General features: G+C 68.4%; 50 protein-coding genes and 1 tRNA gene (2 of these 51 running past the window's edge). 24 read left to right on the forward strand and 27 right to left on the reverse strand.

From position 1 onward, the window contains the following. Positions 1 to 2,065, forward strand: the 3' portion of a protein-coding gene (locus tag VM780_RS10760) for a ribonuclease E/G (RefSeq protein ID WP_325447271.1). The gene continues 587 nt to the left of window position 1, outside the view; 2,065 of the gene's 2,652 nt are visible here — the last part of the coding sequence; the start codon falls outside the window, past its left edge; the stop codon is at positions 2,063 to 2,065. Positions 2,066 to 2,171: 106 nt separating this feature from the next. Here the strand turns inward: VM780_RS10760 and secG are convergent, their stop codons facing one another. Next, positions 2,172 to 2,690 (reverse strand): preprotein translocase subunit SecG, encoded by a 519-nt coding sequence (secG, locus tag VM780_RS10765; protein WP_325447272.1) that lies wholly within the window; start codon positions 2,688 to 2,690, stop codon positions 2,172 to 2,174. A 126-nt stretch (positions 2,691 to 2,816) separates the two neighbouring features. Then, the gene (tpiA, locus tag VM780_RS10770) at positions 2,817 to 3,581 is read right to left on the reverse strand and encodes a triose-phosphate isomerase (RefSeq protein ID WP_325447273.1); all 765 of its coding nucleotides are present in this window, start codon (positions 3,579 to 3,581) and stop codon (positions 2,817 to 2,819) included. Positions 3,582 to 3,768: 187 nt separating this feature from the next. Between tpiA and VM780_RS10775 the strand changes: the two genes are divergently transcribed. Next, entirely contained in the window at positions 3,769 to 5,652 is a 1,884-nt protein-coding gene (locus VM780_RS10775) for a SurA N-terminal domain-containing protein (protein ID WP_325447274.1), read from the forward strand. A gap of 16 nt (positions 5,653 to 5,668) precedes the next feature. Further along, positions 5,669 to 7,186, forward strand: a complete 1,518-nt coding sequence (gene trpE / locus VM780_RS10780; protein ID WP_325447275.1) for an anthranilate synthase component I — start codon at positions 5,669 to 5,671, stop codon at positions 7,184 to 7,186. Positions 7,187 to 7,241: 55 nt separating this feature from the next. Here the strand turns inward: trpE and VM780_RS10785 are convergent, their stop codons facing one another. The 3 genes from VM780_RS10785 to VM780_RS10795 all read right to left on the reverse strand — a co-directional run bounded on the left by VM780_RS10785 (position 7,242) and on the right by VM780_RS10795 (position 11,653). After that, complete coding sequence (locus tag VM780_RS10785; RefSeq protein ID WP_325447276.1) at positions 7,242 to 7,526, reverse strand: YMGG-like glycine zipper-containing protein; 285 nt, start codon at positions 7,524 to 7,526, stop codon at positions 7,242 to 7,244. A gap of 109 nt (positions 7,527 to 7,635) precedes the next feature. Further along, on the reverse strand, positions 7,636 to 9,252 hold the full coding sequence (locus tag VM780_RS10790) for an EAL domain-containing protein (protein ID WP_325447277.1): 1,617 nt from the start codon (positions 9,250 to 9,252) through the stop codon (positions 7,636 to 7,638). A gap of 85 nt (positions 9,253 to 9,337) precedes the next feature. Continuing rightward, positions 9,338 to 11,653: an NADP-dependent malic enzyme gene (locus VM780_RS10795; protein ID WP_325447278.1), complete on the reverse strand. Its 2,316-nt coding sequence runs from the start codon at positions 11,651 to 11,653 to the stop codon at positions 9,338 to 9,340. A 196-nt stretch (positions 11,654 to 11,849) separates the two neighbouring features. On the opposite strand from VM780_RS10795, the gene VM780_RS10800 reads away from it, so the two are divergent. Beyond that, complete coding sequence (locus tag VM780_RS10800) at positions 11,850 to 13,826, forward strand: hypothetical protein (RefSeq protein ID WP_325447279.1); 1,977 nt, start codon at positions 11,850 to 11,852, stop codon at positions 13,824 to 13,826. A 9-nt stretch (positions 13,827 to 13,835) separates the two neighbouring features. Here VM780_RS10800 and aspS read toward each other — a convergent pair whose 3' ends face one another. Next, a complete protein-coding gene (gene aspS / locus VM780_RS10805; RefSeq protein WP_325447280.1) occupies positions 13,836 to 15,635 on the reverse strand; it encodes an aspartate--tRNA ligase in 1,800 nt (599 codons plus the stop codon). Between the two features lie 138 nt (positions 15,636 to 15,773). On the opposite strand from aspS, the gene rnd reads away from it, so the two are divergent. Continuing rightward, on the forward strand, positions 15,774 to 17,021 hold the full coding sequence (gene rnd, locus VM780_RS10810) for a ribonuclease D (protein WP_325447281.1): 1,248 nt from the start codon (positions 15,774 to 15,776) through the stop codon (positions 17,019 to 17,021). 2 nt (positions 17,022 to 17,023) lie between these two features. Here rnd and VM780_RS10815 read toward each other — a convergent pair whose 3' ends face one another. From VM780_RS10815 to VM780_RS10840, 6 genes are all read right to left on the reverse strand, one after another. Further along, positions 17,024 to 17,398, reverse strand: coding sequence for a hypothetical protein (locus VM780_RS10815; protein ID WP_325447282.1), 375 nt, complete (start codon positions 17,396 to 17,398; stop codon positions 17,024 to 17,026). Beyond that, complete coding sequence (ppx, locus tag VM780_RS10820) at positions 17,395 to 18,906, reverse strand: exopolyphosphatase (protein WP_325447587.1); 1,512 nt, start codon at positions 18,904 to 18,906, stop codon at positions 17,395 to 17,397. The genes VM780_RS10815 and ppx overlap by 4 nt, the downstream gene beginning before the upstream one ends. Before the next feature lie 85 nt (positions 18,907 to 18,991). After that, complete coding sequence (locus VM780_RS10825) at positions 18,992 to 21,196, reverse strand: RNA degradosome polyphosphate kinase (protein WP_325447283.1); 2,205 nt, start codon at positions 21,194 to 21,196, stop codon at positions 18,992 to 18,994. A gap of 96 nt (positions 21,197 to 21,292) precedes the next feature. Further along, the gene (locus tag VM780_RS10830; RefSeq protein ID WP_325447284.1) at positions 21,293 to 21,979 is read right to left on the reverse strand and encodes a DnaA ATPase domain-containing protein; all 687 of its coding nucleotides are present in this window, start codon (positions 21,977 to 21,979) and stop codon (positions 21,293 to 21,295) included. 7 nt (positions 21,980 to 21,986) lie between these two features. Continuing rightward, entirely contained in the window at positions 21,987 to 23,150 is a 1,164-nt protein-coding gene (locus VM780_RS10835; RefSeq protein WP_325447285.1) for an AI-2E family transporter, read from the reverse strand. A gap of 30 nt (positions 23,151 to 23,180) precedes the next feature. Next, positions 23,181 to 23,735: a CDP-alcohol phosphatidyltransferase family protein gene (locus VM780_RS10840; RefSeq protein ID WP_325447286.1), complete on the reverse strand. Its 555-nt coding sequence runs from the start codon at positions 23,733 to 23,735 to the stop codon at positions 23,181 to 23,183. A gap of 135 nt (positions 23,736 to 23,870) precedes the next feature. On the opposite strand from VM780_RS10840, the gene purM reads away from it, so the two are divergent. Next, positions 23,871 to 24,953, forward strand: a complete 1,083-nt coding sequence (gene purM, locus VM780_RS10845; protein ID WP_325447287.1) for a phosphoribosylformylglycinamidine cyclo-ligase — start codon at positions 23,871 to 23,873, stop codon at positions 24,951 to 24,953. Then, complete coding sequence (gene purN, locus VM780_RS10850) at positions 24,950 to 25,597, forward strand: phosphoribosylglycinamide formyltransferase (protein ID WP_325447288.1); 648 nt, start codon at positions 24,950 to 24,952, stop codon at positions 25,595 to 25,597. The genes purM and purN overlap by 4 nt, the downstream gene beginning before the upstream one ends. Before the next feature lie 13 nt (positions 25,598 to 25,610). Here purN and VM780_RS10855 read toward each other — a convergent pair whose 3' ends face one another. From VM780_RS10855 to VM780_RS10865, 3 genes are all read right to left on the reverse strand, one after another. Continuing rightward, a complete protein-coding gene (locus tag VM780_RS10855; RefSeq protein ID WP_325447289.1) occupies positions 25,611 to 26,375 on the reverse strand; it encodes a TerC family protein in 765 nt (254 codons plus the stop codon). A 127-nt stretch (positions 26,376 to 26,502) separates the two neighbouring features. Continuing rightward, on the reverse strand, positions 26,503 to 26,925 hold the full coding sequence (gene ndk / locus VM780_RS10860; protein ID WP_325447290.1) for a nucleoside-diphosphate kinase: 423 nt from the start codon (positions 26,923 to 26,925) through the stop codon (positions 26,503 to 26,505). A gap of 80 nt (positions 26,926 to 27,005) precedes the next feature. Continuing rightward, positions 27,006 to 27,944, reverse strand: coding sequence for a hydrogen peroxide-inducible genes activator (locus VM780_RS10865; protein ID WP_325447291.1), 939 nt, complete (start codon positions 27,942 to 27,944; stop codon positions 27,006 to 27,008). Between the two features lie 147 nt (positions 27,945 to 28,091). Here VM780_RS10865 and katA point away from each other — a divergent pair, with 147 nt between their 5' ends. The 4 genes from katA to VM780_RS10885 all read left to right on the forward strand — a co-directional run bounded on the left by katA (position 28,092) and on the right by VM780_RS10885 (position 32,026). Further along, entirely contained in the window at positions 28,092 to 29,588 is a 1,497-nt protein-coding gene (gene katA, locus VM780_RS10870) for a catalase KatA (RefSeq protein WP_325447292.1), read from the forward strand. 130 nt (positions 29,589 to 29,718) lie between these two features. Then, the gene (locus VM780_RS10875) at positions 29,719 to 30,261 is read left to right on the forward strand and encodes a DinB family protein (protein ID WP_325447293.1); all 543 of its coding nucleotides are present in this window, start codon (positions 29,719 to 29,721) and stop codon (positions 30,259 to 30,261) included. An 87-nt stretch (positions 30,262 to 30,348) separates the two neighbouring features. Beyond that, positions 30,349 to 30,423, forward strand: a tRNA-Asn gene (locus tag VM780_RS10880). 115 nt (positions 30,424 to 30,538) lie between these two features. Continuing rightward, on the forward strand, positions 30,539 to 32,026 hold the full coding sequence (locus VM780_RS10885; protein ID WP_325447294.1) for a deoxyribodipyrimidine photo-lyase: 1,488 nt from the start codon (positions 30,539 to 30,541) through the stop codon (positions 32,024 to 32,026). Positions 32,027 to 32,048: 22 nt separating this feature from the next. Here VM780_RS10885 and VM780_RS10890 read toward each other — a convergent pair whose 3' ends face one another. After that, a complete protein-coding gene (locus tag VM780_RS10890; RefSeq protein WP_325447295.1) occupies positions 32,049 to 32,714 on the reverse strand; it encodes a ChrR family anti-sigma-E factor in 666 nt (221 codons plus the stop codon). A gap of 212 nt (positions 32,715 to 32,926) precedes the next feature. Between VM780_RS10890 and VM780_RS10895 the strand changes: the two genes are divergently transcribed. From VM780_RS10895 to VM780_RS10905, 3 genes are all read left to right on the forward strand, one after another. Next, positions 32,927 to 33,964, forward strand: coding sequence for a cysteine synthase A (locus tag VM780_RS10895; RefSeq protein WP_325447296.1), 1,038 nt, complete (start codon positions 32,927 to 32,929; stop codon positions 33,962 to 33,964). Continuing rightward, positions 33,961 to 34,812, forward strand: a complete 852-nt coding sequence (sseA, locus tag VM780_RS10900; RefSeq protein WP_325447297.1) for a 3-mercaptopyruvate sulfurtransferase — start codon at positions 33,961 to 33,963, stop codon at positions 34,810 to 34,812. Before VM780_RS10895 ends, sseA begins: the two co-directional genes overlap by 4 nt. Positions 34,813 to 34,945: 133 nt before the next feature. Next, on the forward strand, positions 34,946 to 35,713 hold the full coding sequence (locus tag VM780_RS10905; RefSeq protein ID WP_325447298.1) for an aspartyl/asparaginyl beta-hydroxylase domain-containing protein: 768 nt from the start codon (positions 34,946 to 34,948) through the stop codon (positions 35,711 to 35,713). Positions 35,714 to 35,734: 21 nt separating this feature from the next. On the opposite strand, the gene VM780_RS10910 is transcribed toward VM780_RS10905, so the two are convergent. The 7 genes from VM780_RS10910 to VM780_RS10940 all read right to left on the reverse strand — a co-directional run bounded on the left by VM780_RS10910 (position 35,735) and on the right by VM780_RS10940 (position 41,892). After that, positions 35,735 to 36,226 (reverse strand): MgtC/SapB family protein, encoded by a 492-nt coding sequence (locus VM780_RS10910; protein ID WP_325447299.1) that lies wholly within the window; start codon positions 36,224 to 36,226, stop codon positions 35,735 to 35,737. 16 nt (positions 36,227 to 36,242) lie between these two features. Beyond that, complete coding sequence (gene gatB, locus VM780_RS10915) at positions 36,243 to 37,721, reverse strand: Asp-tRNA(Asn)/Glu-tRNA(Gln) amidotransferase subunit GatB (RefSeq protein ID WP_325447300.1); 1,479 nt, start codon at positions 37,719 to 37,721, stop codon at positions 36,243 to 36,245. A 79-nt stretch (positions 37,722 to 37,800) separates the two neighbouring features. Then, positions 37,801 to 38,913 carry a sensor histidine kinase gene (locus tag VM780_RS10920; protein WP_325447301.1) on the reverse strand — a complete coding sequence of 371 codons (1,113 nt, stop codon included), beginning with the start codon at positions 38,911 to 38,913 and terminating at the stop codon, positions 37,801 to 37,803. A 69-nt stretch (positions 38,914 to 38,982) separates the two neighbouring features. Beyond that, positions 38,983 to 39,291, reverse strand: coding sequence for a chorismate mutase (locus VM780_RS10925; protein ID WP_325447302.1), 309 nt, complete (start codon positions 39,289 to 39,291; stop codon positions 38,983 to 38,985). Further along, positions 39,288 to 40,763 (reverse strand): Asp-tRNA(Asn)/Glu-tRNA(Gln) amidotransferase subunit GatA, encoded by a 1,476-nt coding sequence (gene gatA / locus VM780_RS10930; RefSeq protein WP_325447303.1) that lies wholly within the window; start codon positions 40,761 to 40,763, stop codon positions 39,288 to 39,290. The genes VM780_RS10925 and gatA overlap by 4 nt, the downstream gene beginning before the upstream one ends. A gap of 49 nt (positions 40,764 to 40,812) precedes the next feature. Then, entirely contained in the window at positions 40,813 to 41,100 is a 288-nt protein-coding gene (gatC, locus tag VM780_RS10935) for an Asp-tRNA(Asn)/Glu-tRNA(Gln) amidotransferase subunit GatC (RefSeq protein WP_325447304.1), read from the reverse strand. Positions 41,101 to 41,181: 81 nt separating this feature from the next. Beyond that, complete coding sequence (locus VM780_RS10940) at positions 41,182 to 41,892, reverse strand: metal-dependent hydrolase (RefSeq protein ID WP_325447305.1); 711 nt, start codon at positions 41,890 to 41,892, stop codon at positions 41,182 to 41,184. Between the two features lie 107 nt (positions 41,893 to 41,999). On the opposite strand from VM780_RS10940, the gene ruvX reads away from it, so the two are divergent. Then, on the forward strand, positions 42,000 to 42,515 hold the full coding sequence (gene ruvX, locus VM780_RS10945; protein ID WP_325447588.1) for a Holliday junction resolvase RuvX: 516 nt from the start codon (positions 42,000 to 42,002) through the stop codon (positions 42,513 to 42,515). A gap of 21 nt (positions 42,516 to 42,536) precedes the next feature. Here the strand turns inward: ruvX and VM780_RS10950 are convergent, their stop codons facing one another. Then, positions 42,537 to 43,094: a hypothetical protein gene (locus tag VM780_RS10950; RefSeq protein ID WP_325447306.1), complete on the reverse strand. Its 558-nt coding sequence runs from the start codon at positions 43,092 to 43,094 to the stop codon at positions 42,537 to 42,539. Between the two features lie 184 nt (positions 43,095 to 43,278). On the opposite strand from VM780_RS10950, the gene VM780_RS10955 reads away from it, so the two are divergent. The 4 genes from VM780_RS10955 (at position 43,279) to dprA (ending at position 47,342) form a co-directional block, all read left to right on the forward strand. Further along, complete coding sequence (locus VM780_RS10955; protein WP_325447307.1) at positions 43,279 to 44,232, forward strand: aspartate carbamoyltransferase catalytic subunit; 954 nt, start codon at positions 43,279 to 43,281, stop codon at positions 44,230 to 44,232. Further along, on the forward strand, positions 44,225 to 45,529 hold the full coding sequence (locus tag VM780_RS10960; protein WP_325447308.1) for a dihydroorotase: 1,305 nt from the start codon (positions 44,225 to 44,227) through the stop codon (positions 45,527 to 45,529). Before VM780_RS10955 ends, VM780_RS10960 begins: the two co-directional genes overlap by 8 nt. Before the next feature lie 69 nt (positions 45,530 to 45,598). Then, positions 45,599 to 46,207: a glycerol-3-phosphate 1-O-acyltransferase PlsY gene (gene plsY / locus VM780_RS10965; protein ID WP_325447309.1), complete on the forward strand. Its 609-nt coding sequence runs from the start codon at positions 45,599 to 45,601 to the stop codon at positions 46,205 to 46,207. Positions 46,208 to 46,214: 7 nt separating this feature from the next. Beyond that, entirely contained in the window at positions 46,215 to 47,342 is a 1,128-nt protein-coding gene (gene dprA, locus VM780_RS10970) for a DNA-processing protein DprA (RefSeq protein WP_325447310.1), read from the forward strand. Here the strand turns inward: dprA and VM780_RS10975 are convergent. Beyond that, on the reverse strand, positions 47,316 to 47,474 hold the full coding sequence (locus VM780_RS10975) for a hypothetical protein (RefSeq protein WP_325447311.1): 159 nt from the start codon (positions 47,472 to 47,474) through the stop codon (positions 47,316 to 47,318). The two genes, dprA and VM780_RS10975, sit on opposite strands and share 27 nt — an antisense overlap. Positions 47,475 to 47,741: 267 nt before the next feature. Between VM780_RS10975 and topA the strand changes: the two genes are divergently transcribed. The 5 genes from topA to xth all read left to right on the forward strand — a co-directional run bounded on the left by topA (position 47,742) and on the right by xth (position 55,173). Beyond that, positions 47,742 to 50,366 carry a type I DNA topoisomerase gene (gene topA / locus VM780_RS10980; protein ID WP_325447312.1) on the forward strand — a complete coding sequence of 875 codons (2,625 nt, stop codon included), beginning with the start codon at positions 47,742 to 47,744 and terminating at the stop codon, positions 50,364 to 50,366. Positions 50,367 to 50,482: 116 nt separating this feature from the next. After that, positions 50,483 to 52,840: a ribonuclease R gene (gene rnr / locus VM780_RS10985; protein WP_325447313.1), complete on the forward strand. Its 2,358-nt coding sequence runs from the start codon at positions 50,483 to 50,485 to the stop codon at positions 52,838 to 52,840. Continuing rightward, entirely contained in the window at positions 52,837 to 53,289 is a 453-nt protein-coding gene (locus tag VM780_RS10990) for a DUF983 domain-containing protein (protein ID WP_325447314.1), read from the forward strand. The genes rnr and VM780_RS10990 overlap by 4 nt, the downstream gene beginning before the upstream one ends. Continuing rightward, positions 53,286 to 54,020, forward strand: a complete 735-nt coding sequence (locus VM780_RS10995; RefSeq protein WP_325447315.1) for an NUDIX hydrolase — start codon at positions 53,286 to 53,288, stop codon at positions 54,018 to 54,020. Before VM780_RS10990 ends, VM780_RS10995 begins: the two co-directional genes overlap by 4 nt. Positions 54,021 to 54,390: 370 nt before the next feature. Continuing rightward, positions 54,391 to 55,173 (forward strand): exodeoxyribonuclease III, encoded by a 783-nt coding sequence (gene xth / locus VM780_RS11000; RefSeq protein WP_325447316.1) that lies wholly within the window; start codon positions 54,391 to 54,393, stop codon positions 55,171 to 55,173. A 148-nt stretch (positions 55,174 to 55,321) separates the two neighbouring features. Here xth and VM780_RS11005 read toward each other — a convergent pair whose 3' ends face one another. After that, positions 55,322 to 56,131 (reverse strand): tetratricopeptide repeat protein, encoded by an 810-nt coding sequence (locus VM780_RS11005; protein ID WP_325447589.1) that lies wholly within the window; start codon positions 56,129 to 56,131, stop codon positions 55,322 to 55,324. After that, positions 56,118 to 57,046 carry the 3' portion of a dihydroxy-acid dehydratase gene (gene ilvD / locus VM780_RS11010; RefSeq protein ID WP_325447317.1) on the reverse strand. It continues 796 nt past the right edge of the window, so 929 of the gene's 1,725 nt are visible here — the last part of the coding sequence; its start codon lies off the right edge, out of view; its stop codon occupies positions 56,118 to 56,120. The genes VM780_RS11005 and ilvD overlap by 14 nt, the downstream gene beginning before the upstream one ends.

Below are 57,046 nucleotides of genomic sequence, written 5' to 3' on the forward strand. Positions count from 1 at the left end.
GGAGATGCCCGAGCGCGCGCCGCGCCGGCTGCGCTCCTACAAGATCCAGGAAGTCATCAAGCGCCGGCAGATCCTGCTGGTGCAGGTCGTCAAGGAAGAGCGCGGCACGAAGGGCGCCGCCCTCACCACCTATCTGTCGCTCGCCGGGCGTTACTCGGTGCTGATGCCGAACACCGCGCGCGGCGGCGGCATCTCGCGCAAGATCACCTCAGCACAGGATCGCAAGCGGCTGAAGGAGGTCGCCTCCGACCTCGAGGTGCCGGAGGGCATGGGCGTCATTCTGCGGACCGCGGGCGCGAGCCGCACTCGGCCCGAGATCAAACGCGACTTCGAATATCTGATGCGCCTGTGGGAGACGGTGCGCGAGCTTACGCTCAAGTCGACGGCGCCGGCTCTGGTCTATGAGGAAGGCTCGCTCATCAAGCGTTCCATCCGCGACCTCTACAACAAGGACATCGACGAAGTTCTGGTCGCCGGCGAGGAAGGCTACCGCGAGGCCAAGGACTTCATGCGCATGCTCATGCCGAGCTATGCGAAGATCGTGCAGCCCTACCGCGACAGCCAGCCGCTGTTCTCGAAGATGGGCGTCGAAACCCAGCTCGACGCGATGTTCTCCAACATCGTGACGATGAAGTCCGGCGGCTACATCGTGATCAACCAGACCGAGGCGCTGGTTGCGATCGACGTGAACTCGGGACGCTCCACGCGCGAGCACAACATCGAAGACACGGCGCTCCGCACCAATCTCGAGGCCGCCGAGGAGGTCGCCCGCCAGCTTCGTCTGCGCGACCTCGCCGGCCTGATCGTGATCGACTTCATCGACATGGAAGAGGCGCGCAACAATCGCGCCGTCGAGAAGAAGCTCAAGGACTGCCTGAAGGACGACCGCGCCCGCATCCAGCTCGGCCGGATCTCGCATTTCGGCCTGATGGAGATGTCGCGTCAGCGCATCCGCACCGGCGTCCTGGAAAGCTCGAGCGAAGTCTGCCCGCTCTGCAACGGCGCCGGCATCGTGCGCGCGGTTCCCTCGGTGGCGCTCCATGTGCTGCGCACCGTCGAGGACAATCTCCGCAAGGACGCGTCCCGCAACCTGCTGGTGAAGACTCGCGGCGAGGTCGCGCTCTACATCCTGAACCAGAAGCGGGGCCATCTGCGGGAGATCGAGGACCGGTTCGGCGTGTTCGTCACCTTCGCGGCGGAAGAGCATCTGCCGGCCGGCCAGCATGCGCTGGTCGAGCGCACCGATCCGGCGACCGGGGAGCCCCGGCTCAACGTCACCCAGGTGCGGGTCGACAGCGTGGAGCCGGAGGAGCTCGAGCCTGTCGTGGAGACGGCTGAGCTTGTCGTTCCGGAAGCGCGCGAGGAGCCCGAACAGCAGGCGGGCGGCGACGAGGACACGCTCGAGGGCGGCGCCGGCCGCCGTCGTCGGCGGCGTCGGCGGCGCCGTGGCGGGGGTCGTGGCGAGGGCGATCAGGGCCTCGAATCCGCCTCCGAGGGGCAGGACCAGGATGACGCGGAGGACAGCGATGAACCTCGCGAGGCCGTGGTCAGCGACGTGGCGGAGCAGACGCCGCTGGTCGCCACGCCGATTGAGCCTACCGAAGCGGCCGATTCCGATGACGATTCCGAGGAAAACGGCAAGCGCCGCCGCCGCGGTCGTCGCGGCGGACGCCGCAATCGTCGCGACGAGCCGCTCGAGCAAGAAGCGGAGGCTGGCGCGGAGAACGAGCCCGTCCAGAATGGCGAGGACGGCGAAGCGGCTGTTCTGACGGGCGTGGCGCCCGTCGTGGCCGAGGCCGCCGCGTCGGTCGACGAACAGCCTGCGGCGGCAGAGCCCGCTCAGGCGGCGGAGATCGCGGTTCAGCCGTCTGAAGACGTGCCGGCCGAAGAAGTCTCGGCTGCCGTCGAGCCTGTCGTCGTGGAAGATGCCGGATCTCAGGCGGCCGAGCCGTCGCCGGAGCCCGCGCCCGAGCCGCGTCGGCCCGCGGAGCTTGAGCCGGTTGCGGAAGATCCGAACCGGCCGCGCCGCACCGGCTGGTGGAGCCGCCGCGCCTCCGGCGCGTAAGGCGCGGCGCACCGCGCGCCCGCCAGCCTCGACGCAAAAAGAAAGGCCCGGAGCAATCCGGGCCTTTTTGATTCTGGCGTTGACCTTTACGCCGCGCTCGCCGCGATCACTGCTGGGGCTTGGGCGCCTGCGGCTGCTCGGCGGCGGCCGGAGGCGTCGGCTGCTGCGGGGCGCTCTGCTGCTCGCCAGACGGGACAGGAGCGGCGTTCTGAGGCGTCGGAGCCGCGCCCGCCGGCTGCGGCGGCGCGCCTGCGCCTTCTTCCGCCTTCTGCTCGCCGCCCGCAGGCTGCAGGCTGGGCAGGATGCCGCCCTTGCCGCTTCCGAGCGGCGCGCTCGGCGAACCTGGCAAAGTCGCCGGAGTGGGCTGCGCGCCGGTCGGCTGCAACCGGTCGAACACCGATCCGCCGCCATAGCCGGCCACGATGGTGAGCGAGATGCTCGTGGCGAAGAAGCCCGCCGCCAGATAGGCGGTCAGCCGCGACATCGGATTGCCCTGGCCGCGTCCCGCCATAAAGCCGCCGCCGCCGCCAATGCCGAGCCCTCCGCCCTCGGAGCGCTGGAGCAGCACGACCACGACCAGCGCGAGCACGATCATGAGATGGATGACGATGAGGACGGTCTGCATGGGGCTCGATCGTAAAAAGGGGTCCGCGTCGGAGATCGCGAGCCGCGCTCTGTACACCACTGCGGCGACGCCCGCCACCTAGCGCACGAAGCGGTCAGCCTCGCCCCTCGTCCGGATCGGCGCCGCTCAGCGCTTGGCGGCTTGTGCGATCGCCAGGAAATCGTCCGCCTTCAGGCTGGCGCCGCCCACGAGAGCGCCATCGACGTCGGCGGCGCTCAGCAGCTCGGCGGCGTTCTCCGGCTTGACCGAGCCGCCATAGAGAATCCGCATCCACTCGCCTTCCTGGCCGAACCGGGCCTGCAGCGCGCGTCGGATCCGGCCGTGCATCTCGGCGACGTCCTGCACGGTGGGCGTGACGCCGGTGCCGATCGCCCAAACAGGCTCGTAGGCCACGACCACGGTCTTCGCCCGTGCGGCGTTGGGCAGCGATCCTTCGAGCTGCCGCTCGACGACTTCGAACGCCGCGCCGGCGGCCCGCTCCTCCTCGGTCTCGCCGACGCAGACGATGGCCACGAGTCCGGCGCGCAGGGCCGCCTCGGCCTTGGCGCGGACGATCGCGTCGGCCTCGCAGTGGTCGGCGCGGCGCTCGGAATGACCGACGATCACTGCTTTGCCGCCGGCGTCCGCGATCATTTCGGCGGAGATATCACCGGTGTGAGCGCCCGAGGGCGCGGCATGGCAATCCTGCGCGCCGACAATCACGCCGGCGCCGCGGGTCGCGGTGGCGAAGCTCGTCAGCAGCGTCGCCGGCGGAAACACCATGATGTCCACGGCGTTCTTCAGCGGCCCCTGATACGCGCCGACGATCCGCACGAATTCCGGCGCCGAAGCCCCGAGACCATTCATCTTCCAATTGCCGGCGATGAGCGGCTTGCGCGCGGCGTTCGACATCTGCACTGCCTCCGGAAGCGGGGCCGCGCCGTACCGGCGGGGCGGTCGCGACGTATCAGAAGCCGTGACGCTTGCAAATTCCTCCCGCGCTTGCGATTTGCGGCGGCCAGCGAGGCGTGTCAGCTCTCGCCACCCGTCGAGCGGCGCGCCGCTCCCCGAGCTCCTTAACGCGAGACGTGATTCCGCGATGCTTCAGACGCTCCGTCACGGCGCCGCCGGCTGGGTCGCCAAGCTCTTCCTCGGAGTGCTCGTCCTGAGCTTCGCCGTCTGGGGCATCGCCGACATTTTCCGCATCGGCGGAGGCGGCCGGAACGCCGCCATCGTCGGCGACCGCAAGATCTCGGTCGAGGAATTCCGCAACGCCTATTCGAACGAGCTCCGCCGCGTCAGCCAGCAGGCCAAGCGCGTGATCACGCCCGAGCAGGCTCGGCTCGCGGGCATCGGCGAGCGGGTTCTGGGCAATATGGTCAATGAGGCGGCGATCGACGCGCGCATCGCCAAGCTCAGGCTCTCAGTCAGCGACGAGGAGGTCGCCCGCGAGGTTCAGGAGGACGAGATCTTCCGCGGTCCGACCGGCGGCTTCGACCGGGCGACGTTCAACGAGATCCTGCGGCAGAACAATCTGAGCGAGAAGGATTACATCCGGCTGCAGCGCAGCTTCACGGCGCGCAAGCAGCTGACCGACGCGATGACGGCGAACATGACGACGCCTGTCGCGCTGCGCCAAGCGATCCACGCCTATAACGCCGACAGCCGCTCGATCGCCTATCTGGAGCTCAAGCCGGAAGATCCGGCCGCCATTCCCGCGCCCAGCGAAGAGGCGCTCCGCTCCTATTACGATGAGCATAAAGGCGGCTTCCGCGCGCCCGAATACCGCAAACTTGCTGTCCTGGCGCTGGACGCGAAAGCGCTCGCCTCCTCGAAAGAGATCCCGGACAGCGAGGTCCGCGCCTATTACGAGGCGAACAAGCCCAAATACTCCGATCTCGAGAAACGCTCGATCGAGCAGATCTCCTTCCCGACTCTGGAGGAGGCGCATGCGGCCTACGACCAGATTCAGAAAGGCGAGCTGTTCGAGCAGGTCATGATCCAGCGCAAGATCAAGCCCGAGGACGCCTTCCTGGGCAATCTGAGCAAGGCGGAGATGTTCGACCGGAAGGTCGCTGACGCGGCCTTCGCGCTCAAGCAAGGCGAGGTCAGCGCGCCCGTGCAGGGCCAGTACGCGACCGTGCTTCTTCGGGTCACCGGAATCCAGAACGAGCAGGTGAAGAGCTTCGACGCGGTGCGTGAGGAAATCCGCGCCCTGCTCGCCGAGCTGGCCGCCAAGAAGGACGTGCTCGCGATCCACGACAAGATCGACGAGGCGCGCCTCGGCGGGGCCACGCTCGAGGAGATCGGCAAGGCGCAGAACCTCCCGGTGCGGGTGGTCGACGCCGTCGACCGCGCCGGCAGGACCCCGGGCGGCGCCGCGATCTCCGACCTTCCGCTGTCGTCGCAGCTTCTCAGCAAGGCGTTCGAGCCGGACACCGACTCGGACGTGGTGTCCGCCGATGACGCCTATGTCTGGTTCGACGTGCGCGGCGTCACGGAAGCGCGCGACCTGTCGTTCGAGGAGGCGCGCCCCCAGGTCGAGGCCCGGTGGCGCGAAGACGAGGCGCGCCATCGCCTCGACCAGCGCGCGGACGACCTGCTCGCCCAGCTGAAGGGCGGCAAGACGCTGGATCAGGTGGCCGCTGCGCAGAAGCTTCAGGTCGAGCAGGCGGAGACCACCCGCAGCGGCGGGGCGCCCTCCATCAAGCCCGCGCAGGCCACCGCCGTTTTCCAGACGCCCGTCGAGGGCTTCGGCGCCACGGCGGCGGACGAGACGGGCTCGCGGCTGCTGTTCAAGGTCACGGCAGAGAACATCCGGCCATTCGATCCGGCGGCGCCGGACGACAGCGGCCAGCTCGACAAGCTCGCGAGCGGCATGGGCTCCGACGTCGTCTCGGCCTTCGTCCAGAAGCTCCGCGAGGATCTCGGCACGCGCTTCGATCCCGGCGCGATCGCCGAGGTCGTCGGCGGGGCCGGCTGATCCCCGGGCGCCCAGCATGATCGTTTTCCCCGACGTCGCGGCGTTCTCCTCCGGATATGCGGCGGGAGAGCCTCAGGTCGTGGCCGCGACGCTCGTCGGCGACCTCGAGACGCCGGTGTCGGCCTATCTCAAGCTCGCGGAGGGTCGGCCGAACGCGTTCCTGCTCGAATCCGTCGAAGGCGGGGCGACGCGCGGCCGCTACTCGATGATCGGGCTGCGGCCGGACGTGCTGTGGCGCTCCCGCGGCGGCCAGGCCGAGATCAACCGCGACGCGCTGCGGGACCCGGAGGCGTTCGCCCCCTGCGACGAACGCCCGCTTGAGTCGCTCAGGCTGCTGCTTGCGGAATCCCGCATTGACGTTCCCGAGAGCCTCCCGCCGATGACGGCGGGCGTCTTCGGCTATCTGGGCTACGATATGGTTCGGGAGATGGAGGAGATCGGCCCTCCCAACCCTGACCGGCTCGGGACGCCCGACGCCGTCCTGATGCGGCCGACCGTGATGATCGTGTTCGACTCCGTGAGGGACGAGATCACCGTCGTCACGCCCGTGCGTCCGACGGCCGGGATCGCGGCCGAGGCGGCGCATGCCCGCGCAGTGGATCGGCTGACGGAAATCGTCGAGGGGCTGGACCGGCCCGTGCCGAAGGAGCCAGCGCGGGCGACGGCGGCAGGCGTCGCAGCCGAGCTCAGCTCCAACACCACCCCGGCCGAGTACCAGGCGATGGTCGAGCGGGCGAAGGAGTACATCGCGGCTGGCGACGTGTTCCAGGTGGTGCTGTCGCAGCGCTTCGAGGCGCCGTTCGACCTGCCCGCCTTCGCGCTATACCGGGCCCTGCGCCGGACGAACCCGGCGCCCTTCCTGGTTTACCTCGACTTCGGCGGGTTTCAGATCGTTGGGTCGAGCCCGGAGATTCTGGTGCGGGTCCGTGACGGCAAGGTCACCATCCGCCCGATCGCCGGGACGCGTCCGCGCGGAGCGACGGCGGCGGCGGACCGCGCCTTGGCGGAGGAACTGCTGGCGGACCCCAAGGAGCGCGCCGAGCACCTGATGCTGCTGGATCTCGGGAGAAACGACGTCGGCCGGGTATCGGAGATCGGCACCGTCGCGGTCACCGACCAGTTCTTCCTCGAATACTACAGCCAGGTCATGCACATCGTGTCGAACGTGGAGGGGCGGCTGGCTGCGCCGCACGACGCTCTGGACGCGCTCATCGCCGGCTTCCCGGCCGGGACGGTCTCGGGCGCGCCGAAGGTTCGCGCGATGCAGATCATCGACGAACTGGAGAAGGACAAGCGCGGCGTCTACGCCGGATGCGTCGGCTATTTCGGCGCCAATGGCGAGATGGACACCTGCATCGTTCTGCGCACCGCCGTGGTGAAGGACGGGCGCATCCATGTTCAGGCGGGCGCCGGGGTCGTGGCGGATTCGTCGCCGGCCGCGGAGCAGGCCGAGTGCGTCAACAAGGCCAAGGCGCTGTTCCGCGCCGCGGACGAGGCGCGCCGCTTCGCCAGCAGCGCAACACGCGGCCAGTAACAAAACGGGCGCTCTCCGGAGAGAGCGCCCGTTCTTGTCGAGAGCTTTCGCGACCTCAGTAGCGGCAGGGCACCCGATAGCGCTCGCCATAGCGGTTGGTCGCATAGCAGCGAGAGCGATCGCCGCGCGACTGCGAGCCCACCACCGCGCCCGCGCCCGCGCCCAGAGCGCCGCCGACCACGGCGCCCGTGGCGTTGCCCGCGATCAGACCGCCGGCGGCCGCGCCAACGCCTGTGCCGATCAGAGCGCCGCTGAGCGTGCGCTCATTGCGGGTCTCGCCGCAGGCCGCCAGACCCAGTGCGACCGCGGAGATGGCGACGATTGAGCCGATTTTCTTCATTGGCGTCAGAGCTCCAGATTGGGATTTCTGGATTGTAGGGGCTGCGGCGCGTTCGGCTACCCGCCAGGCGCCAAACTGGTGAACTGACCGCTGACGCGACGCCCGTGAATCAGGCCGAGGCGAGACGTTTCACGTTGTCTTCAGTTTCCATCCGCGCGAGCGGGGCCATAGCCTCCACCAGAGCGAGGAAGGACGACCCCGGCAGCGGCGGGGCGAAGACATATCCTTGTGCGAGCCTGACGCCCTTGGCGCGGAGGTACTCGACCTGCTCGATGGTCTCGACGCCCTCAGCGATCAGGTCGAGGTTCATGTCCTCGGCGAGCTTGACCAGGCTGTCGACGATCGCGACCGAGTAGCGATCCGTGCCGATCGCGTCGACGAACATCTTGTCCATCTTCATCACGTCGACGCCGAGCTTCAGAAGGTACGAGAGGCCGCCATGGCCCGTCCCGACGTCGTCGAGCGCCACCCGGGCCCCGAGCTCCTGGAGGCGCGCAATCACCTGCCTCGCCCGCCTGATGTCCTGCAGCGGCTGCCGCTCGGTCACCTCGAACATCAGCTGCCCCATCCGGATCGGCGAGCCTGAGAAGATCGCCTCGACATCGTCCACGATGGCGACATCGTCGAAATGACCGGCGAACAGGTTGAAGCCGAGCTTCAGATGGGGCCGATCGCGATAAAAGGCCGCCAGATCGTCTCGCGCGGTCTCCATCAGCGCGAGCGTCATCGGAAAAATCTCTCCGCTCGCTTCTGCAAGCGAGATGAACCGACCCGGCGGAATGATGCGGCCGTCGCGTTTGCGCCAGCGGATCAGAACCTCGCAGCCCGTCAGCCTGCCCGTCACGATGTCGATCACCGGCTGGTAGTAGGGAATGAATTCGCCTCTGCGGATGCCGTCCGAGATCTCCCGGACGGGGCCGCCCGAACGCCGGCTGAGCAACACGGCGCCCGCGACCGTCAGCGCCGCGAACAGCAGGCCCGAAAGGTTGGCGTAGAGAAACAGCCCCTGATTGGCCCGCGAGATGGCGCCGCCGGGCACGTCGATATCCACCCGGAGCGGGTAACGGCTCGACGCGGCGGCGGCGTGCACGGACGGAATGACGGAGGGCTGCGGATCGGTCAGCGTCGGATCGAGCAGCCGCCTCGCCACAAGAGGCCCGCCGAGCATCACCACCTGCACTGCGAAGGCTGCGCTGCCGCCGCCGCGGAGGAATTTCGGGAACAGCTGGTCGCCGGGCACCAACGCCCGCAGCCCGTCGCCTCCGGCGTAACGCCATTGCAGACGGATGAAGCGCTGCCCGCCATTGTCTCCGGCCGCGACTGTCGTCAACGTGAGCTCGGGGCTGACGGCGCCGTGTTCCGCCGAAGCCCGCCTGACCACCCGCGGCGTTCCGAGACCCGTGCAGGTCGCCGCGCCTGCGGCGTCGACCACCGCGATCTCCGAGATGTATGGCGCGCGCCGCCAGGCGGCCTGAATCGCCGCGGCCTCGTTCCCGGCACAGGTCGACACGCCCTTGAGGCCGAGCGCGATCAGAGCGGCGGACGCGTTGTCGAGCCGCTCCTCGACGAAGGCCAGGACCTCCGAAGCAGTCCCGTCCGCGTCGCGCTGGGAGGCCGTGACGAAATTGACGGCAAGCAGGACGTTCAGGCCGAGAACGGGAATCAGCGCGATGGCGAGCCCGCCGATCAGCGCCTTTTTCCAGGAGTGTCCGCCGTCCCGCACCACGCGCGCCTCTCCGCTCGTCCTGCGGGCGGGCCGCGTACTCCGAGACGCGTGGAAACTCTCATAAGGAGCTTAATGCGCAGCTAAATCAGCCTGCGGGAACGCGCTCCGCAACGACCTGCGCCTCCACGACTGCGAGCGCCGTCATGTTGACGACGCCGCGTGCGGTGACCGAGGGCGTCAGCACATGCGCGGGTTTCGCCGGCCCGATCAGAATCGGCCCCACCGGCAGCGCGTCCGCGATTCCCTTGATGAGCTGGCTCGCGATATTGGCCGCGTCGAGGTTCGGGAAGATCAGCAGGTTGGCCTCGCCGGTCAGCGTCGAATCCGGCAGCAGCCGCTCGCGGAGCGCCGGCTGCAGCGCGACGTCGCCCGCCATCTCGCCGTCGACCTCCAGATCCGGCGCGCGCGCGCGGATCAGCGCGAGCGCCTCCCTCATCTTGATCGCGCCCGGCGTGTCGTCCGAACCGAAGCTGGAATGCGAGAGCAGCGCCACCTTGGGCGTCAGGCCGAACCGCGCCACGCTCTTGGCGCAGAGAATCGCGCAATCCGCGATGCTTTTCGCGTCCGGCTCCGGCGTCACATAGGTGTCGGCCAGGAAATACGCGCCACGACCGCTGATCAGCAGCGACAGCGCGGAATAATCGCAAGCCTCCTCGGCGCGTCCGATGACGTGGTCGATCGCGGTGAGGTGGTCGCGGAAGCGGCCTTCCATGCCGCAGATCATCGCGTCGGCGTCGCCGCGCTGAACGGCGAGAGCCGCGATGACGGTCGCGTTGGTGCGCACCACGGTGCGGGCCCGGTCGAGCGTCGCGCCGCGCCGGCCCGCGCGCTCCTGATAGAGCGCGACGTAGTCCCGGTAGCGACGGTCGTCTTCGGGATTGATGGTTTCGACGTCGTCGCCGGGCTTGAAGGTCAGGCCGAAACGCCTTGCCCGGACGTCCATGACATGCGGCCGGCCGATCAGGATCGGCGTCGCGATCCCCTCCTCGATGGCGACCTGCGCGGCGCGCAGCGCCCGCTCGTCTTCGCCATCGGCATAGATCACGCGCTTCGGCGCCGCCCGGGCGGCGGCGAACACCGGCTTCATGATGAAGCCGGAGCGGAAGACGAAGCGGTTGAGCTGCTCTTCGTAGGCCCGGAAATCGGCGATCGGGCGACGGGCGACGCCGGTCTCCATGGCCGCGCGCGCCACCGCCGGCGCGATCCGCAGGATCAGCCGTGGATCGAACGGACTGGGGATCAGCGAATCCGGGCCGAACAGCCGGGTGACGCCGCCATAGGCCTGCGACACGACATCCGATGACGGCTCGCGCGCGAGCGCCGCGATCGCCCGCACGGCGGCCGCCTTCATGGCCTCGTTGATCGTGGTCGCCGCGACGTCGAGCGCGCCCCGGAAGATGTAGGGGAAGCAGAGGACGTTGTTGACCTGGTTGGGGAAGTCGGAGCGACCGGTGCAGATCATCGCGCCGGGGCTCGCCTGCCGCGCCTCGTCCGGCATGATCTCCGGCGTCGGATTGGCGAGCGCCAGAATCATCGGCCGCTCGGCCATGCGCCTGACCATGTCGGGCTTCAGCACGCCCCCCGCCGAGAGGCCGAGGAAGACGTCCGCGCCGTCGATGACCTCGCCGAGCGTCCGCTTGTCCGTCTGCTGGGCGTAAACCGCCTTCCAGCGGTCCATGAGCGCCTCGCGGCCCTCATAGACGACGCCATCGATGTCGGTGACCCAGATGTTCTCGCGCTTCGCGCCCAGCGTGACGAGCAGATTGAGGCAGGCGAGCGCGGCGGCGCCGGCGCCTGAGGTCACGATCTTGACGCTGCCGAGCGGCTTGCCGGCGAGTTCGAGCCCGTTGGTGATCGCGGCCGCAACGATGATCGCCGTGCCATGCTGGTCGTCATGAAAGACCGGGATGCCCATTCGTTCGCGGCAACCCTCCTCGACCTCGAAGCACTCCGGCGCCTTGATGTCTTCGAGATTGATTCCGCCGAAGGTGGGCTCAAGGGCGCACACGACGTCGATCAGCCGCTGGGCGTCCGTCTCGGCGACCTCGATGTCGAAGACGTCGATCCCGGCGAACTTCTTGAATAGCACCGCCTTGCCTTCCATCACCGGCTTCCCGGCCAGCGGACCGATGTCGCCGAGGCCAAGCACGGCTGTGCCGTTGGTCAGCACTGCGACCAGGTTCTGGCGGACGGTCAGGTCCGCAGCCTGGTCCGGATCTTCCGCTATGGCGTCGCAGGCGGCGGCGACGCCGGGCGAATAGGCGAGCGCGAGATCGCGCTGGTTGCCAAGGGGTTTGGTCGCCTTGATCTCGAGCTTGCCGGGACGCGCGCCGGTAATCGCGGAGCCGCGGTGATACACCAGCGCTCCCGTGCGTAGATCGTCCGACATCTGGCTGGCCATGAACGTTCCTCCGGCGCGCGCGAAACGCGTTCAGGGGGATGGCGCCCTCTCCCGCCGGCCGTCAAGGGCATGACGCGTAGCGGCGACGGCCGTGACCGGCCGCACGTCAAGAGAACGCCCGACTGGGGAACGACCCGAGGATGCCGTTATTGCATCAGATCGTCGGCAGCAAAGCGCTCGTGAGATTCGCCTCGCAATGAACCGCAAACTTGTCGTTACAGCGCTCGCGGCGCTGCTCCTGGCCGCGGTCGCGGCGCTCGCCGCGCCATGGGTGATCCGAGCCCTCGTCGAGAGCCGGGTGGACGCGACGCTCGAGAACATCCGGGTGCGGAGCACCTCGATGGTGAACAGAGGCGAGGTGACGGTCGAACTCGCGAACCGGATCGTGGTGATCCACGGTCTGACGATCGTGCCCCCGGGCGCAGGCTCCAAAGTGCGCATCGGGTCTCTGAGGCTGGTGGAGCCGTGGCCGTCCGAGGGCCGCCTCACGGCCCGCAGGATCGTGCTCGAAAACATCGCCGTCACATCAGCGGCGGATCGGACGACCATTCCGCGCATCGAACTCCGCGGCTATTCGGGCCCGGAGGAGGGATTGGTCACCACGCCGGGGACGGGCTATCGCGCCCGGAGCCAGGCCGACGTCATCGCGCAGGTGTCGGTGGACGCGATCAACATTCCCTCGATCGAAACTGTCGCCGAGCGGACCGGCATCCGCCGCTCCTTCAGGAATATCTCGGTGACGCGCCTGATGAACGGCGTGATCGACATCGCCTCGATTGAGGGCGTCTCGATCCGCGCGCCCAAATCCGGCCGCAGCGAGACGTCCGCTTTCGAGCTGACCGCGAGCGCCGCGTCGCTCGACGGGCTCGACCTGCCTACCCTCTGGCGGTTCTATGCAGGCGACGGCGTGGGCGACCGTCAGCCGCTCGTCAGCGAATTCTCCGCGTCCCGCCTTGCCCTCCGCGCCGGGGGCGTCGGGAGCGGCGAAATCACCGCCAAAGCCGACGCAGCTTCCGTGACCGGGGTTGAGCTGAGACCGCTCACCTTCACGCTCAGCGAGATCGACGACATCGTCGCGAAGCTGAAGGACGACGAGGCGCTGACGCCGGCCGACGTCCGGCGGAAGCTGCTGATGATGGTCGAGGCGGTCCGCGCCGTCAGCTTTGAGGCGATCCATCTGTCCGGTCTCGGCGTCGAAGTCGGAGCCGCCAAAGATCGTCGCCTCACGACAACCATGAGGGCGGTCGCCATCGGACCCTATGCGGACGCGCGTCTGGAACAGGCTTCGGTGGACGGCCTGGCCTATTCGGAGCCGGGCGGCCGCTCGCTGCAGATCGCCCAGACGCGGATGCGCGGCCTCGACGCCTCGCGGCTCACGGCCTACGCCGAGCGCATCGGCCGGGATGAGATCCTGCTGGCGATGCAGCCGACGGCGGAGGACGTCGTCCGCACCGCGCCACGCATCGGCGGGCTCGAGCTGCATGAGGCCCGCTTTTCCGGCGCGATCGGCGATGTCGCCGTCGCGAACGCGCAGCTGGACGTCAACGCGCCGCTGGACGCCGTGCCGCAGCATGTCGGGCTCGCGCTCGATGGCGTCGACATCGCTCCTCGTGAAGGGTCCAGCTTGGCGGCGACCCTGCGCACGGTCGCGCTCGAGCGCGCCCGTGGCTCAGCCCGCCTCGCCGTCACCCTCGACCCCGCGACCCGCGAGCTTTCGCTGAACTCGCTGGAGGCGAAGATCGAGGATCTGGGCTCCATCCGCGCCTCGGGCGGCCTTGCCAAGGTCGACCCGCGGCTCGCGATCAGCACCGGTTCGGAGTTCATCGACAAGCTGTCGGAGATCGTCCTTGAGCCGTTCAGGATCGCGGCTAGCAATGACGGCCTGTTCGAGACTGCCCTTCGGCGCGCCGCGCAGGCGGCGGACGAGCCGCACGACGCCTTCCGCGACGCTCTCGCGACCCGGGCCGGCGACGAGATCGCGACGCTGTTCGGTCCGCCCGCGAGACAGTCAGCGGAGGCGGTTTCGGCCTTCATCCGGCAGCCGAGATCGATCGAGATCACGATCAATCCGAAGACGCCCGACACCCGGCTGATCGACTTTCTTCAGTCGCTGCCGCTCGGGCCGGCCGGGATCGCACAGACGATCGACGTCACGATCCTCAACCGGCGCTGACGCGAGGCCTCAGGCCGATTTGGCGGCCGGCGCCGGCTGACCCTGCGGCAGGTTCAGCCGGATGTGCAGTTCGCGCAGCTGCTTCGGCGTCACGTCGGAGGGCGCGCCCATCAGCAGATCGAGCGCCTGCTGGTTCATCGGGAAGATCGAGATCTCGCGCAAATTCGTCGCGCCGGTCAGGAGCATGACGATGCGGTCGACGCCGGCCGCCATGCCGCCATGCGGGGGCGCGCCATATTGGAAGGCGCGGTACATGCCGCCGAACCGCTCAACGACGTCCTTCTCGCCATAGCCGGCGATCTCGAAGGCCCTCACCATCGCCTCGGGGCGATGGTTGCGGATGCCGCCGGACGCGATCTCGAAGCCGTTGCAGGCGATGTCGTACTGGAAGGCCTTGATGGTAAGCGGGTCCTGCCCGTTCAGCGCATCCAGCCCGCCCTGCGGCATCGAGAACGGGTTGTGGGAGAAGTCGATCTTCTTCTCGTCCTCGTTGTACTCGTACATCGGGAAGTCGACGATCCAGGCGAGCTCGAAGCGGTCGTGATCGACGAGCTTGAGCTCCTCGCCGACCTTGGTTCGCGCCATCCCGGCGAAGCGCACGAACTTGGAGGGGTCGCCCGCCACGAAGAACGCCGCGTCGCCTTCCTTCAGGCCGAGCTGATCGCGGATCGCCGCCGTGCGCTCCGGTCCGATGTTGTTCGCGATCGGGCCTGCGCCCTCCCCGCCTTCGCGCCACATGACGTAGCCGAGGCCCGGCTGACCCTCGCTCTGCGCCCAGGAGTTCATGCGGTCGCAGAAGGCCCGGCTTCCGCCGCCAGGCCCCGGGATCGCCCAGACCTGATTGCCTTCCGTCTCCAGCATCCGCGCAAAAACCTTGAAGCCCGAGCCGCGGAAGTGCTCCGAGACGTCCTGCATGACGAGCGGGTTGCGCAGGTCCGGCTTGTCGGTGCCGTATTTCCGCAGCGCCTCCGCATAGGGAATGCGCGGCCAGTTCTTCGTCACAGGCTTGCCGCCGGCGAAATCCTCGAAGACGCCCGTGATGACGGGCTCGACCGCGGCGAAGATGTCCTCTTGCTCGACGAAGCTCATCTCGAGGTCGAGCTGATAGAACTCGCCCGGCAGACGGTCCGCGCGCGGATCCTCGTCGCGGAAGCAGGGGGCGATCTGGAAATAGCGGTCGAAGCCGCTCATCATGATCAGCTGCTTGTACTGCTGCGGCGCCTGCGGCAGCGCGTAGAACTTGCCGGGATGGATGCGGCTCGGCACCAGGAAGTCGCGCGCGCCTTCCGGGCTCGACGCGGTCAGGATCGGCGTCTGGAACTCGAAGAAGCCCTGCGTCTTCATCTTCGCCCGCATGGCGTCGATGATCGCGCCGCGCGTCATAATGTTCTTGTGCAGCCGCTCCCGGCGAAGATCGAGGAAGCGGTACCGGAGCCGCGTCTCCTCCGGGTACTCCTGGTCGCCGAACACCGGCAGCGGCAGCTCGGCCGCCGGGCCCAGCACCTCGATTTCGGTGCAGTAGAGCTCGACTTGGCCGGTGGGCAGCTCCGCGTTCTCGGTGCCGGCGGGACGCGCCCGCAGCCGGCCGTCGCAACGGATCACCCACTCCGAACGGACGGTCTCGGCCATCCTGAAGGCTGGGCTGTCGGGATCGACCACGACCTGGGTCAGCCCGTAGTGGTCCCGCAGATCGATGAAGAGCACGCCGCCATGATCACGCACGCGATGAACCCAGCCGGAGAGGCGGACGGTCTCGCCGACATTGGCGGACCTGAGTTCCCCACAGGTGTGGGTGCGGTAGCGATGCATGGTGACGAGTCCTGGATTTCGGACGGCGGAGCCCCGCCGCAAGAGCGACCGGACCACGGCATGCGGTCCCGGCCTTGTCAAGACGACCAGCCCTGAGGCGAGACATCGCTGAACGAAGCCGCTATATGCGGCCCCACGATGATGATCACCACCACAGACGCTCTTGCAGAAGTCTGCGCCCGGATGGCGCAGGCGCCCTTCGTCACCGTCGACACCGAGTTCCTGCGAGAAACGACCTTCTGGCCGAAGCTCTGCGTCGTGCAACTGGCCGACGAAGAGGGGCCGGTGGTGGTCGACGCGCTGGCGCCCGGCATCGATCTCGCGCCGCTCTACGAGCTGATGTCCGACGAGTCTGTGCTCAAGGTGTTCCACTCGGGCCGCCAGGACATCGAGATCTTCCACCATCTCGCTGGCCGGATCCCGCATCCGGTGTTCGACACGCAGGTCGCCGCGATGGTGCTCGGTTTCGGCGACTCGATCTCCTACGACCAGCTGGTGCAGCGGACCGTCGGCGTTACGCTCGACAAGTCCTCGCGCTTCACCGACTGGAGCCGTCGGCCGCTGTCCGACGACCAGATCACTTACGCGATCGCCGACGTCACCCATCTGCGCAAAGTCTACGAGAAGCTGTCGCGGGACCTCGACAAGCGGGGCCGCGCCGACTGGGTGCGGGAGGAGATGGAGGTTCTGACCTCGCCCGCCACCTACCAGTCGCATCCCGAGGACGCCTGGCAGCGATTCCGCTCCAGACTGCGCAAGTCCCGCGATCTCGCCGTGATGATGGAGGTCGCGGCGTGGCGCGAGAGCGAAGCTCAGGGTCGCGACGTGCCGCGGTCGCGGGTGCTGAAGGACGACGCGCTGCTCGAGGTCGCCGCCCGCGCCCCGCGTACCGTCGAAGCGCTTGCGGGGCTGCGCGCCTTCCCGCGCGGCTATGAGCGCTCGCGCGCCGCGCAGGACATACTGGAGGCCGTGGCCCGCGGCCTCGCACGTGATCCGGAGACGCTGCCCGCCCTCGAACGGGAGCGCGGCGGCTCCGGCGCGAACCCCGCGACGGTCGAATTGCTCAAGGTCCTGTTGCGGATGATCGCCGAGCGCAACGCGGTCGCGGCCAAGATCATCGCCAGCGTCGACGACCTCGAGCGGATCGCCGCGGATGACGAGGCGGAGGTCGCCGCGCTGCATGGCTGGCGGCGCGAACTGTTCGGAGAGCAGGCCCTGAAGCTGAAGGCCGGAACGCTCGCGCTCGCGGTGGAGCGCGGCCGGGTGGTCGCGCTCGAGCGGGCGGCGGGCGACGAGGCACCCCTCCCGGCTCCCCGTCCGCGGCGCAATCGGGAGCGGGACCGCGACCGTGGCGCTCCGCCGCCTGCGAGCGCCGCCGTCGACTAGGCTTAGATGCTCTCGAACGCGAACAGCCCGACCAACATCACGAGCGTCAACAGGCCGATCAGGAACAGCGCGTCGGCGCTCCGCTCCAGTCCGCGGCTGACGTGAGGGGTCCGATGCGACAGCCGGATCGCCAGGTAGGAGAAGATCGCGCTGCCCAGAAAGGCGACGCCGATCATGGCGCCGTACTCGTCGACATGGCTCGGCCCGGTGCGGCCTTCCAGCAGCTTCACCAGGCCCACAAGCGTCGTGCATATGCCGATCATCGTCCCGGAACTCGGGAGGATGTGGCGCGCGAGCTCGGCCTCGACCTTCTCTGGCGGCGTGGGCGCGGTTTTTACGGAGGCGTCCGCGCGTGGACGTCTGGACGAGGCGCTCATACGTTGATGATCGCCGTGCGCCGCGCCAGCAGCTTGCCCAGCTTCTGCAGGCGGTTCTTCAGCCGCTCGCTCGCCAAATCTGCGAGCTCCATCGGAAGTTTGAGCGTCAGCACCTCGCGCTTCAGGCCGATCGGCGTGCGCGGCAGGACGCCAGGAACGGCGGCGGAGATCAGGTAGGCGACGCGCATCGCCGCGCCGAGCGTGCGCGCCCTGTCCAGAATTCGGGTGGAGGCGAGCTCCCGGATGCGCGGGCTCGCCTCGTCGTCGAGCAGTCCCATGTGCCGGTAGAACACCGCGAGGGACACGAAGGCGCGGCCCGGATGATCGATGCCCACGAAGGCCGCGTGGGCGATCATGTCGAGAGCCTGCTCGCCGCGATAGTCCGGATGGACCCGCCAGGCGACGTCGGCGAGATGGCAGGCGGCGTGCCGCCAGCGGCGTTCCTCTGCGCTCTCGTCGATGTCGACGCTGCGGAACAGCCGGTCCGTCCACTCGATGAGGTCATCGCCGTGCCGCGGCGCTCTGGCGCGCAGCCATCCGAGCTCGCGGGCCGAGGCGAGCAGCGCGTCCTCGCGGCGCGCCTCGTCGTCGAGCAGGTCGTAGAGCAGCCCCTCGCGCACGCCGAGGCCGGACATCACCACTTCCCGCGGCTTTCCAAGGCGAATGATGTGCTCCAGCACCAGCGCGCCATAGGCCAGCAGCGGGCGGCGCTCGGCGGAGACAACGCCGATCGCCGGGAGGGTGTCGGGGTCCACGCGGCGCACGACGCGGCAGAACTCCAGCGCCTCGCGGGCGGGTATCGTGTAGCCGTGCAGGACGTGCAGCGGGAAATTCTTCTGCACCATGTGCATGTGCGCGAGTCCGCGCCATGTCCCGCCGACGGCGTAGAAGGTCCTGTCCTTCAGTCCGTCGAGATGGCCGGAGCTTTCAAGCGCGTCACGAACAAGCCGGTCGGCTTTCTTGATGGACCGGTCGGAAGCGTCCTGCAGCCGGATGCCGCCGAGCGGCAGGGTCGCGCCCGCCCCCACGCGCCGCTTCGTGACGTCGACCAGTTCGAGGCTGCCGCCGCCCAGGTCGCCGACGACGCCGTCGGGCTTGAAGAATCCTGAGACGACGCCGAGCGCCGAAAGCCGCGCCTCGCGTTTGCCGGACAGCAGCTCGATCGGCTGCCCGCAGATCCGCTCCGCCTCGGCTATGAATTCCGGTCCGTTGTCGGCGTCGCGCGCGGCTGCGGTCGCCAGCACATACATGCGGCCGACGCCCATCGCCCGGGCGAGCGCGCGGAATCGGCGCAGCGCCGCGAGCGCGCGCGACGTCGACTCCTCGGCAAGCCGCCCCGTGGTGGCGACGGATCGGCCGAGCGCGCAGAGCTCCTTCTCGTTGAACATCGCCGTCGGGGCCCGCGACAGCCCCTCATAAACGACGAGGCGGACGGAGTTGGATCCGATGTCGATGATGGCGACGGGCGGTCCGCACGGCAATCGTCCCGGAGCGCCGGCGAGTTTCACGGCCGCCGGCTTCGCGACCTCAATCTGCGGCGGCGGCGGCAGCGAAGACGGACGAGAAGCCTTGCCGCGCGCCTTCTTGAGAACCTTATCCACGTTTGGCCAACCGCCGGGGCGAACTCGTTTTGACCGACTTCCCGCGGCCGGAGAGGCTTGGATTGGTCATGAAATACTGATGGGCGTTGAACGGCTCCTCGCCTTCGGCGGGCGCGATGCGCCGGGAGGTGCCGTCGGGCAGGACTGTCCAGCTCTGCTGATTGTCCTTCAGATTGGCCACCATGATCTGGTCGAGCACCTGCTCATGAACGGTCGGGTTGAGGATCGGGACCATAACCTCGACGCGCCGGTCGAGGTTGCGCTGCATCAGGTCGGCGGACGAGATATACACATGCGCTTTCGGCGACGGCAGCCCGTGCCCGGCGCCGAAGGCGTAGATGCGGCTGTGCTCCAGGAAGCGCCCGACGATCGACTTGACGCGTATGTTCTCCGAAAGCCCCGGCACGCCCGGCCGCAGCGAGCACATGCCGCGCACGATGAAGTCGATCTTCACGCCCGCCTGGCTCGCGTCGTAGAGCGCGTCGATGATCTCGGGGTCGATCAGGCTGTTGCACTTGCCCCAGATCGCCGCGGGGCGATCCGCCTTGGCGTGTGAGATCTCCTCCCGGACATGCGCGAGAAAGCGCTTGCGCAGCGTGTGGGGCGACGCCGCCATCAGCTCGAGCTCGGCGGGCTCGGCGTAGCCGGTGATGAAGTTGAACAGCCGACCCACGTCGCGGCTGAGCGTGGGGTCCGCGGTAAAGAACGACAGGTCCGTGTAGATCTTCGCCGTCACCGGATGATAGTTCCCGGTGCCGACGTGACAGTAGGTGGTCAGGGCGCCGCCTTCACGGCGCACGACGATCGACAGCTTGGAGTGCGTCTTCAGCTCGATGAAGCCGAACACGACCTGGACGCCCGCGCGTTCGAGATCGCGCGACCAGCGGATGTTCGCCTCCTCGTCAAAGCGCGCCTTCAGTTCGACCAGCGCGGTGACAGATTTGCCGGCTTCGGCCGCCTCCGCCAGAGCCCTGACGATCGGGCTGTCCGACGACGTCCGGTAGAGCGTCTGCTTGATCGCGACGACGTTAGGATCGCGCGCCGCCTGGTTCAGGAACTGGACGACGACGTCGAAGGATTCGTAGGGGTGATGGACGATGAAGTCCTTCTCCCTGACGGCCGCGAAACAGTCGCCGGCGTGCTCACGCACGCGTTCCGGGAACCGCGGATTGTAAGGCTTGAACTTCAGGTCAGGGCGGTCGACCGCAATGATCTGCGAGAGGTCGCCAAGCGCCAGGACGCCATCGACGACGAACACCTCGTCGTCCGAAACATCGAGCGCGGCCACGATGAAGGCGCGCAGCTCAGGCGGCATGGTGTTCTCGACCTCGAGCCGGATCACCGAGCCGCGGCGGCGGCGTTTCAGCGCGGTCTCGAACGTCCGAACAAGATCCTCCGCCTCTTCCTCGACTTCGAGGTCGCTGTCGCGGATCACTCTGAAGCCCGATTGGGCCGCGACCGCATAGCCGGGAAACAGACGGCCGATGAACAGGCCGATCACCTGCTCGAGGCTGATGAACCGCGCGCCCTCGAGTTCGCCGTCCGGCAGCCGAATGAAGCGCTCCATCCGGCTTGGCATGCGGATCAAGGCGTTGAGCGCGCGGCCGTCGCTCTGCCGCGCGAGCTGCAGCGCGATGGTGAAGCCAAGATTCGGGATGAACGGAAAGGGATGCGCCGGGTCGACCGCCAGCGGCGTGAGGATCGGAAAGATGTGCTGGAGGAACCTATCCTCGAGCCAGACCCGCTCCGACTTCGTCAGGTGCGGCCCCTCGACCAGGACCACTCCAGCCTTCGCAAGCTGCTCTCTGAGCTCGAGCCAGCGGATCTGCTGGTCATGAGCGAGCGACGACACGACCTCGCCGATTTTGGCGAGCTGTTCGGCGGGCGTGAGGCCGTCCGGCGAGAGCGCGACCATGCCGGTTCGTAGCTGGCCGCGCAGGCCTGCGACGCGAACCATGAAAAACTCATCGAGATTGTTGGCCGAGATCGACAGGAAGCGCAGCTGCTCGAGCAGCGGGTGGTGGGCGTTTGAAGCTTCCTCGAGAACGCGCCGATTGAAGCCGATCCAGGAGATCTCGCGATTGACGAAGCGCGAAGGGTCTCCGCTCGGCGACTCAAGCTCCGAGGACGCGGGCGCCTCGAGCTGAGCCTCGGCGACAGCCGCGCGGGGCGGAACTTGAAGGACGTTCTCGGCCATGCCGTCATCTTTCGCGGAACGCTTGCGCGCCGCCGGAGAGCGGCGCCTGCCGGCGGTCTCTTTACGACGCTCATGTGACGGCTTTGCAACGTCCATTCAGTCCTCTTCCGCCGGCGACCGCGCCAGCACGTCGGCGGCCAGTCCACGGCCGACCGCCCGCCTCCGGGCGAGCGACTCCCGGTCGAGCTCGGCCACCACGCGCCGCACCGCTCCAAGCGAGCGATCGGAGCGCCGCGCGATGAAATCGACGACCTCAGCCTCCACGCGAAGCTGGCGATCGTCGAGCATCTTCACCAGCACCGCCTTGACCATGGCGTCGTCCGGCGGATCGAGCCGCGCCACAGGCAGAGCGCGCAGACGCGAGGCGAGGTCGGGCAGCGACGGCCAAAGCAGGTTTGGAGCAGAACGCGCCGCCAACAGCAGATCCCCTCCGCGCTCGCGGACCGTGTTCAGGAGGTGGAACAGCGCGCCCTCGTCAGCGCCCTCGCGATCCGCGTCGTCGAGCAGGACGGCGCGTCCCGGCCGCTCGATGAACAGCCGCGTCGCATCCGCCGCGTCAGCCGCCGCCGCGGCGTCAGCCGTCAGGCGCCAGATCTCCGCAAGATGCGACTTGCCCGCGCCCTCCTCGCCGACCAGCAGGAGGATTCGGTCGGGCCAGTTCGGCCAGTTGGTGACCAGCGCGTGGGCGGCGGCGTTCGCCTCGCAGACCAGATAGTCGTCTGGACCGAAGCGGCGCGCATGCGGCAGCTCGAGGGCATATTGGCGGGGCGCCTCACGCGGCATCGGCGTCTCAGCCTTGCTCCGGCGGGCCCGCGATCGGGCGCGGGTCCTGGGGTAGCCCCCGCTGACCGAACAGGCTGGCGCCCGTCGGCCCGCCGGGCAGCATGCTAGGGCCCTGCTCTCCCGTATAGAACGGGCTTTCCAGATAGCGCCTGATGGCGAACCTCATCAGCACCCCGAGGCTCGCGGCGACCGGGACGGCGACGAGCAGTCCGACGAAGCCGAACAGATAGCCGAAGGCGACGAGCGCGAACATCAGCCAGACCGGGTGAAGTCCCACCGAGGCGCCGACCAGTCGCGGCTGCAGGATGTTGCCTTCGACGAACTGCCCGACGAGGAAGATGCCGAGAACGAGCAGCACCATCGTCCAGTCGGGCCAGAACTGCACGGCCGCGACCGTGACCGAAACGATCAGGCCGGTGAGCGACCCGACATAAGGGATGAAGCCGATGAGCCCGGCCGTAAGTCCGATCACGAGGCCGAAATTGAGCCCCACGATCGAAAGCGCGATGCCGTAGAAGGTGCCGAGCAGCAGGCACACCAGCGCCTGGCCGCGCACGAAGCCGGCGATGCTGTCGTCCATCTCCCGGGCGAGCGTTCGCACCGTTTGCTTGTGGCGCAGAGGCGTCCAGGCGTCGATGGTGCCGACCATGCGATCCCAGTCGATCAGCATGTAGAAGGCGACCACCGGCGTCACCACCAGCAGGCTCACGACGGACATGATCGCGTCGCCGCTCGCCCAGAGCGAGCTGAGGAAAGCGGTGATCCAGTTCACCGCTTGGCTGACGATGGTGCCGAGGGAGTCCCGCAGCTGGCTGAGGCCCTGGTTGAACACGCCGCCGAGCCAGCTCTGGCGCTGGGTGGCGAGCAGTTCCTGCAGGCGCGCGATGGTCTCCGGCAGGCGCTGGATCAGCCCGACGATCTGCTGGCCGAGCAGCGGCGCGATCAGGATGACCGCCGCGACCAAGACGAGCAGCACCGAAAGCAGGATCACGATGGTGGCGGCGACGCGCGGCAGCCCGACCGCTTCGAGCCTGTCCGCCAGCGGATCGAGCAGGTAAGCGAGCGCAAGGCCCGCCACGAAGGGCAGCAGGATGCCGGAGAAGAGGTAGAGGAAGAAAGCCAGCGCGACGAGCGCGCCCAGCCAGAACAGAGCCTGGCGCTGCAAGCTCATTGGGCCCGCCCTCCTGTCGTCCCGCCGCCCTTATTCATCCGTCGGACGGGCTCCGGCGAGCGTGGTGTGGCGTATGAAGGTAGCGAGATAGGCGGCCGCCGACCAGAGCGTCAAGGCGCCCACCACCCAAGCCCCTGCGATCTCGAGCGTCGGCGCGTTCCAGCCGAAGCCGCGCGCGCCGAGCATGAGAGCCGCGAAGCCGATCTGAACGAACGTGTTGGCTTTGCTGAGCCTGCTGGGATCGATCGCGATCGGTCTGCCCCTCAGCCGGGTCAACAGCACAGCCCCGATGATCAACGCGTCGCGGACCACCACCACCACGACGAGGGCCGGCGGGATATCGCCCGTGAGCGCGAGCGTCACATAGATCGCGGCGATCAGACCCTTGTCGGCGACGGCGTCCAGATAGGCGCCGAGCCGGGTGCGCTGGTCCAGCGCGCGCGCAAGCGCGCCGTCGAGCGCATCGGTCAACCCCGCAAGCGCGAAGGCTATGAAGGCCCCGAGATGCTCGCCGGTCACGATCAGCCACACCACGAGCGGGACCGCCAGCAGCCGGCCGATCGTCAGACAGTTCGGCAGGTTCACGCCCGTCGCAGCTCCAGGTGTCTCGCCAATCGGATCTCATACAGAGGCGCGTTCGCGCCATCTGGGGCGGGCCGCCTCGGTTGCACGGGCGCCGCCATCGGTCTATGGGGCGGACGACGCAGCATCGAGGCGGGAATGGCCGAGAACAAGACGACGAACGGCGGCCTCACCTACGCGCAGGCGGGCGTCGACATCGAGGCCGGCAACGCTCTCGTGGAACGCCTCAAGGCCTTGGTGCGCGCGACGCGCCGAAAGGGCGCCGACGCCGAGATCGGCGGGTTCGGCGGCCTGTTCGACCTCAAGGCTGCGGGCTTCACAGACCCTGTGCTGGTTGCGGCCAATGACGGCGTCGGGACCAAGCTCAAGATCGCGATCGAAACAGGCGTGCACGACACCGTCGGCATCGACCTCGTCGCGATGTCGGTCAACGACGTCATCGTGCAGGGCGCGGAGCCGCTGTTCTTCCTCGACTATTTCGCCTGCGGGAAACTTTCGAGCGACGTCGCCTACGAGGTGGTGAAGGGCATCGCCACCGGCTGCATGGAGGCCGGCTGCGCGCTTGTCGGAGGCGAGACCGCCGAGATGCCGGGCATGTACGCCGACGGCGACTACGATCTCGCGGGCTTCGCGGTGGGGGCGGCGGAGCGCGGGCGGCTGCTGCCGCGGCGGGACGTGGCGGCAGGCGACGTATTGCTCGCGCTCGCCTCTTCGGGCGTCCACTCCAACGGCTTTTCCCTGGTTCGCCGGATTGTCGCGCGGTCGGGGCTTTCGCTGCATGCTCCTGCGCCGTTCGCGCCGCTGCAGAGCCTCGGCGGCGCGCTGCTCGCCCCGACCAAGATCTATGTTCGACCTCTTCTGGCTGCGCTGAAGGCGACCGGGGGGCTCAAGGCGCTCGCGCACATCACCGGCGGCGGCCTGCCGGACAATCTGCCCCGCGTCCTCCCGGACGGGCTCGGCGCCGAGATCGACCTGTCGCGGATCACGCCGCCGCCGGTGTTCGGCTGGCTCGCCGCCGCCGGAGACGTCGCCGAGGCCGAGATGCTGCGCGCGTTCAACTGCGGCGTCGGAATGGTCGCGGTGGTCGCGCGCGACGAGGCGGACGCCATTGCGGAGCTGCTGCGCCGCGAGGGAGAGACGGTGACGGCCGTCGGCGAGATCGTGCCGATCTCGGCGGCCGACGAGCCGGTCCGCTTTCAGGGACGACTCGCGCTCTCATGAGCCGCGCCCGCGTCGCGATCCTGGTGTCAGGCCGTGGATCCAACATGGCGGCCCTGATCGACGCTGCGGCGGAGCCGGACTACCCGGCCGAGATCGTCGCGGTCGTCTCGAACCGCCCGAACGCCGGCGCCCTGGCGATCGCCGAGCGCGCCGGCATCCCGACCGCCGTGGTCGACCACAAAGGTTTCGCGTCCCGCGAGGCGTTCGACGCCGAGCTGGACCGGACGCTCGCCGGCTTCTCCCCGGAAATCCTCTGCTTTGCGGGCTTCATGCGGCTTCTGACCGGCGGCTTCATCGCGCGCTGGGAAGGTCGTATGCTCAATATCCACCCTGCCCTGTTGCCGAGCTTCAAGGGCCTCGACACGCACAAGCGTGCGCTCGAGGCGGGGGTGCGCCTGCATGGCTGCACGGTGCATCTGGTGACAGAGGAGATGGACGCGGGGCCGATCGTCGCCCAGGCGGCTGTGCCGGTCCTCGGCGGCGACGACGAGCACGCGCTCGCGGCGCGCGTGCTCACCGCCGAGCATCTGCTCTACCCGCGCGCGCTCGCGCTCTGGGCGACGGGCCGCGCAGGGCTCGTCGACGGCAAGGTCGTCGTGGAGCCGACGAACGACGCGCCGCCCGCGCCGCTCGTCTGGCCCTGAGGCGACGTCGCGCTCAGGCGCTTTCGATCGTCGCTTCCGCCGAGCGGTGACGGCGGCGCTTGATCAGGTAGGACACGGCGAGGACGAACGCAGCGCCGATCACCGCGGCCGCGTAGTGCAGCGGCTTCGCGGTCGTCATCACCCCGGGCGTTTCGGGATCGGGGATGACGAACGACGGGTCGTAGGCCTTGAGCCACGCCAACGCCTTGACGTCCCCGACGATCATCTCGCCGGCGATCCAGCCGAGCAGCGCCGCGCCGAACCAGACGAGGATCGGGAAGCGCGTCAGCAGGGTCGTCAGAAGCGACGAGCCGGCGACGATCAGCGGGATCGTCAGCAGCAGGCCGAAGATGAAGAGTTCGGGGTGTCCCCGCGCCGCGGCCGCGATCGCCACGACATTGTCGAGGCTCATCACCGCGTCGGCGATGGCGATGGTGCGCACCGCCCCCCAGAGGCTCGCCGCCGCCTGCACGTCCTCATGCGCCTCATGCTCGTCGGTGGCGAGCTTCACCGCGATCCAGAAGAGCAGGATGCCGCCGCCGATCTTGAGGAACGGGACCGTCAGCAGGAAGGTCACGCCGAAGGCGAACAGGATGCGCAGGCCGACCGCCGCGCCCGCGCCGAGCAGGATGCCCTTCCGCCGCTGATGAGCCGGCAGCTTGCGGCAAGCGAGCGCGATGACGACCGCGTTGTCGCCCGACAGCAGCAGGTCGATCCAGATGATCTGGAGCAGCGCGATCCAGAAGGTCGGCTGGTCGAAGGCGAAGGTGAATTCCATTCCGTCTTCTCCCGCCGATGCGTAGGAGCCTCAGAGCGCCGCAACGCCCAGGCTGCGGCGTCCTGACGCGCCTCGCCCCAAATGGGGCGGGGCTGGCTTCAAGAAAGAGGCGAGGCCCTAGGGACCGTCAGCCGACGATCTCTTCGTCCCGGAAGAAGTAGGCGATCTCCTGCTGGGCGGTCTCCGGAGCGTCGGAGCCATGGACCGTGTTGGCCTCGATCGACTCGGCGAGCTCCTTGCGGATCGTGCCCGGCGCGGCGTTGGCCGGATTGGTGGCGCCCATCACTTCACGATATTTTGCGATCGCGTTCTCGCCCTCGAGCACCTGCACGACCACGGGACCCGAGGTCATGAACGTGACGAGCTCGCCGAAGAACGGCCGGTCCTTGTGGACGGCGTAAAATCCCTCGGCCTGTTCCTTGGTGAGGTGGAGCCGCTTCTGCGCGATCACCCGCAGGCCGGCGGCCTCGATCAGGGTCAACACCTTGCCGGTGATGTTCCGGCGAGTCGCATCGGGCTTGATGATGGAGAAGGTGCGCTCGATAGCCATGGATCGCCTGTTCTCTGGATGAGCCGCAGCGGCCTTGTTCAAGGCGCGCGTGACGCGGAAGGATTTTGGAAGCGCCGGGCTTATAGCGCGCCAGCCACGGCCGCGGAAGATTTTTCCGCCGCCGGGGCTTCGCCGCACGCCGTTCTGATCGTCTCGGCCAGCGCAAGGAGGCCCGCTTTGATCGGCGACGTGGTCCGGTAGGCAAGCGCCAGAACACGCTTCGGCTCGGGCTCGCCGAACCGCAGCAGGCGGACCCGCGGATCCTCGCGGGCTTCGGCGTCGACGAACATCTGCGGCAGCAGCGTGACGCCCTGCCCGTTCGCCACCAGCTGCATGAGCGTCGAAAGGCTCGTGGCGCCGAAGCTGCGCAAGCGTCGAGGATCGATCGAGCGGCAGACCGTCAGGGCCTGCTCGCGGAAGCAGTGCCCATCCTCGAGCAGCAAAAGCTCGGCGTCATCGAGCAGATCGACGCTCGCCAGAGGCCGCCGGGCGAGCGGGCTGGTCGCCGGAACGGCCAGCAGGAAGGCGTCGTCGAACAGCGGCTGGATCTCGACCTCGCTCGCATCGACCGGAAGACTGATGAGGATCGCGTCGAGCGATCCTGCGAGCAGTTCGCGCATCAGCGGCTCGGTCTGGGTCTCGCGTAGTGCGAGCTGCGCCTGCGGATGGCGATCACGGATCGCGGGCAGCAACCGGGGAAGCAGATAGGGCGCGACAGAAGGTATGACGCCGAGGCTCACCGCGCCGTACAGCTCCTCTCCGCCGCCTCGCGCGCGCCGCTCCAGGTCCGCCACCGCGGCGAGGATCGCGACAGCCCGGCTGGCGACTTCCTCGCCGGTCTTGGTGAGTTTCACGCCGTCCCGGCCGCGCTCGATCAGCGCCCGCCCGAGCTCCGCCTCGAGCTCCCGAATCTGCATCGAAAGCGCCGGCTGCGTGACCGAGCACGCCGCCGCCGCGCGGCCGAAGTGCCGGCAACGCGCGAGCTGATCGAAATAGCGCAGCTGCCGGAGCGAGATCATCGGCGATAAGATAGGCTTATCTTAGAAGTGGAACAACTGATTTGCCCTTATGGCGCCGCCCGGCGACAGTCGCCTGCGGACGCCGCCCCGCCTGCGCATCCCTGAAGCGTCTGGAACGAGGAGCGGCGCCGACCAAGGAGGCTTCCGATGACCCATCGCCTGACCACGACGGCCGGCGCGCCGGTTCCAGACAACCAGAACTCCTGGACCGCCGGTCCCCGGGGACCGCTGCTGATCCAGGACTACCAGCTCGTCGAGAAGCTCGCCCACCAGAACCGCGAGCGCATTCCGGAGCGCGTCGTGCACGCCAAGGGTTGGGGCGCCTATGGCGTCCTGAAGATCACCGGCGACATCTCGAAATACACCAAGGCGAAGGCCCTCCAGCCGGGCGCGGAGACGCCGATGCTGGCGCGCTTCTCGACCGTCGCGGGCGAGCTCGGCGCGGCCGACGCGGAGCGCGACGTCCGCGGCTTCGCGCTGAAGTTCTACACCGAGGAAGGCAACTGGGACCTCGTCGGCAACAACACGCCGGTGTTCTTCGTCCGTGATCCGTACAAGTTCCCGGACTTCATCCACACCCAGAAGCGCCACCCGAAGACCAACATGCGCTCGCCGACCGCGATGTGGGACTTCTGGTCGCTTTCGCCGGAGAGTCTGCACCAGGTCACCATCCTGATGTCGGATCGCGGGCTGCCGGTCTCGCCGATGCACATGAACGGCTACGGCTCACACACCTATTCGTTCTGGAATGACGAGGGCGAGCGCTACTACGTCAAGTTCCACTTCAAGACCCAGCAGGGCCACAGGCACTACACCAACGAGGAGGCCGACCAGGTCATCGCCAAGACCCGCGAGAGCTACCAGGAGGCTCTTTTCGGCGGGATCGAAAAAGGCGAGTTCCCGCGCTGGACGATGCAGGTCCAGATCATGACGGAGGAACAGGCCGAGCAGACGTCCTACAATCCCTTCGACCTGACCAAGGTCTGGCCGCATGGCGAGTTCCCGCCGATCGAGGTCGGCGTGCTCGAGCTCAACCGGAACGCGGAAAACTACTTCGCGGAGATCGAGCAGGCGGCGTTCTCGCCGTCCAACATCGTGCCGGGCATCGGCTTCTCGCCCGACAAGATGCTGCAGGCGCGGGTGTTCTCCTACGCCGACGCGCACCGCTACCGGCTCGGCACGCATTACGAGTCGATCCCGGTGAACATGCCGCGCTGCCCGGTGCATCACTACCACAAGGACGGGCAGATGAACGTCTATGGCGGCATCCGCACCGGCAATCCGGACGCCTATTACGAGCCGAACTCGGTGAACGGCCCGGCCGAGGACAAATTCGCCAAGGAGCCGCCGCTGAGGCTTTCGGGCGACGCCGACCGCTTCAACCACCGCGACGGCAATGACGACTACAGCCAGGTCACTGCGCTCTTTAACCTGTTCGACGACGGTCAGAAGAGCCGGCTGTTCGCCAACATCGCGGCGGCGATGAGCGGGGTCCCGGAGGAGATCGCCGAGCGGCAGCTCGCGCATTTCGAGCGCGTCCATCCCGACTATGCGGCGGGCGTCCGTCGCGCGCGGGCGGAGCATGCCGGCCGTGAACCGGCGATTTCGGTGACGCCCGAGACGCCGCAGCAGGCGGCGGAGTGACGGTTTTCGGGTGATTGAAGCGGTGCGGCGGCCCATGAGGCCGCCGCATTTGTTTTGGCGACGCGCTCCCGTGCGTTTTCGACGCCACCCGAGGGGCCTACTCTGCCGGCCGAAGGAAGTGAGGCCGGCGATGTCGACAGAGCACTGGGTCAGGTTCGCGCATTACAACGCATGGGCGAACGAGCGCCTCTATGCAGCGGTCGCCGCCCTTCCGCCGGACGCGTTCCACGCCGACGCAGGCGCCTTCTTCGGCAGCCTCTGCGGAACCCTCAATCATCTGCTGGCGGCGGATCGGATCTGGATGCGGCGGTTCACGGCCGAGGGCGACGCGCCCGACCGTCTGGACGCGATCCTGTTCGATGATCTGCCCCGTCTCACGGAAGCGCGCGTCGCAGAGGATCACAGGATCATCCGGTTCGCGAAGAGCCTCGCCGCAGCCGAACTGCTCGTCACCATCCGGTATCTGCGCGTCAGCAGCCCTGATGTGATCGAGCAGCCGCTCGGGGCCGCGCTCGCGCACTTCTTCAATCATCAGACCCATCATCGCGGGCAGGCCCACGCGCTGGTGACGCGCTTCGGCGGCCGCGCCTCCGGCCCCGTTCTGGACCTGCTCGCCTTCGAGCGGGAACAAGCGGCCAGGCTCGGCTTGAGACTGGCGGAACGACCATCCTAGCGGGATAGCGCCGAAGCGGGCTTGGCGCCGCGCCGCGGCGTCTGCTATAGGGCGCGCCGTGCCGCTTGCGCGCCACCACGCGCAGATTCCTCGGTAGCTCAGCGGTAGAGCCCTCGACTGTTAATCGAGTTGTCGCAGGTTCGAATCCTGCCCGAGGAGCCAGTTTCGACAGGGGGTCGACCGCAAGGTCGGCCCCCTGTTTCGTTCCGCGTCAGCGCCTGATCCGTCGCGCCTCCGATCGCGTAAGGCGCTCCATCCGCCCTGTTCCGGAAGCCGCATGACCTCGCCCGGCAGCCGCTCGCCCTGCGCCCTGATCTGGTTTCGAGAGGATCTCCGCCTCGCCGACAATCCCGCGCTCACGGCCGCGGTGGCGAGCGGCGTTCCGGTCACCGCGCTTTTTGTGCTGGACGAGACGACGGACGGCTTCCGCCCGTTAGGCGGCGCCTCGCGCTGGTGGCTCGCCCAATCGCTGAAGGCGCACGGGCGCGAATGCGCCAAGACCGGCCTGCCGTTCGCCGTCCGAAAAGGGCCCGAGCGCGCCGTCATCGAGCGCGCCGTCCGCGAATGCGGGGCCACTCGGGTTCTGTGGTCGCGACGCTATGGCGAGCCCGAAGCGACCATCGACGCCGATCTCCAGCGGGCTCTGGAGGAAAGCGGCGTCGCCGTCGAGACCTTGGGCGGCCGCCTGCTGCACGAGCCCGATGCGGTGCGATCGGGATCTGGCGCCCCGTTCAAGGTCTATACCGCGTTCTGGCGGGCGGCGCGGGCCGGCGGCCCGCCCCGCGCCCCGCTGCCGGCGCCCTCGCGCGCAGACGTCGTCGCCGGTCCGCAGTTAGCCGGCGACGAACTCGGCGACCTTGGGCTGGAGCCACGGGGCGGACCGGACTGGGCGCGCGGCCTGCGCGCATCCTGGACGCCCGGCGAAGCCGGGGCCCGCGCGGCGCTCGACGCCTTTCTGGACGGTGGGCTGCGCGGATATGCGGCGGCGCGCGACCGTCCGGACCTATCCGGCACATCCCGCCTCTCGCCGCATCTGCGCTTCGGCGAGATCAGCCCGGTTCAGCTCTGGCACGCCAGCGAAGCCGCGATGGCCGAGGGCTCCGCGCAGGCTCGCGACGTCGAGAAGTTCCGCGGCGAGCTCGGCTGGCGCGAATTCGCCTATCACCTGCTGGCCGCCTTCCCCGACATGGCGCGCCGCAACGCGGCGGCCCGCTTCGACGATTTCCCTTGGCGCCAGCCCGAGGCCGCTGAACTGAAGGCGTGGCGGCGCGGCCTCACCGGCTATCCGATCGTCGACGCCGGCATGCGCCAGCTTTGGCGCACGGGCTGGATGCACAACCGCGTGCGGATGATCACGGCGTCGTTCCTGATCAAGGACCTTCTCGTCGACTGGCGGATCGGCGAGGCATGGTTCTGGGACACGCTGGTTGACGCGGATCCGGCGAACAACGCCGTGAGCTGGCAGTGGGTCGCAGGCTCGGGGGCCGACGCGGCTCCTTACTTCCGCGTCTTCAACCCCGTCCTGCAGGGCCGGAAGTTCGATCCCTCGGGCGATTACGTCCGGACGTTCCTGCCAGAGCTCGGCGAGATCCCGACCAAGTGGATTCACGCGCCCTGGGAGGCCCCGGCCGAGGCGCTCAGCGCCGCAGGCGTGGAGCTCGGCCGCCACTACCCGAGGCCGATCGTCGACCACGCCGCCGCCCGCAAGCGGGCGCTCGCAGCGCTGGCGCAGGTATCCGGTCGAGTAAGCGCCCCGGACGATTGACGTCGCGGGAGGGAGGCCCCGCTCACCGCCCCAGCAGGCGCTGCGCAAGGCGGCCGATCATGGACGTCAGCCGGATCGGCCCGTCCATCACGACGAAGCAGATGCAGCCTTCGGCGGGATCCGCGACCGGACGGTGCCTCAGCGAGGGGTCCGCCACCGCGACGTCGCCGCGGCGATACCGCCCGGTCTCGTCCGAAAAGGCGCCGCGCAGCACGAGCGTCGCCTCTACGCCGTGATGATCGTGCTGCGGCAGTTCGCATCCGGGCTTCGCGCGCAGCAGCGAGGCCGAGACGCGACCGTCCGAATAGAGTCGATGCTCGCCCAGGCCCGGGCCGGCGAAACGCCAGGGCAGATCCGACAAAGGTCGCTGCAGCAGACGCTCCAGAGGCTGCGGCACGTCCGGGTCGACCTTGGGCGGCCGGGGACGCCCATACCATCCGCCGGTGTAGATCGCGGCCAGCACATGGTCCCGGGCCGCCCGCGACGGCGGCGGCGCGGGCGCGGCCTCCATCTCGGCGGCCGCGGCCTCCTCGAGCGCACGGACGACGGCCCGGTTCTCGTCAGAGAGGATCAGATGGCACTCGATCAGCGCATGCAGATGGGGCTCGAGCGAACCCGTCGCATAGCCTGCGAGCAACGCGTCGATCGGTCGGGGAGAAGCTGGCTGAGGCTCGGTCCGCTTGGTCACCAAACGCTTCCGTGACCGCCTTTTCCAGCGGTTGTCTCTTATGCGCCCATGCTGCGGCTACGCTCGATGGGTGGTGGCGGATCACCGCTCCGCCGAACGCGAATCCGAGAATAGAGCAAGCCGTCGGGCCATACCCACCTTTTCACGACGCGCCCCTGCGCATAACGTGCGCGCCCCGCCCTTCCCGATCAAACAGCCAAGCGAACCTTGTGATGCGCATCCGCAACGGGCTTGTCGACGCCATCGGGAACACGCCGCTTATCCGGCTGGTCGGCCCCTCGGAGGCGACCGGCTGCACGATCCTCGGCAAAGCCGAGTTCATGAATCCAGGCCAATCCGTCAAAGACCGCGCCGCGCTCTGGATCATCCAGGACGCCGTCGCCAGGGGCGAGCTTCAGCCCGGCGGCGTGATCGTCGAAGGCACCGCCGGCAACACCGGCATCGGCCTCGCGCTGGTGGCGAACGCGCTCGGCTACCGCACGGTGATCGTCATCCCCGACACCCAGTCGGACGAGAAGAAGCAGATGCTCCGGCTCGCCGGCGCCGAGCTCGTGGAAGTTCCGGCCGTGCCCTACAGGGACCCGAACAACTACGTGAAGCTCTCTGGCCGACTTGCTGCGGAGCTTGCGAAAACCGAGCCTGCAGGGGTGATCTGGGCGAACCAGTTCGACAATGTCGCGAACCGACAAGCGCATATCGACGCGACCGGTCCCGAGATCTGGGACGATCTCGAGGGAAAGGTCGACGGCTTCGTTTCGGCGGTCGGGACCGGCGGCACGCTCGCCGGGACCGGAATGGCGCTCAAGGAACGCGACCCGAACGTCAAGATCGCTCTGGCCGACCCGCCGGGAGCGGCGCTCTACAGCTACTACACCAGCGGCGAACTGAAGGCCGAAGGCTCCTCGATCACCGAAGGGATCGGACAGGGACGCATCACCGCGAACCTGGAGGGCGCGCCGGTCGACTTTGCCTACCAGATCCCGGACGCCGAGTCGGTGCAGATCGTTTTCGACCTGCTGGAGCATGAAGGCCTCTGCCTCGGCGGCTCGTCGGGCGTCAACGTCGCGGGCGCGATCCGGCTCGCGCGCGAACTCGGCCCCGGCCACACCATCGTGACGATCCTCTGCGACTACGGCACGCGCTATCAGTCAAAACTGTTCAATCCGGAGTTCCTGCGGTCGAAGGACCTGCCGGTCCCGGCGTGGCTGGAGCGCCCCGGAACGGTGGACCTCGCGAAGGTCACGCAATGAACCCGAACCTCGTTTCGACGGACTGGCTCGCGGAGCGCCTCGGCGACCCGGAGATCGTGCCGGTGGACGGCTCCTGGTATCTGCCGGACGCGGGGCGCGACGGCGCCGCCGAATTCCGGGAAAGGCACATACCGGGCGCGACGTTCTTCGACATCAACGCCGTTGCGGATGTCTCCTCGGACCTGCCCCACATGCTGCCGTCGCCAGAGGTCTTCTCGGAGGCGGTCGGAGCGCTCGGAATCGGCTCCGGTTCCACCGTCGTCGCTTATGACGGCGCGGGGCTGTTCGCGGCCGCCCGCGTCTGGTGGACGTTCCGTGTCATGGGAGCCGCAAAGGTCTACGTGCTCGACGGCGGCTTCCCCAAATGGCTGGCGGAGGGGCGGCCAGTCGAGGCCGGCGCCTCGCGCCGGCAGCCCCAGCGGTTCGAGGCGCGGTTTGATCAAACCGCGGTGAAGAGCGCCGATGAAGTCGCGGAAGCGATCGCGGCGAAATCCGCTCAGGTTTTGGACGCGAGGTCCGCCGCGCGCTTTCGCGGCGAGGCCCCGGAGCCTCGGCCAGGCCTCGCCTCCGGTCACATTCCGGGCTCTCTCAACCTGCCCGTCCAGGAGGTGATTGGAGCCGATGGACGGCTGCGCGGCGAGGACGAGCTCCGCGCCTCCTTTAGAGCCGCAGGGGTGGACCTTGGGCAGCCGGTCGTGACGACCTGCGGCTCCGGCGTCACCGCCGCGATACTCGCGCTCGCGCTCGAAGGCGTCGGCGCCCGCGCGGCCGGCCTCTACGACGGCTCCTGGTCGGAATGGGGGGCAGGCGGGCGTCCGGTCGCGACGGGGCCGGCGAAGATCAGCTGAACCGGCGCCAGCGGAGGCCCTGCATTGCAACGGCGGGACGTGACCTGATGAGTGCGCTGCAATAGACTGCCGCCGGCAATATAGATCCCTCGCCGCTGCCAAAGCGCGAGGGTGACGTCAGCAGAGCACGCGCATGGTCGAAGTCGCCACCGAACTGAAGAAGCCGTCGAAGCCGAAGCGGGGATGGCTCTATCGCACGGGCAAAAAGCTGCGCCCCTGGCTCGACGAGCAGCTCGCGAAATCCTCGCTGGTCGGAAATCCCCCGGTGTTTCCGGACGGGACCTTTCCGTGGACGGCCGAGCTCGAGCGGAACTGGGAAACGATCCGCCGCGAGGCGTTCTCCGTGCTGCAGACAGAGGATATCCCGATCCTCGCCGACATCTCGCCCGATCATGGCCGGCTCGGCGGCGACCGTAAGTGGAAGTCGTTCTTCCTTTTCGGCTACGGCTACCGCGTCGAAACGAATTGCGAGAAATGCCCGGAGACGGCGAAGCTCGTCAGCAAGGTTCCGGGGCTGAACAGCGCCTTCTTCTCGATTCTGACGCCCGGCGCGCGCATCCCGCGACACCGGGGCGTGACCAAGAACCTCATCACCTGCCATCTGGGTTTGCTCGTCCCGAAGGACTGGCAAAGCTGCCGAATGGCCGTGCATGACGACATGGTCTATTGGCGCGAAGGCAAGACGGCGGTCTTTGACGACACCTATTTCCACGAGGTGTGGAATGAGACGGACGAGACCCGGGTGATCCTGCTGGTCCAGTTCGAGCGCCCCATGCGCCAGCCTGGCCGCGGCATCGGCCGGTTTTTCATGTGGGCCGTGCGCCGCAGCCCCTTCGTGCAGGAGGCGCGCAAGAACTTTCTCGCCTGGCAGGGCGCTCAGAACCGCATCGACGGGCACTGAGCCGCCAGAGGCTTGGCGGCGTCAGCCGTCGTCTTCGGTGGATTGCGCCCCGAACCTGCGGCCGAAATGGTGCGGCACCAGCAGCACCAGCAGCGATAGGCCGAGCCCCATGATGATCAGGGGCCATTTGGCGAGCGCGCAGGCGATGCCGAGCGCGGCCGTCAGCCAGACGGTCGCGGCGGTCGTCAGGCCGCGCACCCGGTGGTCGCTCGTGTCTTTCAGGATGACGCCGGCGCCGATAAAGCCAACGCCCGTGAGAATTCCCTGAAGCACGCCCTGAACGACGCGGCTCAAGGCGTCGGGCTCGTTGCGCAGGCCTGGATCTTCGAGCGCCGCGAGGGACACGAGGCAGGCTCCGAGCGAGACCAGCCCGAGCGTCCGCATGCCGGTCGGCTTGCCCTTCAGGTCGCGATTGAAGCCGAGCATGAGCCCGCACGCGACCGCGGCGAGCAGACGAACTGCGTGTTCCCACACAAATCCGTCGAAGATCGTCGCGACGCTTTCCAGGGCCATGGCTCTGCGGATTGGCTCAGATGCCGAGCTTCGACTTCAGGATGGCGTTGACGGCCTGCGGGTTCGCCTTGCCGCCCGACGCCTTCATCACCTGTCCGACGAACCAGCCGATCAGGGTCGGCTTCGCCCTCGCCTGCTCGACCTTCTCGGGGTTTGCGGCGATCACCTCGTCGACGACCTTCTCGATCGCTCCCGTGTCGGTCACCTGCTTCAGCCCGCGGCTGTCCACCAGCTCCCGCGGGTCCCCGCCTTCCGTCCAGAGGATCTCGAACAGGTCCTTGGCGATCTTGCCGGAGATCACGTCTTCCGAAACGAGATCCACCAGGCCGCCAAGCTGCCGCGCGGACACTGGGCTGTCGGCGATTGAGCGGCCTTCCTTGTTCAGCCGCCCGAACAGTTCGTTGATCACCCAGTTGGCGGCGAGCTTTGCGTCGCGCCCCTCAGCCACTTCCTCGAAAAAGTCCGCGGAGTCGCGCTCGAGCGTCAGCACCATCGCGTCGTAGGGGGTGACGCCATAGTCGCTGACGAACCGGGCCTTCTTGGCGTCCGGCAGCTCCGGAAGGCTTGCCGCAAGCGCGTCGACCTCGGCCTGCTCGACGACGAGCGGCAGCAGGTCGGGATCCGGGAAATAGCGGTAGTCGTGCGCCTCCTCCTTGGAGCGCATGGCGCGCGTCTCGCCGCGGACGGGGTCAAACAGGCGGGTTTCCTGATCGATCGCTCCGCCATCCTCCAGAACGCCGATCTGGCGGCGCGCCTCGGTCTCGATCGCCTGGCCAATGAAGCGGATCGAGTTGACGTTCTTGATCTCGCAGCGCGTGCCGAACGGCTCCCCGGGCCTCCTCACGGACACGTTCACATCCGCACGAAGATTGCCCTTCTCCATGTCGCCGTCGCAGGTCCCGATATAGCGCAGGATCGTGCGCAGCTTGGTCACATAGGCTTTGGCCTCTTCCGATGAGCGCATGTCTGGCTTCGACACGATCTCCATCAGGGCGACGCCCGAGCGGTTCAGATCGACGTAGGAGGAGCTCGGGTCCTGGTCGTGGATCGACTTGCCGGCGTCCTGCTCGAGATGGATGCGCTCGATGCCGACCATCACGGTCTCGCCGCCCGGCAGGTCGACCGCGACCTCTCCCTCGCCCACGATCGGGCTCTTGTACTGCGAGATCTGATAACCCTGCGGCAGGTCCGGGTAGAAATAGTTCTTCCGGTCGAAGGTCGACTGCAGGTTGATGCGGGCCTTCACGCCGAGGCCGGTCCGGATCGCCTGCCGCACGCATTCGTGGTTCAGCACAGGCAACATGCCGGGCATCGCGGCGTCGACCAGGCTGACATGGCTGTTGGGCGGCGCGCCGAAAGCCGTCGACGAGCCGGAGAAAAGCTTGGCTTCCGAGGTCACCTGAGCGTGGATCTCGAGCCCGATGACCAGCTCCCAGTCGCCGGTCGCTCCGGAAATCAGTTTCGAGGAGGCGGGCGTGCGGGACGGCGCGTTCATCGTCAGATCGAACCTTGGCGAGGGATGTCGTCGCCACTCCTACCGCCAAGGCGCAGGGAAGCACAACGCCCGGCTGCCTTCAGGCCTTGGAGTTCCGCGCCGGCGGCGCAAGCCATAGGCGGATCGTGGTGGCGAGGCCGCCTGCGTCGGACGATCCGACCTCGACCTTCGCCCGGGTGTTGGCCTCAAGAGAACTCACCATCAGCGCGCCGAGCTTGCCGGGCTGCGGCCAGATCTCTCCCTCCGGGAGGCCGACGCCGTCATCCGTGACCGAGACGACGCACTCGTTCTCGCCCTCCTTCAGGCAGCGCACCGTCACGACGCCCTCCCCGCGGCCCTCGAAGGCGTATTTCATGGCGTTCGTCAGCAGTTCATTGACCAGCAGCCCGATCGGCATGGCGACGTCGAGGGTCGTCCAGCAGGGCTCGATATGGAGCTCGAGCCTGACGCCTTCCGTTCCCTGGGAGCGGATCACCGATCCGGCGATCTCGCTCAGCAGCGACCCCAAGTCGACGGCTCCCGCGGCGTCGTCGAAGGACAGCTGCCGGTAGAGCAGACCGAGCGCCTCGATCCGCCCGGCGAGCCGCTCGAACGGCCCAGTGCCGATCTGGGATCCGGCCCTGCGGGCCTCCATACGGATCAGCGCCGTGACGATCTGGAGGTTGTTCTTCACGCGATGCTGAATCTCGCGCAGCAGCACGTCCTTGTCGCGAAGCTGCGCCTCGAACGCCTCCCGCTGCGGTGCGTCCCGCTCCGTCACGTCGATCAAGGCGACGAGCCGGAAGCGCGGCTGGTCGTCCTCACCGGTGACGAGGGCGGCCTGGAACTCGATGTGGCGGAGCGGCGCAGCGTCCGGCGGCGTGGCGAGGAAAGAGCAACTCGGCGGCTCGTCCGCCACCACCGCAGCGCTGAAGGAGAGATTTCCGTCGCATGTGAGCCGATCGTCGAGCTGAGACCAGCCCGCGTTCTCGATGTCCGAGAGGCTCACGCCGAGGATCAGCTCGGCCTCGTGGTTTGCGTAGACGATCTGCTCCTCGTCCGCCTTCCGGATCTCGGTGACGAGGATCGCGACCGGCACATGGTCGAGGAACTGCTTGAATCGGTCGGACGCGAGAGCGTCGGCGAGATCGGGCGACGCCGCGAGCTCGTCGAGCTTCTCGGCAATCTCCTCGGGCTGGGAGTTCGAATTCATGCTTGGTGCAACGCCGATTGGCGCCATCGGCCGAGCCGAGGGAGCGGGTCCGTCCAGAGCTCGAAGCCCTTACCGCGACGCGGTCTGCTCCATCAGCCTTCGTTCATGGGAGATGAACTCGGCCATCATCGCACGCCACAGCCTTTCGACAAGATCGGGATCGACGTCGTGACGTTGCGCGAGCTCGCGGACATGCGCCGCGACCTCCTCCACCCGCCAGGGAACCAGCGCGATTTCAGGATCTGCCTTGAGGCGCGCGGCTTCCGCGATGCAGTGGGCGCGGGCCGCGATCAGCGGCATGAGCGCCTCGTCGATGGCGTCGATGGCCGCGCGCACCTCGGACATCGAGGCGTAGGTCGGACGCTCCCGCGCGCTCACCACCAGCGCTCAGCGGAGAATCGGCCCGCGGCGTCCTCGATCACCGCGCCTGTGGCGAACAGGGTCTCCTCGTCGAACGGCCGGCCGATGAGCTGAAGCGCCAGCGGAAGGCCCTCGGCGGACAGCCCGGCCGGCACCGAAACCCCCGGAAGGCCGGCCATGTTCACCGTCACGGTGAAGACGTCGTTCAGGTACATCTCGACAGGCGAGGCGTTCGACATCTCGCCAATTCCGAACGCCGCCGACGGGGTGGCCGGCGTCAGGATGGCGTCGACGCCATCCGCGAAGACGGTCTCGAAATCGCGCTTGATCAGGGTGCGGACCTTCTGAGCCCGGACGTAATAGGCGTCATAATAGCCGGCGGAGAGCACATAGGCGCCGATCATGACGCGGCGCCGGACCTCGGCGCCAAAACCCTGCGCGCGGGTGTTCTCGTACATTTCCGTGACGTCGCGGCCCGGAACGCGCATGCCGTAGCGCACGCCGTCATAGCGGGCGAGGTTCGATGACGCCTCCGCCGGGGCCACGATGTAGTAGGCCGGCAGGGCATATTTCGTGTGCGGAAGCGAGATCTCGACGATCTCGGCGCCGGCGGCCTTCAGCTGCTCCGCGCCCTTGCTCCAGAGCGCCTCGATCTCGGCCGGCATGCCGTCGACCCGATACTCCCGCGGAATGCCGATGCGCAGTCCCTTCACGGAGCGGCCGACCGCCGCCTCATAATCCGGGACCTCACGGTCGACCGACGTCGAATCGCGCCGGTCGAAGCCCGCCATCGCGCCCAGCATGATCGCTGCGTCGCGCACGTCGCGCGCGATCGGACCAGCCTGATCGAGCGACGAGGCGAAGGCCACGATTCCCCAGCGCGAACACCGTCCATAAGTCGGCTTCACGCCAACTGTCCCGGTGAAGGCGGCCGGCTGCCGGATCGATCCGCCGGTGTCGGTCGCGGTCGCCCCGAGACAGATCCGGGCCGCGACCGCCGCGGCGGAGCCTCCGGACGAGCCGCCCGCGACCAGCGGCGCCTCCGACCCCCTGCGGCGCCACGGATTGACCGGCGTTCCGAAGCAGGAGGTCTCGTTCGAAGAGCCCATGGCGAACTCGTCATTGTTGAGCTTGCCGAGCATGACCGCACCAGCGCGGCGCATGCGCTCCGTGACATGCGATTCATACGGCGGGACGAACCCGTCGAGGATGCGCGAGCAGGCAGTCGTCCGCACGCCCTCCGTACAGAACAGATCCTTGACGCCGAGGGGCAGGCCCTCGAGTGCGCCCGCTTCCCCCCTCGCCAGCCGCTGGTCGGATTCCTCCGCCCGCGCCAGGGCGATCTCGGGCGTCTCCAGCACGTAGGCGTTGAGCGCCCGAGCCTGCTCCAGCGCCGCCAGATAGGCCTGCGTCAGCTCGACCGCGGAAAAATCCTTGCGGGCGAGCGCGGCGCGCGCCTCGGCGAACGTCAGATCAAGCAGGTCTGTCATGAACGGCTTCGAATGTCGGAGGACGAGGGGCTTCGGCGACGGCGCGCGATCATTCGACGACCTTCGGGACGACGTAGAAGTCGCCCTCGCGCGCAGGCGCGTTGCAGAGCACCTTCTCGGCGTCCTCGCCATCGTCGACAACGTCCTCCCGGAGCCGCAGCGCGGTCGGGATGACGCTCGTCATCGGCTCCACGCCGTCGACGTCAAGCCCGGACAGTTCCTCGACGAAGGATAGGATGGCGTCGAGCTCACCGCGCAGCTTCGCGACCTCCGCATCGGAGACCGCGATACGGGCGAGCTTCGCCACGCGGCGCACGGTGGGTTCGTCGACGGACATCAGCGGCTTTCGGAGCGTTTTGGCGACGGCCGGGCTTTATCATAGGGCCGCAGCGGCCCGCAACGCCGAGCGCCTGCCGCCTCAGGACTCCGTTTCGAACGCTTCGCCGATCGGCGGCGCCTTCACGATCGTTCCGCGCACGCTGTCCATAAGCTCGATGAACCGGTCGGCCGACTGCTCCAGCGGCGGAAAGGTCGCATAGTGGCAAGGGACGACCAGATCGAAGTCGAAGAAATGCCGGCACGCATAGGCCGCCGTCTTCGGCCCCATCGTGAAGCGGTCGCCGATCGGCACGAAGCCGACGGTCGGCGCATAGAGCTCGTTGATCAGCTTCATGTCCCCGAAGATGCCGGTGTCGCCCATGGCGTAGACGACCGGCTCGTCCTCGCCCTGGGGCGAGACGATGAGTCCGTGCGGATCGCCGAGATAGTGCGAGACCCCGTTCTCGAGCTTGCCCGACGAATGCAGCGCCTGGGTCATCGTGACCCGGAACCCGCCGAGCTCGATCGAGCCGCCGGTGTTCATCGGCTCGAGCTTCTCGACGCCCTGCGCGCCGATCCACTGGGCGAGGTCGAAGTCCGCCACGACGGTCGCGCCGGTGCGCTTCGCGATTTCGACGGTTTCGCCGACATGATCGAAATGGCCGTGGGTGAGCAGGATGTGCGTCGTGCCCTTGGCGGCTGCCGTCCTGTCGCCATGGAACGTTCCGTTCTCCAGGAACGGGTCGATCAGGACGGTGCTCGAGCCGAATTCGAGCTTGAAGGCGGAATGGCCGTACCAGGTGATGCGCATAAGGTGCGTCGTCCTCGTCCCGGTGAGAGTCGCCGCAGACAACTAATCGGTTCGCACCGGAGGGCAAGCGCGCCGCGGGCGGCGCCATGCTGTGCTACAAGGCGCCGATGGCGGCGATACACGACGATATACAGCGCTTCGGAGCCGATCTCCCGGCGATCGGACAGGTGATCGGACTCGATCTGGGCACCAAGACGATCGGCGTCGCGGTCTCGGACCCGGCGCGCATGATCGCGTCTCCGCTGGAGACCATAGCTCGCAAGAAGTTCACGCTCGACGCCGAAAGGCTGTTCGCCATCATGGCGAGCCGCCGCTGCGTCGGCCTTGTGCTGGGCCTGCCGATGAACATGGACGGCACGGAAGGACCGCGGGCGCAGGCGACGCGGGCCTTCGCCCGGAACCTCTCACAGCGCGTCGAGGTTCCGATAGGGCTTTGGGACGAGCGGCTTTCGACGGCCGCGGTGGAGCGGCTGCTGATTTCTTTTGACGCCAGTCGCAAACGTCGCGCCGAGACGGTCGACAAGCTCGCGGCAGCTTACATCCTGCAGGGCGCGCTCGATCGTCTGGCTGCGCTGAGACGCAACTCCCGGGATTCTCAGGCAGGAGAGCGGGCCGAGCCGTGAAGCTCGGCCCGCCTTCAGTAATCAGCAGGGCCGATAGCGGATCACCCGGATCGGACGACCACGGCGGTCATGCGTGCGGGTGATGATCTGGCACTCGGCGCCGTAATAGGCGCGCCGATACCCGTAGCCGTATGGCCGGCCATAATAGTAGTCATCGCCGTAATAGTACGGGCTTGCGAGCGCGGCTCCCGCGGCGAGACCGAGGATGCCCGCGGCCGCGTAGCCGCCGTAGTACCGATGACGGTGGCCGTAATAGCCATAGTGACGGCCGCCATAGTAGCCGCGTCCGCCCCATCCGCCGCCGCCCCAATGGCGCCCGCCGCCACCCCAATGGCCGCCGCCACCCCAGTGGCCGCCGCCGCCCCAATGGCCGCCGCCGTGCCCGCCCCAATGACCGCCGCCGTGCCCGCCCCAGTGACCGCCGCCGCCGTGCGCGCCCCGGAAGCCCACAGTCTGGATGTCGCTATACTTGACGCCGGCGATGGTCCCATCAGCCGAAGCGGCTTGCGCCGGAACCGCGGCAGCCGCCATGCCGATCGCCGAGACGCCGGCGATGATCGCATTCCGAATCGATTTCATTGCACGTTCTCCCTGCGAACGCCGGCAGGTTCTGAAGAGCCGGACGTCGCCGAACTGGAGGTCGACCGCCTGCGCTGCCGGCCTGAGAGCCCCCTCGTAGAAAAGATGGTGCTATCGCGAACGTGGACAAGATCGTCTGCAAGCTTGCTCGCTGTGTCGTGGTGGGGCTAAGAGACCGGCCTTGATGCGCCCCGAGCCGAGCCCGCCGTTCGCCTTCCCCCACCGGCACCTGCTTGGCGTGGCGGGGCTGTCTCCGAACGAGATCGAAGGCCTGCTCGTCGCCGCAGAGGACGCGGTCGGTCTGAGCCGCCAGATCGAGAAGAAGCGCACCACGTTGCGCGGCCGCACCCAGATCAATCTGTTCTTCGAGAGCTCGACGCGCACCCAGTCGTCGTTCGAAATCGCCGGGAAGCGTTTGGGCGCCGACGTGATGAACATGTCGGTCGCGTCTTCCTCGATCAAGAAGGGCGAGACGGTGCTGGACACGGCCGCGACGCTGAACGCGATGCGGCCGGACATCATCGTCGTGCGTCACCACGCGGCGGGCGCGGTGGCGCTCCTCGCCCAGAAGGTCGACTGCTCGGTCGTCAACGCCGGCGACGGCGCTCACGAGCACCCGACGCAGGCGCTTCTCGACGCGCTCACGATCAAGCGCGCCAAGGGCCGCATCGAGGGGCTAACGGTGGCGATCTGCGGCGACGTGCTGCACAGCCGCGTCGCCCGCTCGAACATCCTCCTGCTGAACGCGCTGGGCGCCCGGGTGCGGGTGGTCGCGCCCTCCACGCTGCTGCCTGCGGGCGTCGAGCGGCTCGGCGTGACGGCCTTCCGAACCATGCGCGAAGGGCTGGAAGGCGCCGACGTCGTCATGATGCTGCGGCTGCAGCTCGAGCGGATGAACGGCTCTTTCGTTCCTTCCGTGAAGGAATACTTCCACCACTTCGGGCTCGACGCCGCGAAGCTCGCCTATGCAGCGCCGGACGCCGTGGTGATGCATCCCGGCCCGATGAACCGCGGCGTCGAGATCGCCTCTGAAGTCGCCGACGGCCCGCGCTCGCTGATCCGCGATCAGGTCGAGATGGGGGTCGCGGTGCGGATGGCGGTGCTCGAGGCTCTGGCGCGGCATCTTCCCGATGCGTGACCCCTCCGCGCCAGAGGCGCCCCCGACGCTGTTCATCAACGCTCGGCTGGTCTGTCCGTCAGACGGGCGCGACGAAATCGGCGGCCTGCTCGTCGAGCATGGCGTCATCGCGGCCATCGGGCAGGATCTCCGCGCCCCCGCCGGCGCCGAAGTCGTGGACTGCCGTGGAGCGACTCTCGCGCCGGGGCTGATCGATCTCGGCGCGTTCGTCGGCGAGCCCGGCGCCGAGCACCGCGAGACCATCGCGACTGCAAGCGAGGCCGCCGCGGCCGGCGGCGTGACGACGATCGTGACGCGCGCCGACACGACTCCGCCCGTCGATGCGCCCGAAATCGTCGACTACCTCAAGCGGCGCGCGCGCGACACGGCGAGCGTCAACGTCTACCCGATGGCGGCCCTCACCAAAGGTCTCGCCGGCGCGGAGATGACCGAGATCGGGCTCCTCCTGGAGGCCGGGGCGGTCGCTTTCGCGGACGGGCCGCGCACCATCGCGAGCGCCCGGGTGATGCGCCGCGCGATGACCTACGCCAGGGATTTTGGGGCGCTGGTGTGCTGCCACGCCGAGGATCCGGAGCTCATCGCCGGCGGCGCGATGAACGAAGGCGAGTTCGCAACCCGGCTCGGCCTGCGCGGTCGTCCCGCCGCCGCAGAGACTCTGATCATCGAGCGGGACGTGCGGCTCGCCGCGCTCACCGGCTGCCGGTATCACGCGAGCCTCGTGACCTGCGCGGCGAGCCTGGAGGTCATTGCGCGCGCCAAGGCGTCGGGCGCGGCGGTCACATGCGGCGCGTCGATCGCCCATCTCTCCCTGAACGAGAACGACGTCGGCGAATATCGAACCTTCTTCAAGGTGGCCCCGCCCTTGCGCAGCGAGGACGACCGGCGCGCGCTGGTCCAGGGCCTTGCGGACGGCGTGATCGACGTCGTCGTGTCGGCGCACGATCCGCAGGATGTCGAGACCAAGCGACGGCCTTTCGCTGAGGCCGAAGACGGCGCGATCGGGCTGGAGACCATGCTCGCCGCCGGACTGCGGCTGGTGCAGGCCGGCGACGTCACGCTTCACCGCCTGCTCGCGGCGATGTCCACCCGACCGGCGGAACTGCTCGGTCTGCCGGGCGGCGCGCTGCGGATCGGCGCGCCCGCCGATCTGATCGTCGTCGATCTCGACGCGCCGTGGGTTCTCGATCCCTCGGCGCTCAGATCGAAGTCGAAGAACACGCCGTTCGACGGCGCACGGCTGCAGGGCCGGACTCTGCGCACCGTCGTTGCCGGCCGGACCGTCTACGCCTACGTTTGAAAATCCCGCGGCCGACCGGCTGCGCAATGACTCGACTCGTGGCCAACCCGAGCGTTCCGATCCCGGACAATGTCACTCGCCCTCCTCGCCTCCATCGCCCTCGGCTATCTGCTCGGATCGATCCCGTTCGGGGTGATCGTCACGCGCCTCGGCGGCGGCGGCGATATTCGGGCCATCGGGTCCGGCAACATCGGCACCACGAACGTCCTGCGGACGGGCCGCAAGGAACTGGCGGCGTTGACGCTGCTCGGGGACATGCTCAAGGCGACCGCCGCAGTGCTCATCGCGACATGGTTGTGGGACGGCCATGCCGCTGTCCTCGCGGGTGCCGCAGCCTTTGTCGGACACGTCTTTCCCGTCTGGCTCCGTTTCAAGGGCGGCAAGGGCGTCGCGACCTATGTGGGAGCGCTGCTCGGGATCGCATGGCCGGTCGCGCTCGCCTTCGCGGCGGTCTGGATCGCCGTCGCCCTCGTCACCCGCTATTCCTCCGCCTCGGCCCTGGTCGCCAGCCTGGTGGCGCCGGCGTTGCTGGCCATCTGGCAGCCGGCCGAGACAGCGATCGTGTTCGCGGCCCTGACGGCGCTGCTGTGGGTCCTCCACCGCGACAATATCGGCCGCCTCCTGGCGGGGGAGGAAAGCCGCATAGGCCAGCACTCAGCCGCGCCCGGCGGCGGGTAAGCGGGCGATGCCGGCCCGGCTGAGCGACGACCAGCGGATCGCTTGGCTCCGCCTGATCCGTTCCGAAAACGTCGGCCCGCAGACCTTCCGCAGTCTCGTCAATCACTTCGGCGGGGCTGCGGCCGCCATTGAGGCGCTCCCTGACCTCGCGCGCCGCGGCGGACGGGCGATCCGCGTATGCAGCCTGGCCGAGGCCGAGGATGAGATGGTCGAGGCTCGGCGGCGGGGCGCGCGTTTCGTCGCCCTCGGAGAGATCGACTATCCGGCCGCCCTCGCCGCCGCCGACGGCGCCCCGCCGCTCATCGCCGTGGCCGGCGCCGCAGGCGTCTTCCAGCGGCCGATGGTGGCGATCGTCGGCGCGCGAAATGCGTCTTCCGCCGGCCGCTCCTTCGCGGCGCGGCTCGCCGCGGAGCTCGGCGGCGCGGGCTGGGTCATCGTCTCAGGGCTCGCCCGCGGCGTCGACGCCGCGGCGCATTCGGCTTCGCTGTCCTCAGGCACGGTGGCGGCCTTTGCCGGCGGCCTCGACTGCGTCTATCCGCCCGAACACGCAGATCTCGCAGGCCGCATCGTCGGCGAGGGAGCGCTGGTCAGCGAGATGCCGATGGGCTGGCAACCGCGCGGACGCGACTTTCCCCGGCGAAACAGACTGATCGCCGGGATGTCGCTCGGCGTGATCGTCGTCGAGGCGGCGCTCCGGTCCGGCTCGTTGATCACCGCGCGGCTCGCCGGCGAGATGGGACGTGAGGTCATGGCGGCCCCGGGATCGCCGCTCGATCCGCGCTGCGAAGGCTCGAACGGATTGCTGCGCGACGGGGCGACCTTCATCACGCGCTCCGACGACGTGATCGAGGCGCTGGCCCCGCTGGTGGATCGCGGGCCTCCGCCTCCCCGCCCGATTTCCTTGGCGCAGGCCGAGGCCGCGGGCTTCGAGGCCGGCGAACCGGCCGGCGACGAGCGGGCGCGGATTCTGGAGCTTCTGGGTCCCTCCCCCGCCTCGGTGGACGAGCTTGTCCGGCAGGCCGGCGCTGACGCCCGCACCGTCCAGATCGTGCTGCTCGAGCTTGAACTGGCGGGACGGCTGGAGCGTCAGGCGGACGGCAGGGTCAGGCTAGCGGCCGGCGGCCTCTGGGCCTGACGAGTCGGCGGAGTTCTCGCGGGCGCGGATCTCCGCCTCGGCCTCGAGCCGCGCCATGTCGAGAAGGTAGGCGAGGGTCGTCAGCCCGCTTCGACGGGCCAGCTCGCGAAGGTCGCCGGAAAGCGACGCCACATAAGCCGCGGTTTCCTCGGCCTTGGGAGAATTGGGCGGCGGAGCGCGAAGCCGCGTCCGCTGGTCCAATGGAGACAACCGCTCGCCTCCCTCATTAGTTGCATTCGGAAACTTTATAAACCAGTAGGCGTGTGAACGCTACGTCTCCTTGCCGTTTTGCGCCCTCTTGAGGAGGTCATCGCCGAGGACCGATTTGACACCTTCCAAGCGCTCTCCCATTTTCCGGCCGCCGCCGTGGGCAACCGGCCGGCCAGGGGCTTCCGCTTTATGCACAACGTCGTCATCGTCGAATCGCCCGCAAAGGCGAAGACGATCAACAAATATCTCGGCTCGGACTACGAGGTCCTCGCCTCCTACGGCCACGTACGTGACCTTCCGGCCAAGGACGGGTCGGTGGACCCGGACGCGGACTTCCGCATGCTGTGGGAGGTCGACGGCAAATCGGCTCAGCGGCTGAACGAGATCGCACGCGCCGTGAAGGGCGCGGACAAGCTGATCCTGGCGACCGACCCGGACCGCGAGGGCGAGGCGATCTCGTGGCATGTGCTGGAGGTGCTGCGCGCCAAGAAGGCGCTGAAGGACCAGCCGGTCGAGCGCGTGGTGTTCAATGCGATCACCAAGCAGGCCATTCTCGACGCCATGAAACATCCGCGCGAGATCGACTCCGCGCTGGTCGACGCCTATCTGGCGCGCCGCGCCCTCGACTATCTCGTCGGCTTCAACCTATCGCCGGTCCTGTGGCGCAAGCTCCCGGGGGCGCGCTCCGCGGGCCGGGTGCAGTCGGTGGCGCTTAGGCTGGTCTGCGACCGCGAGGTCGAGATCGAGCGCTTCAAGCCGAGAGAATATTGGTCGCTGGCGGCGCAGCTTGCGACGCCGCGCGGCGAGACCTTCGAGGCGCGGATCTCCTCGGCCGACGGCAAGCGCCTTGGCCGCCTCGACGTTGCGGATGAGGCGACGGCGACGGCGCTGAAGCAGGCGATCGAGGCGTCGGAGCTCGCGGTCGCCAATGTCGAGGCGAAGCCCGGGCGGCGCAATCCGCAGCCGCCCTTCACCACCTCGACTCTCCAGCAGGAGGCGTCGCGCAAGCTCGGTTTCGCGCCGAACCGCACGATGCAGCTCGCGCAGCGGCTCTATGAGGGCGTCGACATCGGCGGCGAGACCGTCGGTCTGATCACCTATATGCGGACCGACGGCGTCGATATGGCGCCCGAAGCGGTCACGGCCGTCCGTTCGCTGATCGGCTCCGAATATGGCGACCGCTATGTGCCGTCCTCGGCGCGTCGCTACACGACGAAGGCGAAGAACGCGCAGGAGGCCCACGAGGCTGTGCGCCCCACCGACCCGCGGCGCTCGCCGAAAGAGATGGCGCGCCGGCTCGATGACGACCAGGCGAAGCTCTACGAACTGATCTGGAAGCGGACGGTCGCCAGTCAGATGGAGTCCGCCGAGGTCGAGCGCACCACGGTCGACATCTCGGCGACCGGATCGGACCGGCAGATCGAGCTTCGCGCCACCGGCACGGTCATCACCTTCGACGGCTTTCTCGCGCTCTACCAGGAAGGTCGGGACGACGAGGAGGACGACGAAGCCCGCCGCCTGCCGCAGATGAGCGCCGGCGAGCGGCTGTCCCGCGTCGCGCCGGTCGCCGCCGCGCAGCACTTCACGGAGCCGCCGCCGCGTTACACCGAGGCCGCTCTCGTCAAGCGCATGGAGGAGCTCGGCATCGGCCGCCCCTCGACTTATGCGGCCACGCTCACCGTGCTGCGCGACCGCGGCTATGTGCAGCTCGACAAGAAGCGGCTCGTGCCGGACGACAAAGGCCGGCTCGTCACCGCGTTCCTCGAGAGCTTCTTCAACCGCTACGTCGAGTATGACTTCACGGCCGGTCTCGAGGAGCAGCTCGACCGGGTCTCGAATGACGAGATCGACTGGAAAGAGGTTCTTCGGGACTTCTGGCGCGAGTTCACCGGCGCGATCGACGCCACCAAGGAACTTCGCGTCACCGAGGTGCTGAACGCGCTGAACGACGTCCTGGGCCCCTACATCTTCCCCGCCCGCGCCGACGGTTCCGATCCGCGGGTCTGCCCGACCTGCGGAACAGGCCAGCTCTCGCTGAAGCTCGGCAAGTTCGGCTCGTTCGTCGGCTGTTCGAACTATCCGGAGTGCCGGTACACGCGCCCGCTCGGCGCTGAACTCGACGGCGCGGACGGCGCCGCGGCCGGCGCAGAGGGCGTCAAGACGCTTGGCTCCGATCCCGCCACCGGCCAGGAGGTGACGCTGCGCAATGGTCGCTTCGGTCCCTACGTCCAGCTCGGCGAGCCAGTCGAGAAGGAGAAGCCGAAGCGCGCCTCGCTGCCCAAGGGTTGGTCGGCCGCGGAGATCGATCTCGAGAGCGCGCTCAAGCTGCTGTCGCTGCCCCGGCTGGTGGGAGCGCATCCTGAGACCGGCAAGCCGATCGAGGCCAATCTTGGCCGCTACGGACCGTATGTCAGCCATGACGGCGTCTACGCCAATCTCGACGGCGTGGATGAGGTCTTTTCCGTCGGCATCAACCGGGCCGTCGCAGCGCTCGCTGAAAAGAAGGACAAGCGCGGCGGCCGCGGCGCGGTGGCGGGCCGCGCGCTCGGCGAGCACCCCGGCGGAGGCCCGCTCACGGTCCACGCCGGGCGCTACGGCCCCTACGTCAAATACGGCAAGGTGAACGCCACCCTGCCTCAGGGCGTGGACCCGGAAGCGCTGACGCTCGACGAAGCCGTAAAACTGGTCGACGCGAAGGCCGAGAAGAGCGGTGGAGGCCGCAAGCCGGCTCGAAAGCCTGCCGCCAAGAAGGCGGCGGCGAAGAAGCCCGCCACGAAGCCTGCGGCGCGCGCGAAGAAAGCAGCCTCGGGCTGACCGTCCCGCCAGAGGGCTCTTGCGGGACGGGGGCTCCGCGCAACTTACTGAACGTCACGGCCCGGCAGGGCCAATCCTTGGGCTCGCGCAACGACCCGCGTCTCTGAAAGGCAGCCTTGGCCCGTCCGCCCGCACGTAAGTCCAAGCCGAAGCCCGCCCCGGCAGCCGCGACCGGGCCGCTCCCGTCCCGCGAGGAGCTCGTCGCCTTCATCGCTTCAGAGGGCGGCAAGGTCGGCAAGCGCGAGATCGCGCGCGCGTTCCGGATCACCGGCGCCGATCGCGTCGAGCTCAAGCGCATGCTGCACGAGCTGCAGGACGAGGGCGTCGTCGCTCGGAAGGGCAAACGGCTGGCGCGCGCCGGCGTGCTGCCGTCGGTGGTGCTCGCCGATGTGGTCGGCCGCGACCGCGACGGAGAGCTGCTCGCGGAGCCCGCCGAGTGGGACGAGGACGAGCATGGCGCCGCGCCGAAGATCTTGGTCGATCCGCTCCCGTCCCGCGGCCGCAAGCCGGGGCTTGCTCCAGGGATCGGCGATCGGGTCCTGATCCGCGCCGAGCCGCTTGAAGAGGCCGAGCAAGGCGGCCCGAGCCACCACGGCCGCGTCATCAAGGTGCTGTCGAAGCAGTCAGCGCGGGTGCTCGGTATTTTCCGTGTTCTGCCGGACGGCTCAGGCCGGCTCGTTCCCGTGGAGAAGCGTAACGCCGGCCGTGAGCTCGCGATCTCCGGCCCCGATTCCGGCGGCGCGACGGACGGCGATCTGGTCTCCGCCGACATCATCAAGGAGGGCCGCTACGGTCTCCCGGCCGCCCGGGTGCGCGAGCGGCTCGGCTCGCTCAAGAGCGAGCGCGCGGTCAGCCTGATCGCGATCCACGCCCACCAGATTCCGCATGTCTTTCCGGCAGCAGCGCTGGCGGAGGCGGAAGCCGCGCCGGCCGCGTCGCTGCGCAGCCGCGAGGACTGGCGGCAGGTTCCGCTCATCACCATCGATCCGGCGGACGCCAAGGATCATGACGACGCCGTGCACGCGGAGCCCGATCCGGATCCCGCGAACCCAGGTGGGCACATCGTGACGGTCGCGATCGCAGATGTGGCGGCCTATGTGCATCCCGGCTCCGCACTCGACCGAGAGGCGCTTGAGCGCGGCAACTCGGTCTACTTCCCGGACCGCGTGGTTCCGATGCTGCCGGAGCGCATCTCCAACGACCTCTGCTCGTTGCGCGAAAAGGAAAGTCGCCCTGCCCTCGCCGTCCGGATGTGGATCGGCAAGGACGGCCGCAAGCTTCGGCACTCATTCCACCGCGTGATGATGCGGTCGGCCGCCAAGCTCTCCTACAGCCAGGCGCAGGCCGCGATCGACGGCGCGCCCGATGACGCCACAGGACCGCTGCTGGAGCCGGTGCTGAGGCCGCTCTGGGCCGCCTATGCGGCTCTCAAAGCGGCGCGGGACGCTCGCGGTCCGCTCGACCTTGACCTGCCCGAGCGCAAGCTGGTGCTGAAGCCGGACGGCACGGTCGACCGCGTGATCGTGCCGCCCCGGCTCGACGCCCACCGCCTGATCGAAGAATTCATGATCCAGGCGAACGTCGCCGCGGCCGAGACCCTCGAGGCGCGCCGTACGCCGCTGGTCTACCGCGTCCACGACGCGCCCTCGCTGGAGAAGCTCGAGGCGCTGCGCGAGTTGCTCAAGACGCTCGACATCGACTTCGCGCAATCCGGCAATCTCCGACCGATGCACTTCAACCGCATCCTGGCGCGGACTGCCGAGTCCGAAAGCGCGAGTCTCATCAATGAGGTGGTGCTGCGCACGCAGGCGCAGGCGGAATATGCGGCCGAAAACTACGGCCATTTCGGCCTCAATCTGCGCCGCTACGCCCATTTCACCTCACCCATCCGACGCTACGCCGACCTGATCGTCCATCGCGCGCTGATCCGCGCGCTCGATCTCGGATCGGACGGCCTGCCCGACAGCGCCACGACCGAGACGCTGGGAGAAATCGGCGCACGGATTTCGGCGGCCGAGCGCCGTGCGATGGCGGCCGAACGCGAGACCGTGGATCGGCTGATCGCGCACTTCCTCGCCGACCATGTCGGCGCGAGCTTCACCGGGCGGATCGCGGGCGTGACGCGTTCCGGCCTTTTCGTAAAGCTGGACGAGACCGGCGCCGACGGCTTCGTGCCGGCGTCGACGCTCGGCGCGGACTATTTCGCGCATGACGAGGCCGCTCGGGCGCTCGTCGGCGAGCGGACCGGCGAAACCTACCGGCTCGGCGATACGGTTGAGGTCAAGCTCGTGGAGGCGGCGCCCGTCGCGGGCGCGCTGCGCTTCGAGATGCTGTCCGAGGGGCGGCAAGGGCGGCCGCTCGGCCGCGGCAAGCGCGGGGCGCGGCGTACCGCCGCCGCCGACTCCAGGAAGGCCGCGCGGGGCCGGAAGGTCGGACGCGAGACGCGCGGCGCGAAAGGCAAGGGATCCCGATGAGCTTCGAGGTTAAGACGGCTCCGGACGACGCCGCTGCCCCGCCGCGCCTGATTGGTCGCTCAATGCTCCGCGGAGCGCTGTGCCGGTGCCCGGCCTGCGGCCGCGGCCGGATGTTCCGAGCCTATCTGAAGGTCGCCGACGCCTGCGGGGTCTGTGGCGAGGAGTTGCGCCACCAGCGCGCCGACGACGCGCCGCCCTACGTGGTGATCTTCATCGTCGGCCACATCATCGTGGGGCTGATCCTGAGCGTCGAGGTCGCTTACCAGCCGCCCGTGTGGCTGCACATGGCTCTTTGGCTGCCGCTGACCCTGATCCTCTCGCTCGCCCTGCTGCCGCCCGTCAAAGGCGCGCTCGTCGGCCTCCAATGGGCGCTGAGGATGCACGGCTTCGGCGGCGAGGAAGATGGCCTGCCGGGCGACGGCGGCCTCCGCCCCACGCCGCACAATTGAGCGCCGGGTCCCATTCGGCCGAGGACCTTCGGCCAGAACAGCCCTCTGCGAAGCCCCGGCTACCGATCCGGGACGCGGCGACGCTCATCCTGCTCGACCGTTCAGGCGCAGAGCCCAAGTTCCTCATGGGCCGCCGCCACCACGCGGTGCGGTTCATGCCAGGCAAGTATGTGTTCCCCGGCGGGCGGGTCGAAGCTCAGGACGGCCGCGTCAACGTCGCCGGCACATACGCGCCCCATGTCGAGCGCAGGCTCCAGACGCGCGTCGCGCGGCCGTCGATCACGCGCGCACGGGCCTATGGCCTCGCCGCAATCCGCGAACTCGCGGAAGAGACGGGGCTGCTGATCGGCGAAGCGGATATGGACGGCTTCCACGTCCGCAGCGATTCCTGGACGACCTTCGCCGACGCCCGCGTCTTTCCGTCGCTCGAGGGGCTCCACCTGGTGGCGCGTGCGATCACGCCGCCGGGCCGCCCTCGCCGCTTCGACACCCGCTTCTTCGCCGCCGATCTTTCACTCGTCTCGGCCACCAGGCCTGACGTGATCCACCCGGAGGCGGAACTGGTCGAGCTGGTTTGGGTCACCTTCGGCGAAGCGCGTGCGCTTGATCTGCCGGCGATCACCAGCAGGGTTCTCGATGATCTGGCGAAACGGCTGGACGACGGGCTGGAGCGTGACCTGCCTACCCCGTTTTACCGCGAAGGCTCGGCTTCAGAACGAGAGCTGATCTAGGAGGCATCGCGCATGATGGCGCGGCGAAGGCTTCCGCTGCTGCGGATTTCGCCATCGTCCGCCCATTTTCGCGGCTGTTATGTGGTTGAGTTTGTGACATTCGCCCGCAGCCGGCGTCTTCGTGGACATGACCCGACGATCGGCTTTTCCGATCGTGCGAGTGACAAGCGCCTGCGTCGTTTCGCGCGGTCCGAATTTCGATCGCAGTACTGGAAAAATCGCGTCGGAAAGGCGAGATAATCGTCAGCGACGGACGGTTTGCGCTTTCTGTCGTTTGCCCTCCTTGGGCGTTTCCTCCCTAGACTTAGGCCGCTCGCCTCGCGAGCGGCCTTTTTTTCGTCTATCGCATTGCTGTGCGGAGAGGGACATCGTGCAGATCGCCACCTGGAACGTGAACTCGGTCAAGACGCGCCTCGAGGCGCTGCTGAGGTGGCTCGACGAGGCCAGGCCGGATCTGGTGTGCCTGCAGGAGATCAAGTGCGTCGACGACGCCTTTCCGCGGGCGGAGATCGAGGCGGCGGGCTACAACGCCGCCGTCCACGGGCAGAAATCCTACAACGGCGTCGCCATCCTCTCCCGCTATCCGCTCGAGGACGTCCATGTGCGGCTCGGCGGCGACGAACAGGACGAGCATGCGCGCTTCATTGAGACAGTGGTCTCGACCGAAGGCGGCGTCGTTCGGCTCGGAGGCCTCTACCTGCCGAACGGCAACCCTGCGGACTCGCCGAAGTACGATTACAAGCTCGCCTGGATGGAGCGGCTGCGCGCGCACGCCGCTGAACGGCTGGCGAACGAGGAAATTTTTGTGCTCGCCGGCGACTTCAACGTCATCCCGGCGCCCGAGGACGCGAAGCGCCCGGCGGCGTGGGTTCATGACGCGCTGTTTCTGCCCCAGACGCGCGCGGCGTGGCGACGTCTGCTCGCCCTCGGCATGACCGATGCGCTGCGCGCCTGCGACGATGCGGCGGGCCTCTTCACCTTCTGGGATTATCAGGCCGGCGCCTGGCAGAAGAACGACGGCATCCGCATCGACCATCTGCTGCTCTCGCCGCAGGCGGCCGACCGGCTCGTCGGCGTCCGCATCGACAAGCATGTCCGGGCCTGGGAGCGGCCATCGGACCATGTGCCGGTGGTGGTCGAGCTGGCGATCTGATCGGCGACGAAGACGTTCCGGGGCCGCGCAGGGCGTCTGCTCCAGCCGCGTGACACCAAGCGTGCCCCAACTTCGATTCCGCCGCCGCTCTATAGCCAGAAGCCGCCCGCGCCTGCTGCGCTGGAGGCGTCGCGACCAGGCCGCGCGGCTACTCGCGGTCCTTTTTCCAGGCCGTCACGTAGCTCTGAGCCGTCTCCTGCTCGTCCGGCGAAGCCTGCGCGACTGCCTGGCCGTAAAGGTCAGCGATCCATTTCTGGCTGCCGCCGGCCGCGTCGTTGGCGAGCATGAGCCACATCAGGCCGCGGGCCCGCTGGCGCGGCACCTCAAGGCCGTTGAACAGCATGTGGCCCAGCACCGCCTGCGCCTCACGCTGCCCCTTGTTCGCCGCGAGCCCGAGCCAGCGGGCCGCCTGCCGCGGGTCTTTTTCCCCGTCCGGCCCGTCGATATACATCCGGGCCAGATTGTACTGGGCGTCCGGGTCGCCGAAATACGACGCCGCATAGGCGAACATTTCGCGGGCGCGGGCCGGATCCGAGCGGATCGGGCTGTTCGGAACGCCGTCGAGGTAATAGTTGCCGAGCGCGACGAAGGAGTTGGCGACAAACCGCGCCTGCATGGTGCCCGGCGCGTCGTCGGCGTGGGCGTTGGCCACCTGGCTGAAGTAGTCGAACGCTTTTACGTCGTCCCGGTCGACCCCGTCGCCCTCCGCGTACATGCGGGCGAGCTTCCATTGGGCCATCGCGTGCCCACGCTTCGCGGCGTCGAGCAGCGAGGTCACCGCCGTCGCCTTGTCGCCCGCGATGTAGGCGCGCGCGCCGGTCTGGAAGGCCTCGAACGGCGAAGGCTGCTCGTTCTTGGAGCTCGTCGGCGCGCCGTCGAAAGCCTGCGCAGCGCCAGCGGCGCCGAACAGCGCGACCAGAGCCACCGCGATGGCGGCTACTCGATCAGACATCGGCATAGGAGCGCCGCTCATACTTGCCGCCCGGATGGGTCACGGCGCCGAAGCGCGCGGGACCCACGCCCTGGCCATATTTCCACAGCGCTCCGGAGCCGAAGCCATTGTCGCGCGGCCGCCATTCCAGCCGGCGCGCATCGAGCTCCTCGTCCGTGAGCGCGACCTCGATCGACCCGGCCACCGCGTCGATGGTGATCACGTCGCCGTCGCGGATAAGGCCAATCGGCCCGCCGACGGCGGCTTCCGGCCCGACATGGCCGACGCAGAAACCACGCGTCGCCCCCGAAAACCGGCCGTCCGTGATGAGCGCCACTTTGTCGCCCATCCCCTGGCCGTAGAGCGCGGCCGTCGTCGCGAGCATCTCGCGCATGCCGGGGCCGCCCTTCGGGCCTTCGTAGCGGATGACCAGCACCTCGCCTTCCTTGTAGGTCCGATTGGAGACAGCCTCGAAGCAGGCCTCCTCGCTGTCGAAGCAGCGCGCCGGGCCGGAGAAGCGCTGTTGCTTCATCCCCGCGACCTTCACGATCGCGCCGTCCGGAGCGAGGTTGCCGCGCAGCCCGACCACGCCGCCGGTCTTGGTCAGCGGCCGGTCAGCCGGCAGAACGACATCCTGGTCGGCGTTCCAGCGAACCTTCTCCATGTTCTCGGCGATCGTGCGTCCAGTTACGGTGATGCAGTCGCCATGAAGAAAACCGTGGTCCAACAGAGTCTTCATAAGCAGCGGCACGCCGCCAACTTCGAATAGATCTTTGGCGACATAACGACCGCCGGGCTTCAAATCCGCCACATATGGGGTCCGCCGGAAGATCTCGGCGACGTCGAACAGGTCGAACTCGATCCCGGCTTCATGAGCGATGGCCGACAGGTGAAGAGCGGCGTTGGTCGATCCGCCAGAGGCCGCCACGACCGTGGCCGCGT

It is taken from the genome of Hansschlegelia sp. (assembly GCF_035538955.1).
Taxonomy (GTDB): Bacteria; Pseudomonadota; Alphaproteobacteria; order Rhizobiales; family Methylopilaceae; genus Methylopila.

Coding starts and splice junctions, on each gene's coding strand:
- secG (WP_325447272.1), bottom strand. CDS start 2,690: ATGCAGACCGTCCTCATCGTCATCCATCTCATGATCGTGCTCGCGCTG.
- tpiA (WP_325447273.1), bottom strand. CDS start 3,581: ATGTCGAACGCCGCGCGCAAGCCGCTCATCGCCGGCAATTGGAAGATG.
- VM780_RS10775 (WP_325447274.1), top strand. CDS start 3,769: ATGCTTCAGACGCTCCGTCACGGCGCCGCCGGCTGGGTCGCCAAGCTC.
- trpE (WP_325447275.1), top strand. CDS start 5,669: ATGATCGTTTTCCCCGACGTCGCGGCGTTCTCCTCCGGATATGCGGCG.
- VM780_RS10785 (WP_325447276.1), bottom strand. CDS start 7,526: ATGAAGAAAATCGGCTCAATCGTCGCCATCTCCGCGGTCGCACTGGGT.
- VM780_RS10795 (WP_325447278.1), bottom strand. CDS start 11,653: ATGGCCAGCCAGATGTCGGACGATCTACGCACGGGAGCGCTGGTGTAT.
- VM780_RS10800 (WP_325447279.1), top strand. CDS start 11,850: ATGAACCGCAAACTTGTCGTTACAGCGCTCGCGGCGCTGCTCCTGGCC.
- aspS (WP_325447280.1), bottom strand. CDS start 15,635: ATGCATCGCTACCGCACCCACACCTGTGGGGAACTCAGGTCCGCCAAT.
- rnd (WP_325447281.1), top strand. CDS start 15,774: ATGATGATCACCACCACAGACGCTCTTGCAGAAGTCTGCGCCCGGATG.
- VM780_RS10815 (WP_325447282.1), bottom strand. CDS start 17,398: ATGAGCGCCTCGTCCAGACGTCCACGCGCGGACGCCTCCGTAAAAACC.
- VM780_RS10825 (WP_325447283.1), bottom strand. CDS start 21,196: ATGGCCGAGAACGTCCTTCAAGTTCCGCCCCGCGCGGCTGTCGCCGAG.
- VM780_RS10830 (WP_325447284.1), bottom strand. CDS start 21,979: ATGCCGCGTGAGGCGCCCCGCCAATATGCCCTCGAGCTGCCGCATGCG.
- VM780_RS10835 (WP_325447285.1), bottom strand. CDS start 23,150: ATGAGCTTGCAGCGCCAGGCTCTGTTCTGGCTGGGCGCGCTCGTCGCG.
- purM (WP_325447287.1), top strand. CDS start 23,871: ATGGCCGAGAACAAGACGACGAACGGCGGCCTCACCTACGCGCAGGCG.
- purN (WP_325447288.1), top strand. CDS start 24,950: ATGAGCCGCGCCCGCGTCGCGATCCTGGTGTCAGGCCGTGGATCCAAC.
- VM780_RS10855 (WP_325447289.1), bottom strand. CDS start 26,375: ATGGAATTCACCTTCGCCTTCGACCAGCCGACCTTCTGGATCGCGCTG.
- ndk (WP_325447290.1), bottom strand. CDS start 26,925: ATGGCTATCGAGCGCACCTTCTCCATCATCAAGCCCGATGCGACTCGC.
- VM780_RS10865 (WP_325447291.1), bottom strand. CDS start 27,944: ATGATCTCGCTCCGGCAGCTGCGCTATTTCGATCAGCTCGCGCGTTGC.
- katA (WP_325447292.1), top strand. CDS start 28,092: ATGACCCATCGCCTGACCACGACGGCCGGCGCGCCGGTTCCAGACAAC.
- VM780_RS10875 (WP_325447293.1), top strand. CDS start 29,719: ATGTCGACAGAGCACTGGGTCAGGTTCGCGCATTACAACGCATGGGCG.
- VM780_RS10885 (WP_325447294.1), top strand. CDS start 30,539: ATGACCTCGCCCGGCAGCCGCTCGCCCTGCGCCCTGATCTGGTTTCGA.
- VM780_RS10895 (WP_325447296.1), top strand. CDS start 32,927: ATGCGCATCCGCAACGGGCTTGTCGACGCCATCGGGAACACGCCGCTT.
- sseA (WP_325447297.1), top strand. CDS start 33,961: ATGAACCCGAACCTCGTTTCGACGGACTGGCTCGCGGAGCGCCTCGGC.
- VM780_RS10905 (WP_325447298.1), top strand. CDS start 34,946: ATGGTCGAAGTCGCCACCGAACTGAAGAAGCCGTCGAAGCCGAAGCGG.
- VM780_RS10910 (WP_325447299.1), bottom strand. CDS start 36,226: ATGGCCCTGGAAAGCGTCGCGACGATCTTCGACGGATTTGTGTGGGAA.
- gatB (WP_325447300.1), bottom strand. CDS start 37,721: ATGAACGCGCCGTCCCGCACGCCCGCCTCCTCGAAACTGATTTCCGGA.
- VM780_RS10920 (WP_325447301.1), bottom strand. CDS start 38,913: ATGAATTCGAACTCCCAGCCCGAGGAGATTGCCGAGAAGCTCGACGAG.
- gatA (WP_325447303.1), bottom strand. CDS start 40,763: ATGACAGACCTGCTTGATCTGACGTTCGCCGAGGCGCGCGCCGCGCTC.
- gatC (WP_325447304.1), bottom strand. CDS start 41,100: ATGTCCGTCGACGAACCCACCGTGCGCCGCGTGGCGAAGCTCGCCCGT.
- VM780_RS10940 (WP_325447305.1), bottom strand. CDS start 41,892: ATGCGCATCACCTGGTACGGCCATTCCGCCTTCAAGCTCGAATTCGGC.
- ruvX (WP_325447588.1), top strand. CDS start 42,000: ATGGCGGCGATACACGACGATATACAGCGCTTCGGAGCCGATCTCCCG.
- VM780_RS10950 (WP_325447306.1), bottom strand. CDS start 43,094: ATGAAATCGATTCGGAATGCGATCATCGCCGGCGTCTCGGCGATCGGC.
- VM780_RS10955 (WP_325447307.1), top strand. CDS start 43,279: ATGCGCCCCGAGCCGAGCCCGCCGTTCGCCTTCCCCCACCGGCACCTG.
- VM780_RS10960 (WP_325447308.1), top strand. CDS start 44,225: ATGCGTGACCCCTCCGCGCCAGAGGCGCCCCCGACGCTGTTCATCAAC.
- plsY (WP_325447309.1), top strand. CDS start 45,599: ATGTCACTCGCCCTCCTCGCCTCCATCGCCCTCGGCTATCTGCTCGGA.
- dprA (WP_325447310.1), top strand. CDS start 46,215: ATGCCGGCCCGGCTGAGCGACGACCAGCGGATCGCTTGGCTCCGCCTG.
- topA (WP_325447312.1), top strand. CDS start 47,742: ATGCACAACGTCGTCATCGTCGAATCGCCCGCAAAGGCGAAGACGATC.
- VM780_RS10990 (WP_325447314.1), top strand. CDS start 52,837: ATGAGCTTCGAGGTTAAGACGGCTCCGGACGACGCCGCTGCCCCGCCG.
- VM780_RS11005 (WP_325447589.1), bottom strand. CDS start 56,131: ATGCCGATGTCTGATCGAGTAGCCGCCATCGCGGTGGCTCTGGTCGCG.